The following is a 57671-nucleotide window of genomic DNA, read 5'->3' on the forward strand; positions in this document are numbered from 1 at the left end:
AGGGAGTTCGATTCTGGATCGGTATCGTTATTGAGTACGCTATTTGCCAGAGTCACAAAGTTAAATCCAAACGTCGGATCTTCTTGAAACGCGTAGCTGTCGTCTGCGGCCGTGGGGGCGCTGTTGTTATAAGTGGCTTGGATTGTTTGATTGAGTTCAGTGACTTCGCTGGCATCCAACGCGCCATTGAAGATTCGGATTTCGGCGATATCGCCGTTGAATGGGTTGGCGTCGTTTTGCTGAAGTATGCCGAAAGTCAAATCGATTGGCTCGCGAGCCAGCGCGTTACCATCGAGCATGGTGGTCGCGTTGCCGTCGTCGATATAAATGTCCAGAGTGCCCCCAGTGCGGGAAACAGTGGCCAAATGAAATTGTCCGTCATTCAGGCCCGTTTCGTTCGAGTAGATCGATTCATGGGGTTTGAAGAGGCCTTGTCCCAACCCGGTTCCGATTTGTCCCGACGCATTGAGGCTCATGCCCCAATCCCGTCCGAAGCCGGCACGGTTTGCGTCGACCAGCCCCGTGTTATTCGACCAGTCATCCGTGCCTCCCTTTAATTCCTCAGAACTCGTAGAAAAAACTACCGCAACTGTGAAATCGTTTGCGTTTGCTAATGGGCTTTCATTTCCAACCACTCGAAACGAATCGGCTCCATCACTCGTGTTGAATCGTATGACTGAGTGACCGCTCAGTGCATTCTTGACTAGCAGTGGGGCTCCACTGCTGTTGGCCACGACATTACTGACGATGTCATTCCAGTCCGCGACGACCTGACCATTATCGTGGTTGTCATTTAACGCATCTGCCGTCCAATGGGATACCAAATCTCCCGCGAGAAGCACACGTTGCTCGAGTGACTCAAGCTGGCCGTTGTGTCGTCTTGTCTTCAATCGATGTTCAGATGATTTATTTCTGCGATTACCGATTTGCGTAGCTTGTCGTAGGATCGAGGGGAACAGTCGCCGCATTTTGTTCTCTCAGACGGGGATTTCGAGTTGCTGAAACGTCACTTGTAGCTAACCATCCCGATTTTATCTGATCAAACCATGAAACTCCACAAAAAATAGGAGCTGACTAATCGAAAGTTTGGGATGATATGAGTTGCTTGCAATACTCCTTGGGTTGTGCCAAATCGTTGTTACACAAGCTGGTACCTCTTCCGGAAAAAAAATTAACTATTCTGAGATGTTGAGGGGGTAGGAAGGGCCCTTTTTTTCAATGCGATTTAATCTTCGGTGAATCACATTCGGGAATTGAATCCAGGCAGTTTTTTTCCATCTCGCACTATTTCAGCTGCAAAAATGGTCCAGCTGGTTCAATCTGCCAGTCGGTTTGAGTATATCCATAGACGGGGGAGGAAGCCCCTGAGTCGTTGCTTCGTCCGCCGGGCGTAGTCGTTGGAAAGTGACCTGCTGAGCGATGGATGATCCTGATAGGAACGCCACAGTTCGTCGAATGTCTGCTGGAATCAATTCGAAGCAGGTGACTCGAGTCGTCGTTGCAGCGGGCCTCTCTAGGTAGGGTGTCGCAAGACTTTTGTAGCGAGTCCACCAGGACATGTCGTCCGCTGAAATGATTGCCCCCGACGAGCGTGTGTAGAAAGGAAGTGGAGCAGGGCAGTCGGAAGTGTTCTTGCTGCAGATCCCGGCTGATCACCAATGTTACTGGAATCGGGCCGGAACAGACGTTTGCGTCGATACCCTAGCAAAACGGCAGTTGCAATTCTCTCGGTACCCAAGAAGCGATGGGACCGAATGATCATCGATTCGTATCAGTCGGGCCACCAATCAGGCATCTCGTCTCGACCGCGTAGGGTGCCTTGCGATGATTGCTCGCGTTTTCGATTCTCAAGAGGGGGAAGGGCGTAGTTCGGACTGCTTGGTTGTGTCGGATGCGATGAATCCAGCCGATGCCATTTGGATGGCGGCGTGTTGGACCGATCCGCTCTGTTTGTCTGGTTGTTGGCCTTTTGGTCGATCGATTGCGGCTGTTCAAATGAAGTAGGCGAGACGGGTTGTTGCTGTTCCCAACTTATCTCGAAAATGGATTTTTCCCGTGGCAGTTGTTGCTGATCGGATTTGTCTGCCATTGTGGTAAAGGGGGGGGAGGTGGTGGACGCTGGTGGGGAACTCATTTCGGAGTTTGGAGCTGTTGTTGGGTTCTGAGCGGCCACTTGATATTCCACCGGAATCCAGTCGATATCGTGCGGTGGTTCAGGTTGGAATTCGGTTGGCTGTGCACTCCCATCATCATCAGCTCGATGAGGGAAGGTCTGATCGGTTAGCGGAAATTCAACCGAGTCCGATTCAATGACTAGCGGCTGGCTAATCTCAGGCAGCATCAATTCGGGTTCGTCCGTTTGTGGTGCTGTGATTCGAAGTGTAGCCACTCCGGCCGTTGCAAAAGCCGCTTCGACGTCATCTCGCGATGTGAAGAGGAAGATCTGGAGGTTCCGTTTTGCCGCTTCACGGAATAGCTTTGCCAGGCAGAGGTCGTTAGATGATTGCTCGGTGAAGGATTGGTCCGAAAAGATTGCCGGCAATGGAATCCCGCGTTGGTTTTGTAGTATGATTGCTGCTAATTGCAGGCTGAGCATCGTCAGACGGGCATCAAGCTCCGGCAATTCGCATAGCGGACGGGCTTCTTTTTTTTCAATGTAAAGGAAGTCTTGAGTGTCCGTATTGTATTCGATTTTCGCTTCGTCTCGACCTGCGGCATTGAGAAGTTCGGTGGCAAGGTTCAGTCCTTCCGGTGGCGGAAGCTTCTCGGCACCTAACTGTAAACTGTCAATGATTTCCAAGCCAATCTCCTCGATCCCCAAACGCTGGGTTTGTTGACTGAGATGGCGATCTAAGACTTCTCGTTCGTGCCGTGCCGTTGCGACTGAACGGTTTGTCACGAACGGGTGCAAAGCCTGTTCGAGACGTTTGCGTTCTGCGTCGATGCTGATCTTTTCTGCTTGGCGTGCTTGGATTTCTGATTGGTGCTGCTCAATTCGATCTTGGAGCGTCGTTTCTTTGTGTGACTCAAGCAGCTCTTTGATCGGTGATTCGGCGACTTGGTCGTTCAGGCTTGCATCGATTTGGATCTGCAACGCCTCTAATTCTTCTTTCAGCGGCTTAATCTGCCGACGGTCTTGGATCTTCACACGCAATTGTTCGACGTCATTAACACCGGTCCGTGCAAAGATTTTGTTTCGCTTTCGTTTGTGTCGTTTGATTTGCTGTTGGCAAGCGACCATCTGTTGCTGCGATTCATGACTTGTTTCGACGGCGGCAAAATCGGAATTGGATTTTGTTGCTTGTAGCCATGTCAGAACTGTCTCCACATCGGCTTCTTGAACCGATTCAACAGTTCGATTCAAAGAGCTGGCCGCCTGTTGTTGCCAATGGGAGAAGGAGCTTTGATGCTGAGTCAATTCCGCTTCCAGCTCCGCAATTTCACGGTTGGGCACAGAGTCTGAGTTGATGAATCGCATCTGCAGGCTCTCCATCGCATCGGTGATTGTCGTGTCGGGGGCGAGGTCAAGCGTTCTGAGTAGATCCGTCCATGATTTTTTCGCTTGTTCCAGCTCGTTAAGCGTGGAGGGTAGGGGGATCGTGTGATCGTCCGAATGGGTTGTTTCTTTGCAAACAGCAAGTTTTGGTTTTGAATCGCTCTCGCTCTCAGGCTCTGCTTGCTCGATTTCGGTGATCAATTGGTCAATTCTTGCACGGTGATGTTCGAGTTCTTCGACGGCCGGCTGTTCGAGGCTAACTTTGAGAAAAGCGACGGCGCCGAGTGCGGTTAGACCGAGTAGTCCAACGGTGAAATTGTAGCCGTTGAAATCGATTATCAAGGAGCCAAGAATCATGGCGACACCGCACGAAAACAGAGCTCCCAAGGCGAGGATAGCGGAGGGCGACAAGACGCGTCGATGCAATAGATCACGAGTCTTGTGCTTTAATGTTTCGATGCGCTGCCTAACTTCAATCACCGCGTGTTGGTTGATCGGCGCCTCTTGTCCGTTGTTCGGTGCTGAAATCAAGAGTTCGTCAACGCTGTCCAATTTGCGTTGAGTGGTGGTTGTGAGGCTTGCTTCATGGCGTGTGCGAGCAGCCGACAAGGCTGCCGCGGCATCCTCCAGGCGGCGAATGGTCGCGAAATCATCGTTTGTGCTTTGCCGAATTCGATCACGTTCTAATGTAACGTGAATCTTTGCGATCCGATTCTCACTCTGAATGATCGTTGACTTGGCTTGAATCAGCTCTTCAATCGGATTAGGTGGCACTCGCTCGGGTGGAGCTGGTTGATTGTTCCGAAGTGCCCGCAGACGCTGCCGGAATTCTTGGAGTTTTTGGTCCAACTGACGGACTCGTGAAAGATCTTTCGCGTGCACATGAATTGCCCGAAGTTGCTTCAGCGAGGCCTGGATCTCTGCGCGACGAGCCCACTGTGGGTGCAAGGTAAACGCCGCAGTGAGTAGTTTCAGCTGCTGTCTCGCTTCGCGGATCGATTCACGCAGCTCTTCTGAACGCGTTGCCGCTTCGGCTTGTTGTCGTTTGTGATCCAAGTATTGCTGGCGGCAATCCAGATCTGCTTCCAGCCTGTTTTGCAGTTGGTTTCTTTGCTGCTGGAGTTTTGCGAGGCTGTCTCGCAACTCTTGGACTTTTGCGACCCGCTGTTCTCTGACGACTACATCGATAGCCGGTTTCCTTGTAGCGGATGCAATCGGCTCGGTTAATGCCTGCATGGTGCCGGTGCGTTGCCACCAGCTAAGTCGATCTGAAAGGCTAAGTCCGTCCGTATAAAGTGACAAAAAGAGTTCCGCGCCGATTGACTGAATGCGATCGGGCAAACTGCTGTCGTTTGCCGGCCGTCCATGAGAATCGAGAACATGAAGTTCGCTTGCTGAATGGTTCGCGATTCTTATGAGCTCGATGGAAGCGGATTCGACGCCCGAGGATAATGATCCGCTGACGCCTTCAAGCTGGATGCCACAACGGTTGATTTCGCCTAGCAACATGGCGGGAATGAAATGTCCCAGCTGTTTCATCTTGGCCTCGACGGGGCCAACCACCACATTTAAACCCGCACGAAGCTTTTCCAGGCAGAGGTCGTCGGAACCTCCGAAACCGTCAACGTAGCATTCTCGGATGATCACTTCACCGCATCCTTGCTGTTGGTAAATCGAGACGCCCCAAGCTCTCGTTTGGATTCTGACCTCGCTTCAAGAGCCGTTTGCGACGCAATGCGTCGAAGTACGACAGTCGGAGGCAAGCTATCTGACTTTAATCTATCTGATTAGGGCAAGCGGGGGAACGTCAAACCGCTGGCGGCTCGTGTCGCCGACGTTCAATCTTGGCCCCTGGACGGCTTGTGCGGATCGGATTAAAACGCGGATCCGCCAGCACTCCTTGCGAGTTGCTCATTTTCTCAGGATCCGCCGGTATCACCTTGTTATGAATGATTCAACGACGACCGTCCAACAGTTGCGGCAGATGATGCAGGAATTTGTCGATGAGCGGGATTGGCAGCAATTCCACTCACCGAAGAACTTGACGATGGCACTGGCCATCGAGGCTGCCGAGTTGATGGAGCACTTTCAATGGCTCTCCGTGGAGCAGTCTCGAGCGGTGAAGGGGCGAGAGGAGCAGTTGTCTGCCGTTGGGGAAGAAATGGCCGACGTGCTCTGTTATCTACTGGCGGCCGCAAACGCGTTGGATATCGATCTCAGTGCGACAATGAAGAAGAAAATGATCAAGAATCGACAGAAGTATCCGGCCGACGAATACCGCGGACGGTTTGGCCCCAGCGATCCGCAGCAATAAAAAAACCGTTGGAGCGCAACTCCAACGGTTCAGCGTTTCAAATTTGAGCGATTCGATTACAGCAATCGCGTCAGGCCAAACAGGGACATCAGCCCCATGATGACCGTCAGGATAGCCGCCGGTTCGGGAACCGCTCTTGCACCGATGTTTGCCGTGGCATCGGCACTGAAATCTTCTAGCTTGCCCTCTGCAGATGTGCCGAGTCCCAATCCGCCATTGACGTCTGTCAGGCTGATGGAAAACGATGACTGCAGCAGGTTTTCTGGGTTGAGGATATTGAGCAGGGAACCGTCAGTGAACATCCCGAATTCGGTTGTTAAGAATCCCCCGGTTGCAGTACCGGCAACGGGACCGGAAAGTGTACCTTTCCCGAGCGTTCCAGACAGCAAAAGATCGTTGTTTTGATCGTACAAGTCGAAGGATCCACCTTCGGTAGCCTGGAGGATGGTCGTCCCAAAAATGGTGGGATTGTCAACCAGATCGATCGAGCTTAACGTGAAGGACGCATTGTCGCTTTCAATGGTGGATTCACCAGAAAGCGCTCCGAGAAACGTGACTTCGGTGTTTTGATCACCACTGGTTGCGCCGATTCCGTCGTCGGCTGTCGAGAGCACTGCATCAACTAAATTGATGTCTGGTAACGAGTCTGTGCTAAAACCTAACTTGATGATTGTTCCTGCTGTTGCGGGAACGGTCAAAACGAACACAGTTGTGATGACAAGGGTGGCGAGAGTTCGATTCATTAGCGGCTTCCTTTTAAATTGCGCAAGGCAAGTTCCATTGGGGGGCAATAACGTTGGACGCTCGGGATCGACTGACTCTTTTGCCCGCTAGGGCATTACTCTTACCGAAGTGAATCCCAGGCTTGTTGCAAGTCAAACCACGTTTAACTCATAGACCGTCCTCCGGCTAGACCCCAAATCCTGACTGTTGTTTCTACCGCCAACGAACCAATTTTAGCTGTGGATGGGGTGACACCACCTCATCCACAGTTTTGCTGGGTTCGGATCATCTCCCTCAAACTTTTCCGCTCATTCCACTTGCTTCGCCAAGGCTTTGCTGGCCTAGCGACGCAACCAGATGAGTGCGGATGCACTGCCTAACAGAAACAGGATGCAGATGCTCGAAGGTTCCGGCACTTGCGAGAACGTTTGGTCGACAAACGACATGTCAACTTGTTCACCCTCTGCCGCAATGAACAAAATGTTCTTTTGAACCTGCATCTCCTGAACTGTCTCAGGGAACACGATCCCGGCGTTTAAACGACTGTCATTGGTTGGGATACGTAAAATCTCATCCGTCGAATCGAAAATGGGCAGAAACGTTTCCGTAATGGTCCCAGAACTGCCTTCGGGCGAGACAATGTTCGCCGCCAAATGCGCTTCGCTGATTGCGTTCGATTCGTTAGTTACTTTGACGTTGTAGTAGATCAGTGCGTCGGACGCACCGTCGCCGGGTAGGTCAACGAAGCCACCTTGAAAACGAACGCCATAGTTTCCTTCGGCGTCTTCGATGGCTATTACATTGACTCGGTCGGAAGATGGCATATCACCGGTTGCCGCATAACCGAAGTCAGAGAATTCCTTGTCGCCGTTGGTGATGGTTCCGTCATCTTCGATCAGCGTGGAAAGCAAGATCGCTTCCGCCGATGCGTTCACCGCAAGCGTTGAGATGGTGATGATAGTCAGTATCCCCACGAGTGTAGGGACGTTCAAGTTGCTCTTCATTAGACACCCTCGCTTTCAACGCAAATTACTTCAATGGATGTTCAAACCTGCAAAATACCTTCTTGAAGGCCGATTCTATCTGGGTTTTGCCGAGTGTCAAGAGTTTGGGTGGAGTGAAGGGAATGAATGGATGAAATGGGTGTTCTGGGTCTCCGTGTCTGCTTCTGCCGAATCACCGGTCAATTCCTGGCGCTTTGGAACGGAGATGGATGAGACGGCGATTTGAACGGCTAAAACAGACCGACACGACCTCGAAGGTTTGATAGATCGGGCGATTTCGATCAGTTTTTAGTTTGATGGAAAATAAAAAAACGTCAGAACGAAGATGTCCTGACGTTTCAAAAAATGAACCATGTTGGGCCCGAACTAGGTCGATTTTGATCTCCAGGGGCCGGTGATTGCAACGGTCGTTCCAGCACCTTGGATGTTAACAAACAGAGTCGAACCGTCTGGCGAGAAGGTTACACCGGCAAATTCAGTGCGAAGATGATTGAAGCCAAAGTGATAACATTCACCTTGGGGTGTCACACCAGCAAGCCGCACGACGTTTCCGCTGCGGTCTTCGCAGAGGATCAAATCGCCCCAGGGCGCCACGGTGAGGTTGTCGGCGTTGTGGACTAGGGCGGTATCGTTCGGTTCGATAAACAGTTCCAGATGGCCCGGATCGGCGGACTCACGGGAAGTCGCCTCGTCGTAGCTGGGTTTGTATTTCCAGATCTGTCCGAGCTTGCTGTGGCCACCGCTGGTGCAGGCGAAATAAAACTCGCCGTTCCCATACCAAATGCCTTCGCCGCGGGCAAAGCGAGTTCCTCCGGCGTCGAAGCCGCGTTGTCGCAAATCATCCTCGGGAGAAGTCACATCATCCATGTCGATCCATTCGACGGCCAATTTATTCCCTATCGCGACGGTGTCTGGGTTGGTCCAGTTTCGCGTGTCGAGCTGTTTTTGGTCACGAACGGCGAGAGCCTGGAGGCGGCCACCTGCCTTGAGATTACCCGGTTGGTTGGGCACGAAACGGTAAAACAGGCTGTCGTCCCGATCTTCCGTCTCGTAAACGATTCCCGTGCGCGGATCAACGGCGATCGCTTCGTGGTTGAAACGTCCCATGTCGGTGAGCGGAATGGGGTCAGCCAGCTCCATCCGTGCCGATACGGGCACCTCAAAGTTGTATCCGTGGTCTTTTTCTGTTTTGAAATTCTCATTCGAGCCAGCGCGTTCCACGGTCTCTTCACACGTTACCCAGGTTTTCCAGGGAGTCGGTCCACCGGCGCAGTTGCGAATGGTGCCTGCGAGGCTGAGGAACTCGCGAACGACCTGCCCCTTACTGGTGTCATAAACGACTGTCGTCGTCCCTCCGGATGAGGGTGTTTCCCCGTGTCCAAGGTCGTAGATTTTGGATGGATCGACTAGTTTGGCTCGCTCTCGATTCTCGCCGAAAGGTCCCGTGTTGTCAGGGCTGAGTTCATGGTTGCGAATCAAGACCGTCAGACCGTAGGGCCCCGGTAAGGCGGCCATGCCGTCCGGTGCTCCCGGCACGAGCAGACCATCGCTCATTTCCTTCCCTTCCTCCGAAACGATGCGATAGGAAAAACCCCGTGGCAGATCCAGCAGGCCTTTGGGATCGGTAACTAGGTCACCGTAGCCAATCGGAGCCTTGCCCGCGGCGTCTTCCGCTGCCCGTGCTAAACCATCATGGACGAAGCTCTTCAGGCCCATGAATCCCGCTGCTACAGCGGCCGAACTTTTTAAAAATCCTCGACGAGAGTCGCTCATAGTCAAACTACCTCGGTGTGGTACAGGTCTCTTATCTTCAATGCATCTGTCTGAAAAAGAATTTGGATCTTTGCAAGGAAAATTAGCTCGAATGGATCCCAGTCAATCAGACGCTGGCGGGTCAATGCCCTGTGCGTAAATGTCCTCTCATCATAGATGGCTTGAGGTGGTCCGCAAGCGAACTTAACACACTCTTAAAGAAAGCCCCGCCGATTCAAAAGCAGCTCAGGTAACCTTGACACAAAAGGCCAACACGGTGGTTGCCCTTTGCCAAGCAGATCCGCCCTCAAGATGGGCGGATCTGCTTGGGAATACCCGAGGAAGGGGCCGTTTCGGAGCGAAACGTTTTATTGGGGAAGTCGGCTTTGCTCCACGACGGGGAATGAGCCAGTCAGGCCCTCGACCATGAATGCAACCAAATCTTTTTTCTCTTGATCGGTCAGATTGAGTTTCTTGACCTTGTCGCTTAAGTGAGGGTTCGGATGCCCGCCTTTGTCATACCAATCGATCACCTCTTCGAGTGTCTTTTGGCTGCCGTCATGCATATAGGGTGGCGAGTTGACGATGTTTCGCACGGTCGGCGTCTTGAAAGCACCTTTGTCCTTCTCGTCTTTCGTGACTTTAAAACGTCCTAGATCCGGCTCGTTAACTTCCATCCCCACCCCGAGGTTGTGATACTTTTCATCCGTGAAATTCGCACCAGCATGGCAAGCCGTGCAGCCGACGCGATCCGAGAAAAATAGCTCGCGACCTCGCTTGGCACTCTCGGTCATTTTTTCACTGCCCGCTAGTGCAACCTGATATTGAGCATACAGTTCGGGATCCTCTTCCTCTAAGTCTTCAAGTTCGTCCGCGTACGATCGTTCGATCGTGCGAACCGTTTCAAAATGGTCGTAGGGGGTTGGACCTGTGACGAGCGCCCGCTCGAAGCTGGCGATGGCCTTGGTAATGTTGTCGATCGAGATCTCTTCGCCGGGGAATACTTTTTCAAATTGAATTCGATAACCGTCAATCGAGTTCACGGTTTCAACTGCCTTTTCGTGCGTGTTTCCCATCTCAATCGGATTTGCGATCGGTCCCGCAGCTTGCTCTTCTAATGACTTAGCTCGGCCATCCCAGAACTGGGGGCCGGATAGAATCCGGTTGTAGCTGATTGGAGAGTGGCGGTCGCCTGTCTGACCTTCAACCCCAACGCCGAATTGAGTCTTCCGTCCGTAGCCGTCCTCCGGGTGATGACAGCTGGCGCAACTGATTGTTCCGTCCGATGAGAGTCGAGCGTCAAAGTAAAGTTGCCGCCCGAGCTCGATCTTCGCCTTGGTTAGCGGGTTTTCTGCAACGCCCTGGACATTCGCTTGGGCTGCCGACAGCCCGACAGGTAGAGTCGGTTCAATCACCTGATGATTCGAGGGGGCATCAACATAAATTTGAATCTGAGCGACGGTAAGTTCGCCTTCGCCGGGAATTCCTGCGGTGAGGACTTCATCCCCCAGCACGACAGGCTCCTTCTCTGTTGGAGCCGGTGTGGTTGGAGCCGGTGTGGTTGGAGCCGGTGTGGTTGGAGCCGGTGTGGTTGGGGCCGGTGTGGTTGACGAAACGGCGGCCGCTGAGCCTAATGAAGCAGTCGTGGTACCGCTGTCCGGTGCTTTCGCTTTGGGCTGACAGCCGAAGGCGCACATGGCGGTGGCACACAGCACGACGACGGAAACAATACGTTGGTTAACATACTGAAACTTTGCTGGCATTAAATTACCCTTTGCTGGCAGGTGAGATTGTCAACAGGAGTCTCCGACGCTTCGAACAAATGGCGCGATTCGAACGCGTACCTCCGCTGCTGCGGATACTATATCGCCCCGATTACGAAAGTGACAGGGCGCAGCCGGCTTCGCTTTGCGATTCTGTTTCCAAATCACTGATGTCAATCCACGATGCCGAGAATGCAATAAATGAAAGAACTGAAGCCAAAAAGCATTGGAAGGCTCCTCTTGCTTATCGTGTTGAGCCTAATCGCCGGTTGCTCCTTCGGCGAGGAGTCTCGATTGATTGGGAAATGGCAAAGCCAGCCGCTTGCTTTCGAGCAAAATTCGGTCGAGCATCGCTCTGTGGATTCGAACGAATCGGAAGCGACTTCTGCAGCAATGATAAATCGTCTTCTCTCCGGTATTTCGTTGGAATTTTCCAGCGGAAGTCGCTTTACCATGAAACTTGTATCCGCAAGTGGTTCTGATGATCTTGTCACGGGTGATTGGTCGGTGATTTCCACTAACGGAGATCGACAAATGATCGAGTTGGTCAGCGACCAATCGGATCAGGCGTTGCGCATGAAAATCAATTTTGAAAATGGGGGGATTGTTGCGAGGCAAGTTGATGGCGATAGCCGGATTGGTCCTGTCTTTTATCAACGGCTGAATTGAACTGAATCTAGCCTGGTAAATTGTCAATTAAAAATCTGGCGTTTGGCTCTCGCTGCTGATGCGAAGAGTTGCCTGCCGAAGACGGCACTCCACGACAGAGTGGCTTCCGGCCGATCGGAATTTCACATAATGAAAGATAACCGTAGCGGATTGGATTCGACCAACTAGGCTGATCGATACATTCCCTTCCAGAATGTAGGCTCAGCTCTTGGAACTAGCCACCTTGAGCTGAGCCGTCTCTTTTGGGGGCACGTTCAGCCTCACCATCAATTCTCGCTGGGCAGAATCTGGCGGATAGTTGTTGTGACCTTCATTACCGCTTCAGTGCAGTTGCGGCCTTTTTGAGCTGGTGATTCCTGCGACTAACGAATTACGCTGCGACCAGGTGCAATAGGTTTTCTTACGCGAACGCCCCACTTCCAGGCTGGGATTTTTCGTCGATTTGAATTTTTCCCGAACTCGCTTTTGGTGGTCGAGGCAACTATATTTCTTTCAACGTTGCAGAAACATTCGAGGTTCGAGGGATGATGAGATCTCGCGCGCGGTTTTTACTCTCGGCCTTCGTAGTGAACCGGGCACGATTCTTCGGTTCAGCCGCCGCCCATTTTTAACTAGACTGGCGACAAAAGCGGGTTCGCTGGTAAGTTTTCGATGTGACAGGCAAAGAATTTTCGAAGATTAGAAGAGTTACGTGCCGGTTTGACTCCAATCGTCGTATTCGGATTTTGAAAATTGGTAAGGACGTAGAATCGATGACAAATCGTGAACGATGGATTGTCTATCCTCTTTTAGCATTCGCGTTGATGATGGGGATGCGTAGCCAGGTCCAAAACCCGCTGTTGGTCCGCGCTCAGAAGATCGAATGCACTGATTTGCAGGTGAAGACAATCAACGGTAAGGCGCCGACAAACCAAGGAATGGGCGTGGTTTTGCCGATGGTCAATCAGGCGATGAAGCTCGTTTCCGAAGCGCAAGCAGCTTTGCAGGAGGTTCAGGCAGAAACCAAGATCACCGAAGCGACCGGAGAAGCGACCGGAGAAGCTAACTCAAGCGATCCTGGCTCGGACAAACGCTAGAAAGTCCGCCTACTCCTAATTTCGCTGGCTGTCGACTCGCGACTGTGCGGTGGCCTGAACGGAATTGTAAGATCGCGGACCGTAGAGGCGTTCCCGATAAAGAACTAGGCCGTGGATCGCGTGATATAACGCTCCGCACTCCAATTGAACTTGCCGAGTTTGGTTGCAGAGATCGCACAAGTGATTGGCTGCTCGAGTGACCCACGGTTCGGAGAGTTGCTCGTTGTTCATAGCCAGCACTAGGAATTCGAGCACATGGCCAGTTGTGCCCAGTCCAATCGCCAAGTCGGGTGAAGTGCCGGGGCGACGGAAATAGTTAGTCGATAAGGAACCGTCCGGATTTTGCCATCGACGGGCATCATTAATCGCTTTTTGGAGCGTTTCATCTGCTCTTTGCCACACGCCAGTCAGTTCGCCACCATTGGCCAAATGCTGATTCAATGCCATTGCCACACCGATCAAGCGGTGGGTTCCGCCGCAAGCGCTATTGTAAATATCTTGATCCAGCTCGCCCTCAACTAATCGTTCGACGGACCATGTCTGACCATCATTCGCCACCCAAGTGCTGTCGGTCGGTAGGTAGGATGTCAAACCAATCAGTGTCCAGCTCCACTCTTCATTGAGGTTCCTGGGTGCGTCACGTTGAACCTGTTGTAAAAAGTCGGTCATGTTGTATTCATCGGGTCCGACCTTGATTGTTTGGTCGGGTGCGAGACCGCATTGTGCGAGCACTGCCAGCCATTGATCGGCGTGACCTTGTCCTTTTTTGGTGCCTGGTTCGACAACCGCCCTGAGTCCGCGGCGTCCGTTTTCCAATTGATCACCAGGTTGGACGGACCAGCCCCTCATGGTGCCGCCATTGAGAACGTAGTCGACGGCGGATACGCTTTGACGATCTCGACCTACTTGGACTGGGAACTCGTGCTGGTAGGCCAGCACGCCGTGCATGATTTGCCAAGCGCCGTGGTCGTGCGTATTAAGGCGTCGTTTTTGGAGTGTGAAGTCAAGCACTCCATCCAGTTTTTCTCCCAACAAGTCTTTGTCTGGCCCAGGGCTGACCCGGGTGACGTTGGTCGTGTTCGAGTCCGCCGAGTCGGTTTCGGAGAGGCAGCCGGAGCTGAAAATGAGGGCTAACAGAGCGAGTCCGATCGAAGAGTACGTTCGAACGAATCGGTTGTTCTGATTTGAAGCTTGTAACGCAGCTAGTGGTTTTGACATGATTTTGGTGCACGCAAGGCCAAGGAAACAGGCCACCATCTTTGGTTTTCGATGTTAGGCCCAAATGGGGGAACGACTAATGAACCTAACGACCCTGCCAAGCCGCCTTGCCGCCGCTGGACCGCGAGTAAAGAATACAGGTAGCAAATGCAATCGTCCATGGTTCGGTTGCAGAGTGGCTACCCCTATACAGGATTATCATCGAAAGAATTGAGGCAAATAATGATTTTTGATCCTCTGTATCTGATTATATCGGCTCCAGCGTTCTTTCTGGCAATGTGGGCCCAGCATCGGGTGAAGACGGCTTACGGCGAGGCAAGCAGAATGCCGGCCCAGCTGAGTGGTGCTGCGGCAGCTCGCTACATCCTGGATTCTGCAGGGTTGCAGAACGTCAATATCGAGCAAACGCCCGGTCATTTGTCAGACCATTACGATCCACGGGCAAACGTACTGCGATTGAGCGATGATGTATACCGCGGTCAAAATCAAGCGGCGGTTGGGATTGCGGCCCATGAGGCAGGGCATGCAATCCAAAAATCTCGCAATTATTTGCCACTCGTTTTGCGGAATTTGGCGGTTCCTGCTGCTAGTTTTGGTAGCCGTGGAGCGATTTTTATTTTGATCGGCGGATTTTTCCTTTCGGGGATTTCGGAAGCATTGGGCGGTATGATGATGGACTTTGCCTTACTGCTTTTCGGAGCGGTGGTGGTCTTTCAAGTCGTGAATCTGCCTGTCGAATTCGACGCCAGTAATCGGGCAAAAGCTGAATTAGTCAATCTTAATATTGTTCCAGCGGGGGAGATGATCGGTGTCAATCGCGTCCTGAATGCGGCGGCGATGACTTACGTTGCCGCGACTTTGGCGGCGGTCAGCACCTTTGTTTACTTCCTGATGCGGTATGGAGGTCGGGATTGACGTATTTCACTGTCGAGCGTGCTGCCGAACCGCTCCATTGGGCTAGCTGTGCTGGAAACGGTTAACTGTTGGTATTCGTGCGAGCCAGCTACCACCCGGATCGCTTTCCATCCATTGTGGATCGATGTGGGGGGAAACGAATTGCCTGGGCGTTTTGAATTGAAATCGACGTGGACACCGGACCATTCGATCATTATGCTCGCCACGCCAATAGTTGGCTCCGCTCGCTGGGAGCAAAAAGCCAGGGTGCACTCGTCCGCTGGTCGACCTGCACATGCTGGCAATTCAGAGAAAGGAATCCTGATGAATCAAACGCCCGCTGCCATTTTAGTGCTTGCCGCTTCTATCTTTAGTTACGTCGCGCAAACAGCGAGCATTAATTCGGAGGGTCAGGCGTCAGTGATGCTCACACTCACTGCAATTGCAGTCGGATTGTGGGGAATGGTTTCTCTATTTTCCACCAGTATGCGTGAGCGAGAAAAGTTGATTGATAGCAATACGCGGCTGGAAGTTCTTGACCGAATGATGGAGAGTGAACCGGTACGTGCGATCAAGCAAGCGAGCCAGCGAATTGCTCGTGCTGAAACAAGTAAAGCGAAGCCAGACGTCAATCTATCGGCCGAACTCGAGGCGCAATTGAATGCCATCTCTCAGCTGTCAGGACGTGAGCGATCCGAGATTCTTGAGGAAACGCTTCGCAATCATTTACCGCGTGCAGGAACTTCTCGAGCGGCGTAAATTTACTGCGTTCGAAAAAACTGGCTACGCCCAAGAGGTTGTCGGGGTTGAGCGATGCGCATTCAATGGCTGTTAATCTTGTTGGCTGTCCTGCTGACGCTTGTTACCTTGCGTTTACTGGGCACGGTTGGGAGAGTCTGCTGGAACGCCACTCGCTGTTTAGGTTTTTGGACTTCCCGAACGTGGGGAGTTGCGTTCCGCTAGGTTGCACCAATCACACCGACGGCTGTAGCGTCGATCGGAGTTGGCAGATCAGCACTCGGAATTAGTCGATTGATTGTCAGCGAGTCGGCTATCGATCCATGCGGGTGACACAAAACGCCGCAGTAAAGTGCGAAAGCTGACCTCCATTTCTTTGTCGAGCTTTTGCTGAGTCGGATTCGGTGTTTCCCCCGAATGTTCTGTGGCCAGAAAACCTCGCCAGCTGAGCCGTGCCTTCCAGTCGTGCATTCGAGTTGCATGGTTCATTCGTTCCATGACTCGCAAGGCCCAAACTGTTCCGAATTGATCTCGGAAATCGGTCCAGACTTGATCCCACCCACTGGCGGTTCGCTGTTTGCGTGTCTGAAGCCAAGCCAATGCGATCGCGCCGGTGATCATCGGTAACGCCAGCCAATGCCATCGTTGCCAATTCCAGCTTTGCAAAAAAGGTAACTGGCCGCCCAGCAGAACGATTTGTGCGGCAGTTACCAAGAGGGTGGCGATTCCAAATCGAGTTGGCAGCTGGTTGGAGCAACCGATCGCAATCAGCAAAAGAAGAAACCACTCCCAAGTCGGATGGAGTGAGAAAACTGTACCTCCGGCGAATGCGAGATCCTGCGCTGCGGGAAGTGCGAGCACAAGCCACAGTGAAGCGACGATAAATTGCCAGCCTCGATCCTGAGGACGTTTGGCGCCGAGGACTGCCATGGTTGGGCAAAGCGTAGAAATCGAGGCAAGGTATCGCCACGTCGAAGCTGATGGGGGGGCGAGCCAGCCAATGGCCGTTTCGGTGAATGAAACGACCAGCAACGAGAGCATTATCCAGCGGGCGGGCGCGACCAACGTCGTCCCTTGCAAACGCGGGAGACGCGTCAGGACGAGAAATATTCCTAAGCTGCCGAAAATCAGGGCGAGCTGCGCCGATGCCCATGATTCTTGTTCTACGATAGCGGTAGCCACCGGAAGCAGGTTCATCTTCTTTTTACTTTCTATCGCTGGCTTAGTGCCAATTAACGTCTCGGGCAGTATTCGATAAAGCCTGCAGCTTAGGTTGAGTTTGCGGTCGCGACATCGCTCAAGATGCTTGTTCAGACGGTAAAGTTTCTGCCTCTTCCTTAATGTCGTCAACTGTTGGTGAGGGTATTGTTTACGTAGTAGCTGCAGACGCACCTGATTTGGAGAAGTCGACGGAAAAAAAAGCGGTGATCGTTTGCATGGGGCTTGACAGCGCGTATGCTTCACTTGCCACCCGCGAGGCTTGTCCTCCAAGCTCTCTTCGCGGCATGGTCTGCAACTTAACGGACGCTATCCCCGGTCGAAAGGAGGTCCGACGATGAGAATCATCACGCTATTGTTTGTCGCCTCGTGTGTCATGGCGACGTCGGTTCAAGCACAAGTCGGAAAGACGGTTGTTGTTTCCCACGGTCACAACTCTTTCGTATCTCAAGACCAGCACGCCGACCCCTACGCTGGTGTCAACGTTTACGGATGTTGCGAGGACGATGTGAGTTACTGCTTTGACCTTTGGTCAACCTACTGTAACGAGCGAAAGCCACAAGGAGCCTGCTGTTTGAGGGGCGGTTGTCGGATGGCCGCCTGTGGTTGCAACAATCACCATGGTATTTTTCGAAATAAACCCTGTTGTGGAAACCCGTTGGGACTGCGGCACCATGCTTCAGACTGTGACAGTTGTTCCAAACCCGGTTGTGACTCAGGAGGCGGTGAGGTGGGGGGCTCGAACAAGGGCGATCCCCCATCACCCGAGACGACTTCGGAGCCATCCGTTTATAATAGAAACGATCGCGGCTTGTCTCAGGCGGCGGTCGGATTGCCTAGTGAGTCAGCTAAAACCGCCTCGAGAATGAGACGCTGGACGCTACCCTACAAGTGGAACAAATAACCTGAATTAGCAAGAACTCGATCTGACGCTACACCCAGTTCGATTCAGCCGGAGCTCGACCTCGTCGGGACTCCGGCTTTTTTTGTACACATCGCTCGTGTTTTCGTGGCAGAGTCGGAACTTTCGGTACGAATCGAGAAATCCGCTTCAGGCGGCACATCCGTCGCGCCGATGAGTTCTATACGACCATATTACCGGGAGGGCGAGGGTATCGACCTTGGTTGGACTCTCGTTTCAGGATGGAGGTCGTGGTACGACGACGGAGCGACGTGCCACGACCTTTTTCATGCGCGGGCGTTAGCTGCGGAGGAAGTTTCAATCCGCCCTAGTTTTGCAGCTTTGCCAGCAGTTGTTCGGCTGCCTTGCGGTTAGGGAACATCGCATCGCTGGCCAAGGTCTTTTGGAGAATCGCGTTGGCCGCGTCGTTTTGCCCACTGTCGTAGAGAATCTGAGCTGCGTGATAGGCACTGTCAGCGCTGACACTCCCCGCACTCATGGCTTGTTGAACCGTGCGAACGGCATTGGCGTTTTGCCCCAGTCGGGAAAGTACCCAGCCATAGGTGACGGCTGCTTCTCGTCCGGCCGCCTTGGAAAGGTCCGAGTGGATGCGTGAATTGAGGCGAGCGTACTCTAAAGCCTCCGCTCGCTTCTTCTCGTCGGCTTGATCAACCATGACAAGCGACAGTTGCGTCATGGCGCCTAAATTGTTCGGCGATTGGAGATGGGCCTGTTTGAACGCTTTTTCCGCAGTTGGAAGGTCGTTTTCAAAACGAGCAATCAAGCCAATGTACAACTTGGCATCGAGCGAATCGGGGGCGATTTTTGCCGCTGCCTCCGCATTTTCTTTCGCCATTGGCAGGTTGTTTGCATCCAACGCCCATTTGGCCACTGCCAATCTTGTCTTTTCGTTGTTGCCGTCGTTCTTGGCGGCTCGCTTCATCATCGCTTCTGCGTTGTTGCGATTTCCTGCCTGCTCGTAAAGTAATCCCATGTTAACGTCGGCTGTGGCCGTTTCGTCCGGTTTGCTTTTGTGCAGAGCCTGGAAAACTTTGTAAGCCTTATTCTCGTCATCCCGATTCTTTGACATCTTGAACATCACGCGACCGAGTCGGGTCATCGCAAGTGCATTGGTCTTGTCGAGTGCCAACAACGCTTGAAGTTGTTTCTTCGCTTCAGCCCAATTTTCTCGCAATTCAGCCATGCTGCCAAAACCGCCATGAATGTTGACCAAGAGACGATTTTTTCGCTTCGGGTTGGCCGTGTAGGCCTTTGTCAGTTCCAACGCCTTTTTGTACAGCAGATCTGCTTCCGTCCAACGTCGGTTTTGAAAAGCTAATTCGCCCAAATAGACGTAAGCGGCCGGATCGGTGGGATTGTTCCGAGCTGCTTCTTCCAGGGCCGTTCGGCCGGCAGAGAGCTGATTCAGTCCGAACAGAATTTGAGCCAACATGATATCGGCGGGAGGTAATTCCGGATTGCTTTTGCTCGCTGTGCGGAGCAGTTCTCGAGCTTCCCCAACCTGGCCCCGTCGGAGTCGATCGATGGCCGTTTCGACGTCCTGGTATTTTGGTCCATATTCTTCCACAACTGGCTCTAAAATCGTTTTCGCGGATAGCGGTTGCTGCTGCGCGTGGGCCGAGGAGGCGATTACGAACGACGTGACTGTTGCGAGTAATATGAAGCGAAATATGAACCGCATGCGAGCTCTGTTGAGGTTGAGGAACAAGGACATTTCGTTACCACACTTTCCTGAAAGGTAAAGAGACTTTGAAATCTTCGGGGAGTGCTAGGCCTCGAACAGGGATGAGCATGGAACTCAGGTCGGCCTAATTCTGAATATAGTTTTTTAAATAGTGGTTTTCCATTGATAGTTGCGCGTGCTGAGCTTTTACGACGTCGCCAATCGATATAATCCCTATCAGTCGATCCTGCTCCACAACCGGTAGGTGTCGGATACGGTGGTCGGTCATCAAGCCCATGGCCGTGTTGATGCTTTCCTGCGGACTGCCAACAATCAGATCGGCTGTCATGGAGTGCTCAACTCGACTTGTGCTTAACGGAGATCCCTGGGCAGCGGCACGCAAAATATCTCGTTCGGTGACGATGCCACACATCTTCTCTTTGTGGAGTACGACAAGCGATCCACAGTTGTTCTTGATGAGTCCGTTAATCACGTCTTGCAGCGTAGCATGCTTGGTGATTGTGTGTACCTTGTTCCCTTTGTAATTTAAAATCTGACGCAATTTCATGATCAGCACCTTCGTACAGCAAGGATGATTGAGACGTTCCGTACACAAAAAAAGTTTGCGACTCGGTTCCGTTTCTCAAAGGTCGCCTAGATTCCTGCTCAGAAAAAACTAACCTGCGCCTCAGCTGTCCTCTACTAAACATATTCCCGTCGGCGCTTCATGGTCAAATTTTTGTTTGTGAATAAGTTCACAAACGACGAATCTCGATCAATGATGAGATTTTCAACGCTGTCTCCTACCTTTTCCTCGTTACGTAATTTGATGCGAATGGGCAGTCAACGGCTTGTCGATGGTCGGATCAGACGCAGAATTGGTGAACTTTCGGGGAAAGTGTACGCGTTCTGTTTCCAAAAAAGGTTGTCATGTTCGTCAAGGGTTCGGACTCACCCTTGGGTGATACTACGGCTGCTGATTGTTACCAAGCGAGTTAATAGAACAGACGGGCAATGGTTGTTGCTGGCGATCTAACGGGATGCACTCACTGACGGCGCACTTCCAGCGGTCGACGCAAGGCAAAGAAAGCCGCCGTCGGCTGCTGGAACTTTTGTGAGTCGGGAGAAAAAAGTCCGTCCGACGAAATTAACAAGCAGTCCAAGGCTTCCCCGGTTCGTGATGGCCGGGGAGCTAGGAAATAGTGGGAGTGATGGTTACTTGGCGCGTTAGTCTATTGAAAAAATATTTTGGAGAGCCGAATTGCGACGTTACCAGCGACTCGGGATTTCGACAATTTCTAGGTTGCGAAAGGAAAGGTCTGTGGTCGGGTCATGGCCTTGGATCATGATCGTGCCGGCCTCGGTGCGCAAACCGCGTCGTGGATTAGGGTCGGCTTTGCGGGTATCGGTCCAATCGGTGACTTGGAAACCGTTGACCCAGACTGAAATGTGGGGGCCATCCGCGAAAATTGTTTTGTTAAACCATTCGAAGTCATTGGGGACGACTTTTCTTGCGTTGACTCGTCGGAAGATTCCGCCGGTCCCACAGTCAACAGGCTTGGTGCGATCATCCTCTTTGAAACCGTTTTGGATTTGGCTTTCATAGCCATCCATTGTCGAGCCGGGTAGACAGCGGAAAAAGATTCCCGAATTAAGTTGTTCGCCGTTTGAGTAGCAGCTCAGTTGTAGAATGAAGTCACCGAAGCTGTCGTTTGTTTCGAGTTGGCCTCGCCCGTTCTTCACATTCAGCCAGCCTTTTTCCGTGACGGTGAATTCGCTTTTCATCTCGGGATAGGTTTTCCATCCTGCGAGGTCGACGCCGTTGAAGATTGGGTTCAGGCCGAGCGGTTTTAGTTTTACATTTCGAAACTCGACTTTTCCTGCGTTATGTTGCAAGCCGATAAATCCCTTGCCCAGTTTTTTGGAGTCGGTGTAATCCAGGATTTGTTTGCCGTCGAGTTTCACGACAATCTGTCGTCCCTGAGCTGTGACTTCGAAGGTATGCCATTCGTTGGCCGCTGCGCTGGTGTCCGATACTTTCTCCCGTCCCACCAGGCTGCCGGTCGGGAAGGGGTTGTCGGGCGGAGCGATATTGAGTTCGTAGCAATCTCGATCGACCTGAGACGGTTGGGGGGATGTTCGAAGGAAGATACCGCTGTTGGTTCCTTCGGCTGCCCGAAAGTCGACCTGAAGCAAGTAATCGCTAAATTGAGTCGTTGTACGCAATAGGCAAACGTCGCCCGAAGTGGCCAGGATCCGCCCGTTGTCCACACGGAAATCGGCGTCGCCAGCCGGACGCCAGCCGAAGAGGCTTTCTCCGTCAAACAACAGCAGCCAGCCTTCAGCGATTTCCGCTTCTGTAAGACTGTTTTCGGCAGCACGTGCCGGAACAGAAGCGATTGAGCCGAAAATCAGTAAGGTAGCGAGGATTCGCTGCATGGGTTGCGTCATGATTGGGTTCCTTGATCAAAAGCCGCATGGCGAGTCTGTTAGCGATGTTTTCCACGCCACAGATTACTGGAGCCGAAGGGTCGCCGTGAAGAGGTCGAGCAGACCTGGGCAGCTTTTCTGCGAACTAAGCCGAAAACAAAGCTCTAATTCGTTTGTTATCTGCAGTTGGCCGAGAATGTCGAAATCCACGTTGGCCGCCAGATTGAGCTCCGTCTGGTTCAGCCGGCTATGTTCGGGCTGGATTTCCGATGCGATGATGAGTCGAACTTGGCTCTGCGGGGTGAGGCCGCTTGGCCGTTGGAAACGTCGTCTGAAGAGGATCGGTCCCTGGTAGCAATCGCCTAGCCAATTTCGGAGGCCATCCAATTCACGGTAGTGAATGGTTACATGGGACGCGTCTTCTGCGGACGAAGGGGGGACGTTTTCGCTTGGCCGGACACATTGCCAAGGCCCCTGCAGGCGTATCTGGTGAGGCTGTTCCATGCTGATTGCGGCTCGTACGCTTCGTGCGTCCTTCGTCCTTATGCCAGGGAATCCTGGATCGATGTCAGGAAGACGGCCGTTTAGCCGATCTATTCTGGCAGAAATTCGCCAACAACACTTGCCTGTCGTACTTGGCCGGAGCTGAATTCCTGGCAGCGAATCAAAACTTCGACGCCACGAAGGGGAATTGGATATGGAGCCGACGTGTCCCGCTCGGTGGCTCCATCGACGATCCCATCTCCATCGTCGTCTAAACCGTTGGTGCCAATGTCCAAGCCGCCAAATTGTGGGACGCCATCCGTCTCGTATTTGGTCGACCAACTGCAATAGACGCGTGGGGCGAGCGGATTGAAGGTTCCGTTTAAAGAGCTCAAGCCTGACCGAGGATGCGGCAAGCCGGAAAAATGAGACACGGGAGGTTGAGAGTTAGGTTTTGGAAGATATCCGAGATCAACATAGGCACCAAGTCCGGCCTGCTGACCGGAACCGTTCGTCGTGTAAAATCCAGGGTCAGTCGCCGATACGACGTAGGGCGATGTTGGAGTCGGCTTGATGAGCGGTGATGAGCGGTCGAACACTCGGATGTCAAATGCCAACGCATCAGCCATGACGAGGTCTCGCCGATCGAGTGCTGGAATGAGCCAATCACGATTGACGGAAAAGGGGAAATTTCCTGGTCCCATGGTGTTTAAATTGGTCGGCCAGTGTGCGAATCGATTTTCACGGTTGGTTAAATCTTGCAGCGAATTGGCAACGAAACCGCTGGTCGACGGTCGGACGGACAGATCGTTAAGTGCGAGGAATTTATGATAGTCAGTGCCAGCGCTGGCAAGCTGTTGGCGGACGGCCGGGACATGATTCAAATCCGGGCGAATCAGAAGTACCCTGCGGTGAATGGCCAATCCGGTCGCGCCGGCTGTTGATGAAGCACCCATCGCCGGTTGCATGGGCTGAATCCACCAGACGACCTCCGCCAAAGGCGACTCATAGATCTGACCGCCAATCTGGCCCGTGAATGGTTTGCCTGTGCTCCTCAGAGTTGCCATGAACATGTCATCCGTGTCACCCAACACGTTGGCTACCCGGTTGAGGAACTCTGGACTCGTGACTTCCGTATCTCGCGGGGGTTGCCCATTTTCAACCCGCACTGCGAACGGGTCGGCCTGGGGGTCGGCCGTGTTAACGATACTGTCTCCGTCGATATCGCGGTCAGAACGGACGCCCTCAATAATTTCGAGATAACCCGCACCCGACGCCGGATCGATGGGTGGAAGGGTCCGAACGGTCACCCGATTAAGATCATTTTGCAGTTGAGCTGACACATTTCTCAACTGTCCAGAAAGTTCCAGAATGGTACGACTCTCGGTGACGTTCCCTCCGAGTACCTCGAAAACTCGTACCACAGCCAGCACAACTAACAGCGTCAGTGCGACGGAGACAAGAATTTCAACCAGAGTGACGCCGGTCCGGCGTACCCGGCGGCGGGGAAATCGGTGATCGCTGGCAGCCGCAAGCTGCAAATGAAGTTTCGGCAAGGCCACTTCACTACTCCCTCTTCCGTACACGAATGGTCGGCGGTTCTGAACTGGCCCCCATGAGTGTGAGTGGCAGCGGGCCTGTTCCCTCCCAAACTGCCCTCACTCTTCAATTCGAACTTGAGCCCCCACGTTTGTCAAGCAAGAATGCGAGCCAAGAGTCGATTGTGGCAACCTGATCTGGCGGTTGTTCAAGTTTGACCACCGTAAACGTAAGTTGTCGCTATCGGTCACTTTCCGTAAACTTAGCTAGATTGGATGAATTCCCGCCAGGAAAGCGATTTCAACCGCGTTCTGATGGTTGGTGTGCCTGACAGTGAGTTTCTTGTCAGGTTGGGAGAAAGATGCCTGAGGGGTGTGCGACAGGCAGGTCGTCAATTTTGGTTCCTCTAGACTGCAGAGAAATTGGAAACAAATCTATGTTGTTTTCCGGCTTTCGTAATTTGACTCGTCGTTTCTTACCTCTGATCGTGATCGGGGTGGCCGCCTTGGCGATCCCTATCAGCTTCGCGCAGGAGACCTCAAAAGCTCCGAACGATGCGAAGGTTTCATCGCCCGCTGCGGTAGCCGCTTTTGCAGCGGCCGCAAATTTCCAGAACAACCAAGCTTACGATTTGGCGGCAGAATCGTGGCAAAGATTTCTCAACGACCACAAAGATGACCCTAGAGTGATTGAAGCCACCTACAACCTCGCTATTTGTCGGATGCAACTCAAGCAGTTGAAACAGGCACGAGAGCTGTTGCAAAAGGTTGTCAATTCGGCAGCAGAATTTGATCGACGGGAGGAAGCTGCCCTCAATCTGGGATGGACCATCTATTCGCTGGCGCTCGACAACAAACCTGAGTTGTTTCCGGAAGCCGATCAGGCATTTACCAAATTGCTGGAGGATTTTCCGCAGGGTGGAAAACGGGATCAGGCCTTGTTCTTTCGCGGCGAGTCGCTGTACCTCCAAGAAAAACGAGAGGCAGCAGAAAAAACTTATCGACAACTGGTTGATCAGTTTCCCGATTCGCCGCTGAGGGCGGATGCTCAGTATGCTCTGGGAGTGACTCTTGAAGAAATGGGACGTTTTGCAGACGCGGGCTCGGTCTACGATAAGTTCTTGGACGATTTTGCTGAAAATAGTTTGATCAACGAGGTCAAATTGCGAAAAGCAGAGACTGTCTTACGAGCTGGGGACCTTGCCGATGCGGAACAGCGGTTCGCGGCGCTCTCAAAACTGCCCAATTTTGGCTCGGCCGATCACGCCCTATACCGTCAAGCTTTTGCGGTCGCTCGTCAGGAGCGATTCGAAGCGGCAGCAAAAATTTTTGCGAGATTGATCCAAGACTTTCCCGACTCGAATTATGTGCAAGACAGTACGATTGCGGCGGCCCGTTCCTACTTTCGAGCCGAACAGCTGGACTTGGCATCGAAGTGGTTTGTGCGGGTGCGGGAGGTCAAAGGGGCATATGCTGTCGAAGCGGCTCACTGGTTGGCTCGCGTCTATCTAAAGCAAGGCCAGCCAGCGGTTGCCCTGCAGGTGGTTACGGAGACGCTGCCCCAGGCGAAGGGAGACGCTTTCGAGCTGAATTTATTAATGGATCAGGCGGATGCGTTGTATGAAATTGAATCCCGCCGGGCCGAAGCGGTGGACCTATACGCCAAATTGGCTGACGAACACCCCGAGAGCGACCTTGCGCCTCAATCACTCTACAATGCTGCCTACGGCTCGATGGCATTGAAAGACTATGCAAACGGATTGAAGTTAGCCGAGCAATTTTCCAAAGCTTATCCCAGTAACCATCTGTTGCCCGATGTGAAAAACGTGGTCGCCGAGTGTCACTTGCAACTGGGTGACAATGATGCAGCGGCGCGTGTTTTTGCCGATTTGGCCGCAAACTCAGCTGAGCGTAAGGAGGCATCGCAGTGGAAGATTCGCGAAGCCTTAGCACTCTTCGCTCAAAAAAAATATTCTGAATCGCTTGATCGCATCGAGGCGAAACTGCCCGCAATGACCGACCCGGCTGAGCGGGCCGAGGCTTACTATCTGGCGGGCATGAATCATTTTTCACTCAGTCATTTTGCTGCGGCAGAAACAGCATTCCAGAAATCGTTGGAGATCCAATCGGATTGGCGTCAGGCAGATGAAACGCTGCTCAACTTGTCCCGAGCTCAGCGTAAACAAAAAAAGTTGGATGAAGCGCGCGAAACGGTCAGCCACTTAATTGAAGAATTTCCCAAAAGTCCGTTGCTCGATCAGGCTCATTTTCGTTTAGCCGAATACGCTTACGCGGTGCAAGACTTTGAGACCGCTGATCGAGAGTATGCATTCGTGTTGGAACATTATCCTGAATCCATTTACGCTCCCTATGCGCAGTATGGTCGAGGGTGGTCGAGCCTCCGTGCCGGAAAGCTTGACGTGGCCGAAAGCTGTTTGTCGGCCGTGATCGACGGATTTCCCACCCATGCTCTGTTGCCGCAAGCGATCTATGCTCGTGGAATGGCGCGGCAACAAGCGGGTGATTTTGAACAATCGCTGGCTGATATCAAAAAGTATCTTGAACTCGGACCTGAGGACGCAAAACGCTCTGATGCACTCTACTTGCAGGGGCTCTGCTTGGCAGGGCAAAAACAATACGAGGCCGCCGCAAATAGCTTTCGCGCGATTCTTAGTGACGATTTGGATTACGAAGGGGCTGACAAAGTGCTCTATGAATTGGCTTGGGCACTCAAATCACAAAATAAGTCGGATGAATCGGTGGAATCATTCGCTCAACTCGGACAACAGTTTCCTGACAGTCGTTTGGCTGCCGAAAGCTTTTATCATGTTGGCGAGGACGCTTACGGTCGCGAAGAGTACGATCAAGCTGCGGAAGTCTACGATCGCTCACGCAGTCGGCTCCAAGGGAATCAAAAATTGGGCGAAAAAGTGCGGTACAAATTAGGTTGGTCACATTATCAACTCAACGATTTTGAACAAGCACTTGCCGCGTTTGTCGAGCAAGCGGAAAAGCATCCTCAGGGAAGCTTACTGGGGGATGCATTGTTTATGCAGGGTGAGTGCCATTTTCGCGGCGAAGATCATCAGCAAGCGTTGACCGATTACGCCGCGGCTGTAGCACAAACGTTGTCCAGTGATGCGATCAAGACTTTGGCTCATTTGCACGCTGGGCAGTCTGCCGGGCAGCTCGGCAAATGGAAAGAAAGTTTAGGCTGGCTGGAAAGAATCGCTACCGACCAAACCGATTCGCCCTACCTTCCTCAAATTCAATACGAGATGGCGGTTGCACAACAAAATCTGGGAAACGAGGCAGTCGCTCTGCAACTGTTTAAGAAAGTGGTTGATCGTTCCAGGGGCGAGATCAAGGCGCGGGCTGGATTCATGATGGGAGAGCTGTATTATGCCAAAAAAGAATATCTCAATGCGATTCGAGAATTCCGCAAAGTGATGTTTGGCTTTGACCAAAACGCCGATGGAAAAGTTCGCCAATGGCAGGCAAAGGCAGGCTTTGAAGCCGGGCAGTGTGCGGGCCTGGTCGCCGCTCAGGAAGATAAGCCGACCGAGCGTCAGCGATTTATTGATTTGGCACAAAAATTCTTTGAGTATGTCGTGGCACAACATCCGCAGTCGAAAGAAGCATCGGCGGCCGCAAATCAGTTGAAAAAGTACGCCGGGTGACGAATTCGCGACCCGCCAGGGGGTGAGGTCGAATTGGCAGCATTACTCCTGCGAGCAGACGCTTGTCGGTAAACGTGCTAAAGCGGGGTGGCTTTGAGGGCAATTCGCTTGGCAAATTCGGTGCCCGCGCAGAAAATGAACGCGTAACTTGATAGGATGACCCAGTCACTCACCGGTGATCTCCTCCGCGTTGGTCATAATGCAAACACATGCTCACTGATTTATCAAAAGAATCCCAGATTGGTTTCCGGCTGCTGCTCGCGCTGTCGCTGGTTTTCGTTTGTTGGGCCATTCCGCCGCTGGCGGCGCAAGATGGCCCCTCGGCGGAACAGGTGATTGACGAGGCGATGGCGTTGGCGAACGTCGATCAGCCGGTTGTCGAAACGCCGGCCCCGATTGAGCGTCTGAATCTGCTCACCCTGGTGATGAAGGGTGGGCTGTTGATGATTCCGATTGGAGTGATGTCCGTTCTTGTCGTGATGCTGGTTGTTGAACGAGCGATTGCTTTGCGACGCGAAAAAGTGATGCCGATTGGCTTGGTGGAAGGGCTCGGCCGGATGGGGGCGGTTCCGGGAGTACTCGACCCACGTCAGGCGTATCGCCTCTGCCAACAATATCCGTCTGCGACCGCGACGGTGATCCGATCCATGTTGCTCAAGACTGGACGTCCGCAGTCGGAGGTTGAGCATGCGGTGGCAGAATCCAGCGAACGCGAAGCAGGGCGACTGTACGCGCATGTGCGTTGGTTAAATCTAATTGCAGCCATCGCGCCCTTGATGGGATTGTTCGGCACGGTTTGGGGGATGATTCGAGCTTTTTTTGACACGACTCAGTTGGCTGCCGGCCAAAATAAAGCGGATTTTCTGGCTCAAGGGATTTACGTGGCGCTGGTGACGACCTTGGGAGGCCTGGCCGTAGCCATCCCCGCGGCCATTTTCTCACATTATTTTGAAGGTCGTATCCAAAGCTTGTTTCATCAAATCGATGAAATGTTGTTTAACCTCTTGCCGCAAGTCGAACGTTTTGAAGGACGGATGCGCGTGACGCCTCATTCTTTAGAGGCAACCGAAGAAAACGCCGTCCCACCTGATGCGGCAGATCGAGTGGACCCAGCGAATATCGGTTAAATCAAAAACTGCCGGTTGAGGTTGCGAATCAATCGGGAAATGACGAAAGTGAAGCGGTGGCAGTAAAGATTCCCAAGAGCACGGTGTTGCAGTCGCTCAGCATGACGCCGTTGATTGATGTCGTGTTCTTGTTGCTGATTTTTTTTCTGGTTGCCACGCGGTTCGCTGAAGAAGAACGTTCGATGGAAGTCAATTTGCCGACGGCCAGCGAATCTAAACCGATTACGATGAAGCCCAAAGACATCGAGTTGAATATCGATCAGGAAGGCCAGTACTTCCTCGGGGGCGGACAATCGCTGACATTGGAACAAATGGAATTGGCGCTTGGCCGACTTGCGGTCAACAATCCATTAACCCAAACGGTGGTTATCCGAGCCGATCGTAGCTGTAGTTGGGATCGGGTGGCTCAAGCAATGAACGCTTGTCATCGGGCCGGTTTGCAAGATGTCAAAACTTCAATCTCAGGACAATAAATCTTGAGACAAGGATCGACGACCAAATTGCAGCAGTGAGATTCGCAGTGAGATGATGAGGTGCCAAGGCGGTGCCTGCAGAGAATTAGAGGGTGTCTTTTCCGTAAATCGAAAGCATTGACCTAAGCCCTTATGACTGAACGACGCCACAACGTTCGAAAAATCGAGCCGCTACGGCACGAGTCGTTCGAGGATCGTAGTTGGCCGGTGCAACTCGCGCTGATTCTGTTGGGAGCTTATCTGATTGGGGTCATTGCGGCCACGCTCCGTTTTGACGATCGAAATTTGCTGACGAGTGCAATGACTTGGACGATCGTTACGATCGTGTCAGTTGTCTTTTTGTTAATCGGGGTCGCTCAACTCAAAAGCCATTGGTTGAAACGCGGGCTGTTGTTTTCGCTGGTTTTGAGTCTGATCGTCAATTTGAGCGTCCTCTTGGTTCTCTCTTTGATGAATCTGTTGCCGCCTTCGATTTCAGTGGTGGAGACGCCGGTCGCGGCGGTTCAAGAGGAAGAACAGGAGACGTTGCCCGAATTCTTTCCATTGGCGACGGATGGAAATGATCGTCCCAAACAAGAATATGAGAAACCTGTGACCACAGGAGAACCGGAAATGGAGCAACGCGATGACGTCCAAAAGACGTCGATCGCAATCGAAACGGAAAAACGTCAGCCGGATGTTCCTAATCAGCCGGAGCATGAACCATCACAGCAGTCGGTGGAACGAGCCAAGGTGGTAAAGTCCGCACCACGCGAATTTGACTTGCAGAGTACTCTCAGCCGACAAGAGCAAAGGTTAAAGCCTCGCATTGCACCGCCGATTGTCGACAATGTGCCATCACCACAGCAGTCGGAAGCCGAGCAACTGAAGGCCGTTCCATCTCAAGTACAACGCCAGACGCCGCAAGTGGTGCGGCAGCAATTAGACCAGCAAACACAGCCTTCCAGTCAAGTTTCTGTGCAGCGAGAGCAGCTTTCCCGCCGATCTGAAACACGTGATCAACCCGAGTTGACCGTGCCGTCGCGAGCCTCCAGTCTGGTGCGGTCGGAAAGTGGTGTACGTCCGGCACGGGCTGCGATGGCAACGGGGAATCGGCCGTCGTCAGCTCGCGAGAGCAATCCCGATGCGACACCGGCCAATCTGGCTGTCGAACGCCAACAGACCACAACTCCCGATACAAACCGTCGCCCGGATTTAGTGACGCCAGACGGCGTGGTGCGGAAGGTTGAATCGGACTCCACTCGTCAGCAACCGAGCGAGCAATCCCCTCAGCTTGCCGAAACGACTCGGCCGATCGTGGAACGTCGGCAACCGGTTACGGTAGCTCCCAGCGATGTGGATGTTATGGCAGCGCAAGTTGCTCAGACGGTTGCACCGGATCGAACGAATGCCACGGCGGAACCCACTGATGTCGCGCTGGACAAGCAGGCGGCTCAACAGCCGCAACCCTGGCCGACGCCCGGGCTCGCAACCGAAGCCGTGACACGGTCGACCGAAGCCTTGGCGACCTCTGCGCAGTCTCGTGTTTCACTGGAAAAGTCAGTTCCGTCGGCGAATGAGCCAGCAGAGATACAATCTGATCATCGGGCGATAACGCGATCCTTCGTTCCCGTTTCACCGCTCAATGCATTGACCGAGGGGGCAATCGCAGCAGACCGCGTAACCCCCGACCCTACGGCTGTTCCAGCCCAAACGGCCATTACCGTTTCGGAACGCGGGATCACCGGGGAGGGTGAGTCACCAAATTTGGATCAGGGGGATGTGGCGCCTCCCACGCCGATGTCACTTGCTTCGGCTTCTGCTCAGAGAAAGCAGGCTTCGCAGCAAAGTCGGCCGGGACCTGCGATCGCTCCCGCGGCGGGCGCTCGCATACCGCGCAGTTTGGCCGGTGCGAGTACCCCCACCACAAATCTGCGGGCCCAGTCTGATGTAGCGGCTGACCGGGTCGATGCAGTGACGATCGCTGAAGTTGAAGCCAATGCAGCAGCTGGTGAGACACGTCGACAGGCCAATGCGCCACTCGCGCGTCAGACCGCCCAAGCTGGCAAGTCGAGCGTTGATATTGGGCCCCTGCGGATTGCGACGAGTATTGGGCAAAAGCAGCCTGCCGGTGGAGGACAACCCGAAATTCTTCAAGGCATGATGAAACCTGCTACGCCTCGCACCCGCGTGGGAGGGACGGTGAATCCTGCCTTGCCCGTTACGGAAGCTGCCAAAGTGGTTGCGGCTCCACCTAATCAAGAGCAACAAGTTCGGTTGCAGAATGCAGGTGCTGCAGAACCACGGCTCGCTCGCCAAGCGGCTGTCGCCTCGGCATCCGCCAGTCCACAACCGCAACCTTCGCCGGATTCGTCCTCGGTTAGCGAGGGTGCCGCCCGCATCGCGACGGGAGGACAACCGGCGCGGAGTCGCGCAACCGAAGCGAAGATGGCTGACGTTGCAGCGCCCGGCGGGGGGATGAACCAAAGATTGCGAACTCCTGCCACTCAAGCGATCCCCCTGGGAACTCCAAGCCAGCAGGTACAGGTTGTGAGTCAATCCGCATCGAGTGGTTTACCGGATGCCTTGCCGCTTCAGTCCGAAGGTGAACGTGTGCGTCGCAATACGGATGGCGTTTACGGCCCCGCATCAAACGAACCCGTCGGTGCCGCGGTGGACGACGTTGCACGCGCTGGCGTCAGCGGGCCGGCGACGGACGTATCAATCAGCCGACGTGCCGGATCCGCGAGTCAGCAAGTCGGGCCGCTTTTCTCGGATCTTGTTCAAAATGGTGATTCAGCGCCTCGAGCTCGAGTCATGCGGCGTCCTTCCGGGGTGGTTTCGAAAGTTGAGATGGACGTGCCACTTGCTGGAGTTGCCATCGTTCGCGACAACACACCCTCACCTGATGTGGCTGTCGCCGTGCAAGCCGGCGACGTCGCTCGTAGTCAGGCTGGTGGCTTGGTGGTGCCGATTGATCTGCCGATATCGGTTGGCGGATTGTCGAGCGATGTAGCGAAGAACGTCGGCGTCATCAGTCGCCAGGCACAACCAGACAGCCAGTTGGTCGCCGACAGTCGAGCTCGATTTATTCGACGCAACGTGGGTGGACCCTTGTCGATCGATACGAAGGTCGCACTGCCCACGGAGGCTTTTCAGACACGGATCAATCGCCGTGGCGAAGATCCAGCTGGCGGAAATGGACGTCCCTCGCAACGTACTGAAGAGGCGATTGAATTGGGCTTAATCTATCTGGCAAAACAGCAATCGCCTGACGGTCGTTGGAGCCTGGGACGGGTTGGTGCCGAGGGCGAGGAGGTTGAAATTCCGACTCTGCGATCTGATACGGCGGCGACCGGCCTCGCATTGCTCTCGTTTTTGGGAGCCGGATACCACCACCAGAGTGACAAGTATCAGGAGGTGGTGAAAGAAGGGCTGGACTTTCTACTTGATGCTCAAAAGCCTGACGGAGATCTTTATCTCGCCGAGGATGAGGATTCGGCGCGGAACGCATGGCTGTACAGTCATGGCATCGCCACGATTGCTCTCTGTGAGGCCTATGGTATGACTCAGGATTCAACCTTGAGAGAGCCGGCCCAGAGGGCCGTCAATTTTATCGTTCAGGCACAACATCCTCGACGAGGAGGGTGGCGGTACGCCCCGGGTGTAAGCTCGGACACCTCCGTCTCGGGATGGATGGTGATGGCGATGCGCAGCGCCGAACTTGCCAATCTTGAAGTTCCCGTATCCGCCTGGAAACTTGTCGAGGTGTGGTTGGAGATGGCCCAGGTTTCCGATCGTCGTCGCGAGCTGTATCGGTACAATCCCCTGGCACCAAATACCATTCAACAAGGTCATGGGCGACAACCGACTCCGACCATGACGGCCGTCGGACTCTTAATGAGACTCTATACGGGGTGGCGGCGAGACAATCGGAATATGGTGCTGGGAGCCGAATATCTCCGCTCGCAAGTGCCCGAGATCGGTTCGCTCAGCAACCCGAAACGCGACACCTATTACTGGTATTATGCCACGCAGGTGATGTTCCATATGCGAGGGGATTACTGGGAGGCATGGAATCAACGCTTACATCCGTTGTTGACCTCATCCCAAGTCCAGACCGGATCATTCGCGGGCAGTTGGGATCCGCAGGATCCCATCCCCGATCGCTGGGGCAGTCACGGGGGACGCTTGTATGTCACCACCTTGAATCTGTTGTCCCTGGAGGTCTACTATAGGCATTTGCCAATTTATGAAGATACGGCTCGCTAGACACGGTGTTGCGAGCAGCGTCAAGGAATCTATGGCGAGATGAGGGTGGCGATGAATTGTCCGCGATGTGGTGTTGGCCTGCCCGCTGCGGCCTTGTTTTGTTCGCAATGTGGCCACTCGCTTGAAATGAAGACCCACCAACCTCCTCGGAGGAATGACCGGCTTCAATCCCAAGCCATGGCTTTCCAAACTCCAGAGGATGACGAAGAGTACGAATTGTGGCGCGGTAGATATTCAGCCAAAGGGATGATCAACTATTGGTTGGTTGCCGTACTTGCCACCGTGCTCTTACCGCTTGTCGCGGGGGCGGCGAGTCTCGATCGCGTTGGCTGGATCGGTCTTTTTGGGTTGATCCTTCTTCTTTGGCTAGGCTTGATCTGCCTGCTTGCCGTACAGAAAATGGACGTGCATTATGTGCTGACAAATCAGCGTTTGATTCACAAGAGTGGTATTATCACGAGACATTCACATCGAATCGAAGTCATTGATTTTGATGATGTCAGTTATCAACAAGGGATCATCGAACGGATGGTCGGCGTGGGGACAATTGAGGTTGTTTCGAGTGATCGTACGGATCCTATTCTTGAATTAATCGGCATTGATCGAGTTCAAGAGGTTGCCCGCATCATGGATGAAGCCCGCCGGGCTGAGCGGATCCGTCGTGGCTTACACATTGAAGCCGTCTAGTTCCCGCACGAATTGTGGTGTGTCGATGCTGCGTCTTGCACTGGCTTGGCAAGCTTTGTGCATGGCGGTTCTTCTAGTTGCGATACACTTGGTTGGCCGCTGCGATACTTGAGCCAGCATCAAAGCCATAATTTTGTTCGGCCAACAACTGCTCAAGGGCCGACAGAAATAACAGCACATTGGCCTCCCGAGCCCCATATCCCATTAGTCCAATTCGCCAAACCTTGCCTTTGAAGGTTCCCAAACCGGAGCCAATTTCAATTCCAAATCGATTCAGCAGATCAGCTCGCACGCGAGCATCATCAACGCCGGTGGGAATGCGCACCGCATTTAACATGGGTAATTGGTGTCCCTCCTGGGCCGTGTAGTGGATGTCTAAAGCTGCCAAGCCGGCTTTCAAAGCTCGATGATTGAGTGCGTGCCGCTCAAAACAAGCGTCCAGACCTTCGGCAAGAATGATTCGGGCTGCTTCATGCAACGCGTAGGACATGTTGATCGGTGCCGTGTGATGATAGACACGATCGGCACCCCAGTAAGAGGCTAACATTGAAACATCGAGATACCAGCTTTGAACTTTTGTTTTGCGATTCAGGATGCTATCCACTGCCCGTTGGTTAAAGGAGACGGGAGCCAATCCGGGCGGGCAACTCAGGCATTTTTGAGATCCTGAGTAAATGGCGTCAATATTCCAGCGATCGACTTCTACTGGTAGACCGCCCAAAGAGGTCACTGAATCTACCAACAGCATGGCTCCCGCATCGTGCACTAAATTGGATATCTCTTCGAGCGGTTGCCAAGCTCCGGTGGATGTTTCTGCCATCACGATGCCTACGATCTTCGGTTTGGCTTGCAATAAGGCGTCTTTCAAGTCGTCAACCTTGAAAACCTCGCCCCAGGGACGTTCCACACTTGTCACCTCTGCGCCCGCTCGTTGAGCGACGTCTCGCAGCCGCGCTCCAAAGACACCATTGACGCAGGCGATCATCGAGTCACCCGGTTCAATGAGGTTGACGATCGTTGCCTCCATGCCTGCCGAACCGGTTGCACTGACAGCAAATGTCATCTCGTTCTTGGTTTGAAACAGCTCTCGCAACATCTGTTGCAATTGATCCATTACTTCCAGGTAGTAGGGATCGAGGTGGCCGACGGTACCACGCCCCAGGGCTTCCAAGACGCGTGGATGGATGTCACTGGGGCCGGGCCCCATCAACGTGCGGACCGGCGGACAGATTGCAGGGGGTACGCTCGTCATTCTCTATTTTCTCCTTGAATACGGGTTGAACCCGTCGTCAGCTAGTTTGCTTGTCGAATGCTATTTCGAAGGTGTCGAGTGCGTGTTCGTTGTGTTTAAGCTCGGTTCAAAATCTCAAATCGCTCCAAACAATGGAACTCACTGCTAAAATGCAGGGAGGCGACCATCGCAGTCGTTCGTACAGCTTACAAACGTCGAGACCAGAAGAAAACATGCCCGCGCTGCTTCGAAGACTGGGAATGTCACAATGGCGACTTTGGTTGGTTTGGTTTTGCCTGTCATTCGCAGCCTCAACTTCGTTGCCTGCCGACCACCTGCGGGCGTTGCAAAAACGGGCTGATGAAAACTCACGAGCCGAATGGGGGCGCTGGGGGGCGGACCGAAAAAAATATTCGAGTTGGACGAGTCACTCCAACCGCTTGATCCCGATTTATACGTTCGGAATCGATTTGCGTGCCTACCGGGGAGTTTACAGTCCCTATCGCAATCAGCGGAAGATTCAACGTCTCTACGATGGTATGTCTCCAGGCTCGTTAAATCCGGCCGCAAATTACTTTGACCAAACCGACGTCTACCGGATCCAGAAAAGGGCGGTTAACTCCGGCAAAAAATATATCATCTTGATGGTGTTTGATGGGATGGATTGGCAAACGACTCAAGCTGCCGCGATTCACGCGGCTCAAAATGTTTATACCGAGGGTCGGGGATCGGGCTTGAGTTTTCAGGATTATCGGCGAGTTACGACAGACTATGGTTTTTTTGTGACTAGCCCGCACAACGTCGGAACACAGGTTGATGTGAATGCTCAAGCCGTATTGAACCCGGGTGGAACGGAACGCGGTGGCTATTCAGCCCGACTGGGGGGAGCGACTCCTTGGGCGGTTCCCGGTAGCGACACTTATTTGCTGGGAAAATTGCGTGCGGTTCCCCATGTCGTCACGGATTCAGCTTCGTCGGCCACGTCGATGACCAGCGGTAAAAAGACTTTTAACACCGCCATCAACGTCGATCCCAACGGAGCCCATTTGATACCTCTGCCGCGCCAGTTGCAGGCTGAACGAGATTTTTCCATCGGTGTCGTTACTAGCGTGCCCATCAGCCATGCGACTCCGGCGGCCGCTTATGCCAACAATGTTTCGCGGAATGATTATCAAGACTTGACGAGGGATCTGATCGGTTTACCCTCGATTTCACATCGACGCAAAGCCTTGGATGGCGTTGACGTTTTGTTGGGCGGTGGCTGGGGTGAGTTGGTGAACGGAGATGAGAAACAAGGGAGTAACTTTGTCCGGGGAAATAAGTTTTTGACGGACGCGGATCGAAAGCGAATCGACCTTAACAACGGCGGTAAATACGTGGTAGTGCAGCGTGAACGGGGCCAGTCCGGCGCGGCAACGTTGTTGGCGGCTGGGCGCGAAGCCTATCGGAAAAAAGCTCGGCTGGTGGGCTTCTTTGGAGCAGGCGGCGGCAACTTGCCTTTCCAAACAGCAGATGGGAAATACAATCCCCACAAGCTTGCCTACGACGCCTCGGATCTCTCAGAAAACCCAACTCTTGCGAACATGACCCGGGTGGCCTTGGGAGTGCTGTCGCGTAATTCCCAGGGCTTTTGGTTGATGATCGAAGCGGGGGATGTTGACTGGGCAAATCACGCCAACAATCTCGATAATTCGATCGGCGCAGTCCTGAGTGGCGACGCGGCGTTTAAAACAGTGACAAGCTGGATTGAGAAAAATAAAGCTTGGGACGAAACGGTTTTAATCCTCACGGCCGACCATGGGCATTATTTCGTTCTCAATGATCCGACGATTTTGATTTCGCCGGCGACCGGAGGGACCGTCGACGAATGAGCGACGTCGCTGCTGGCAACCAGAGTTCGGGGATTTAACGTCAATCAGAAGGGCCGAAAAAAGTGAATTCTGGTAAACCTTTGGCAACGCGTTCAACGTACAAGCAGGCTTCCATTAGATGATAGTCGCCCCACATGCAGGATTCGCCTTGTGGAATTGAGGCCCCCGCAGGGGTGTGATCCCAGCCACGGGGACGGTGATAGATCGTGTGAAGTAACAGTCCCTGGTGTTCGCGAGAAGTCGATAGATAGGGTTCACGGAGTAGATTTTGCAGCACCGTCAGACCTGCTTGCCAGTACCTGTTGGCCGCTTCTGGGTTGCTGGATCGGAGCAGTTGTCCCAACCGCAGGAGCCCTTGGACCCCGATCGCGGCAGCCGAACTATCGACTGGCTCGAAACGATTAAAGGGGTCGGCAGGACAATCGAGTGGCTGATTCATGCGGGACAAACCGGGCGCGCCCGTGTCCCAATAGGGAATTCCACAGGTGGGGGAATTCTCTAGGTAGAAGTCACAAGAGGCCATTGCGGCTCGCAGCATGATGGCTTCGATAGCCTCCCGTCCTCCCAGGGGTGACAGTTCGTGATCATCGACAGTAGCCAAGAACTGGAGTAGCTCGGGATAGCCGGCCATGATCCACGATAAGCCACGCGTCCAGGTGGTAAACGGAGAGTAACCTTGTTGAGTACTCGGACAGCGATACTGGCCGTTGGTCACATTGAAGATGCTCTCGTGGGAGACGCGTCCCCAGACGTCGTAAGTATCTCGCTGTTCGCCGTAGTAAACGTTGTATTTGGCGGTCGCGGTGGCGTGCTGAATGAGACGCTCAAGTAAGGAGATTTGTAAGTCATTTTCACCCCAGAGAGTGTGGCCCAAACGGTGTGATAAGGCTAACGCACGTAATGAGCGAATCGTATCGCAGAATAGCGAGTGGGGACCATTGAACGAGTGGATGTACCCTTGATTTTCTGACGTTGCGGTCCATCGTGCGGCCTGAACGGCTCCGCTGGCTTTCAGCGCAAGTTCATAGAGATCTTGTTCTCGTTCTGAAAACGCGATTCGACCTTCCCTCATAAGTCGCAATAGGTTTCCATAGGTGCTCACCTGATTGAAGCCGTGGTCATGAACGCCAATGTGTGTGATATGGGACGCCATTTGTGCGATGGTGCTGTCGCGTCCCAGGTCAAGGAATTCGACTTCATCCGTCGCATCGAATTGAAGAATCGCCGCTCCATATTGAAAGCCCTGCGTCCATTCAGTCCAGCCTTGTGCGACGTACCTTCCGTCGATCGTGAAGACCGGTGTGCCGCCAATTTCATGGGACGATGCCTGGATGGAACGTATCTTGTCACCGGCCAGGGACCACGTCGCCTCGATTGCTGCGACCAAGTCACGAGGTTGTAACTCCATATCGATCGTGATCACGCTGACGAATCCTTAGCAGGTTTTTTTTTCGATTGGGAAAGTGAACGACGCATCTCACGCAATTCGCGTTCGAAGCCGCCATTCAGAATGGGGAAGCGACACCAGGTTTTAGGATCTAAGTTTTCGTCATCGACGTGAAAGGAGGGGGCGTAACGTTCTCGTTTCCATTGGTTTCGGCACCAAAGTCGGAAAAAACGTTCGATCCAGTCTGCCAGTTGCTGATCTTCGTAATGCGAAAAATTGATCTGAATTTGTTGTAGGACTTCGGTCGGCGTTTGCTTGTCACGAATGGCCGCACGTTCAATCGCATCTAACAAGTCGTAAGGCATCAAGTCCGCTTCGTCTGTCTGCCCTTGGGCCAGAGGTCGAAGTTCGGCGGTCGGTTCCTGATCGTTGACCAAACTGAGAATCGGAAGGGGGGCCAGGTCAACCGGTCCTTGCTGCTGCATCCAGACGAGCCACTGCCGCAAGAATGCTTTGTCAATGCCTGCGATCGGAGATAAACCTCCGCAAGTATCACCATCCATGGTGGCATAGCCGACGGCCGCTTCCGAGCGATTGCTGGTAGCCAGGAGCAGGGCTTCACGCAGATTGGCGAGCATCCAGACGCTGGGCCCCCGAGCCCTGGCCTGGATGTTTTGCAGTGTCAGATCGTCCTTGTCCCAGGTCAACGGCCGTTGGACGGCCCGCTCAATCATTCCGGTGTATCCCTGGACGATCTCTTCCACATCCAATTCCAAGTGATTGGCTTTGAGTGCGTTCGCGAGTCCTGCCGCGGCCGCCTGCGTGGTTCGCGAGCTGTTTTGAGTCGCCTGGTAAGCGGTTGTTAGCAATTTATGGACCATTTGGCCGGCATCGTCTGTCTCCGCCAGCCCTGCGATGTAGTTCAGTTTTTCGCGAAGCTTCTTTCCCCCGAGTTTTTGATGGGCGAAATGAACCATCAAGAAACACAAGGTGGCTACGGCAGCGGAATCCGCTCCACCGCTCAGCGAAACGATAAAGCCTCGCGAGCGACTCTTCCGCAAATAATCAAATAAGCCGAGTGAAATTGCGCGAGCAAACTCTTCTTCCTTAATTGTTTCCGAACTTTCCCAACTGGTGCGACTGATTTCAGCCGGTTCGACCTCCTGGAGGGGAAAGGAAAAATCGGCTTCGACCAATTGCGGAGTCCGCTCCATGGATGGCTGATAACTGGCAGTTCTCGCGCGATTGACTCGGACCGCATCGACGTCGACTAAGGCCGAAGTTACGTAGCTGTCTTCGAAGGAAAAACGTGGCCCAGTGGCCAACATTTTTCCGCAGCTTGCGATCATGGCGTCGCCGTCGTAGATCGCACGACCCGCTTCGTTGCCAAGGAGATTCGCGTAAATGTAGGCAACACTATAGGCCCGTGAGCCGTCCAAAATAAAACGTCGTCGCACAAGGTGTTTGCCAAAAGCAAAGTGACTCGCACTCGGATTCAGCAGCATGTCGACACCCTGTGTTGCCAATTGTCCTCCAGGGCGATTCGCCACCCAGGCATCTTCACAGATCTCAAAGCCAATTCGGATCTGGCCGCACTCGAAAATTAGATCCCCCAAGGGGAGCGACTGTTGACCGACGTCTGTCTCGACGACGGTGTGCGCAGGCCAGGGCTTGAACCAGCGGGGTTCGTAGTGCAAGCCTTCACCTGCCAGATTTTGCTTCCCGACAAAGCCGAGTAGCTTCCCGTTGGCGACGAGGCCAGCTGTGTTGAAAAGTCCACCACGATGGAAAAGCGGTAAGCCCAGTGAGACAATCATGCCCTGGGTCTCCGGAATTATTTCCAGCAGAATTTGCTGTGCCGTCTCCTGCAGGCCGACGGAATGAAAAGCGTCTTCACAGCCGTAACCCGTGATGCATAATTCGGGAAGGCAGAGAACGCTTACGTGCTCATCGCGTGCTTGCTGGATCGCACTCAATATGCGGTCGCGATTGCCGTCCCAATCCAGCGGAGTTTGGTTGAGTACGGCGGCGCCGACCTTAATAAGTTTCACAATATGCTCCCGACTGGCTGGTTGGGGACCGGCAATCTGCAGATCGTTAGGGGCTCGACCTTCGGTTGCTTCACTACCATTACATTTTCACGCAAGCAATGCGAACGGAACTCGCTCATCATTCTACTGTAGGGGCTTGCGTCCGGACTGTTGTCTTTGATTGTTGAGCATCTGAAAGGCTCGAGGCTCGTTTTTGATGAATCGGGTGAGTTGAGACGAACTGCAGGCAAGCGCTTCCGCCGTCGGTGGGACGTCCCAGGCATGCACGGCTAACGCATCCAGCGCCTCTGCGAGCAAACCTGGAAAATCTTCGTGTGCCGGATTGACGGCAAGTCGACCTTTTCGGCAGCGACTCTGCCAGGTCGGACTGCTTGTCGTCCATTCGGTGCGATAGTTCAGCGCCAGGTTCAATCGCATCCGCCGTAGGGCCACCTTTAGGTTCTCCGCTTGGCTGCGACGTTCGCTGGCGGACGCTTCAATTCCCTCGATCTCATGCGTCAGCACGACGGCTGTTTCAACTTTGTTACGGTGTTGGCCCCCGGGGCCAGAACGTCGTTGAAATCTGACGGTGCATTTCGCCTTTAATTGTTCTTCAGGTACGGTGGCCGGATGTTGAGTCACAAGAAGTTTCCAAGAATTCCTAGACTGTCTATGTTAAGATGCGTGAAAGCCTCCCCGGATTTGTGGCATCCATCGCATCTTGTGTTATGTTCGGTATCGGGTCGGTATTGAACTTGTGGGCTGTGTAGCCGTTTATTCTCGGAGATTGCTGCGATGAATCGCATCTTGTTATCCGTCGCTCTTTTCGCTCTGTCAATCGGTCCGGTCTTGGCACAGGACTATGTTTATGAGGCGAAAAGGACGAGCAGCGCGCCCACCATTGACGGATTCTTAACTGGCACGTCGGAGTGGGCAGACGCATCGACGACAGGGACTGATTGGAGCTTGGTGAAATCTGGCACGTTGGATCAAGCGAATAATCGCTTCCAAATGATGTGGGATGACGCAGGACTGTATATTTTGCATCAAGTGGATGCGGGTGAATGGCAAGCGGGGCGTGGATTGGGTGATATCGAATTCGATTATTGGTATTTGAATTTATTTTTTGATCCGAATACGGATGGCGAATCGAATGATCAGACGGCGCCCACCGACACGGGCGTCGACGGTTATCAACTCGCATTTAACCAGCCGCTCGGTCAATCGAGCTATGCTCAGGATAAGCCCGATCTGGGCCTATTCCAGGAAGCGCACGTCAATGCGATTTTTGGAAATCAGGGTTGGGATAGTTCGCGACAAACGGATCGTTTTTTCATGGGAGCTGAAGTCGAACAAACGATGAGTTCCGACGAGGCTTTTGGTTTTACTGAGATCTTTTTGCCGTGGGCGAATTTTAACGCGGCGGATCCGGAGTTTTACAGTCACTTGGGCGATTCGGGTTTGTATCATCCGCAGGCACCGGTGGATGGAGATGAGTGGTTTTTCAATATGGCACGACAACGGTTCAACAGCTCAGAATCGGCTGCTTGGCTGCCGCCTTCCGGATCTTTTGGTGGTACTGGCTCGCGTCCCCACGGCCTGCTCCGTTTCGTCGTTGGAGATACAGCTTTCGCTTGTGACATTAATCTTGATGGCATCTGTACCGCCATCGACATTGACACCATGGCGGCTGCGATTCTCAACGGCGATATTGACTTACGTTTAGATTTGACTAGTGACGGTATTGTCGATAGAGCCGACAAGGACTTTTTGATTGAAGATTCGACCATGTTTTTCACCTACTACGGTGATTCGAATCTCGATGGCGAATTCAACAGTTCCGACTTTGTCGCCGTTTTTACATCCGGACAGTACGAGGACGAAGTGGTCGGCAATTCCACCTGGGAAACGGGCGATTGGACCGGCGACACCGAGTTCGACTCAAGTGACTTTGTGCAGGCATTTCAGGCCGGTGGCTACGAAGGCGGAGCCCGTGTTGCTGCCGTTGCCATTCCTGAGCCATCCAGTTGCGTGCTATTCCTGTTGGGGCTGCTGATGCTTGGGGTGCGGCGAAAGCTGACCAACGCCGCGGGCCACTAAATTGTTACCGCTCGCTCAAACCGTCAACGGCCGTCCGTTGTCCTTGCCGGAGAGAGCCAATAGCATGTTAGCGGCTTTCTCGGACCAAGCCGCGGGACCGGGGTAGCAGCCAGCTCCGTCGCCGAAGCAACTGCGTAACATCTCTGTGTCGATGATCCCGGGATTGAGCGGTACTGCGGCCATTCCCGGCGGCAATTCGTGAGCCAAGCTCTGCGTTAAACCTTCAACGGCCCATTTTGAGGCACAGTAGGGGGCTACATCTGCTGCTGACGATCGACCCCAGCCGGAACTCAGGTTGACCACGACGCCACGCTGAGCTTCAAGCATGGCTGGTAAAAAAGCACGGATGGTGTGAAAGATGCCTTTGATGTTGACGTCAATCAACTGCGAGAATTCGTCGACAGGCACTTTCCATAAAGGATTATTTTCATTGATGATGGCAGCGTTGTTGATCAGTAAATCCGGTGGCCCATGTCGCTGAAGAATTTCGTTCGCCCAACGATCGACTTGTTCAACATCGGCCACGTCAACGGTGTGCAGTGAGTGGTCGGAGTGGTATTCTTTTTGCATCTGGCGAATGCAATCCCCATTGCGGGCACAACCGGCCAGGGTGTGTCCCCGTTGGATCAAGGTCTCAAAGAGTGAGTTACCAAGGCCTCGGCTAATTCCAGTTAAGACAATAAATCGCGATTCACCGGGCATTTTCCACTACTCCTCAATCTGTGTTTGCTGATTCATGTCAGAATCCAATCCGACCGTTTCACCCGACTGGCCCCAGCGTTTATTGCCGGAACGTGCGCTACCGCCCTATTCCTATGTAACGGGCAAGTTTCCTCATCCCGTTCGGGACGCGGCAGGTCACCAGTTTGGCCAACCTGACCGCGTCGAGGATCCACTGAATCCCAGCGAATGGCGACAATCCGAATCATATCGGTTTGGCATCGATTTGTTCAATCAGGGCTACTATTGGGAAGCGCATGAATCTTGGGAGGGCTGCTGGCATGCAGTCGAGCGAACGGGAGCGGTTGGATCTTTCCTAAAAGCGTTAATTAAATTGGCCGCAGCCGGGGTGAAAGCACGGGAAGGACGTCCGGCAGGCGTGCAGCGCCACGGGACGAGAGCACGAACTCTGTTGCTCGACTTAGCGATTAGCGAACCGCAAGATTACGCCGGTTTGTCATTGAACCGGTTGATCGACCTGTGTGATCGGCTGATTGCTGATCCGCAAAAATTCGTTGATATTTCGAATCGGCCAGTGGTGATTGTCTTACCAGCGCTGCGAGTCAACGAGCGCCCAATTCAAGGGGGCGCAGGCCCTCCACGCCAGGAAAGGACGCGTGCGCCTACCGACTCCGAAAACGACTAGCGACGTGCGCGATCGTGCTTCAACGGTAGCCATTCGCCATGATTGGCACTGCTGTTCACACATTGTTGGATAAAAAACATACCTTCCACGCCGTCATGGACATTTGGATAAACGGTGTCCACTTTTTCTACGGCTTGTCCTTCGGCGCGGGCAACCATCGCGTCGTAGGCGGCGCGATAAACATTGGCAAACGCTTCGAAAAAGGCTTCCGGATGTCCCGAAGGGAGTCGGCAGGCTGCTTGCCCGGAGGCATTCATAAATGGCGCGTTGGGGTCGCGGGTGTAGACTTGATGGGCATGACCGTTGCGGCGAACGTACATTTCATTGGGATTTTCTTGCCGCCACTGAATGGCGCCCTTGGTGCCGTCAATCTCGATCGATACGTCATTTTCGCGACCATGGCTGATTTGGGAGGCCGTGACCGTGCCGAGGGCTCCATTTTCGAAGCGGATGACAGCACAGCCATAATCGTCGAGTGCACGGCCTGCTTCGAATGTTTTCAAATTGCAGCTGATCGAATCGGGTAGCAAGCCCGTCATGTAGCGTCCCAGGTTGTAGGCGTGTGTGCCGATATCACCAAAACAGCCCGCGGCACCGCTCCGTTTGGGATCGGTTCGCCAGGCGGCTTGTTTTTGGTCTTCGTCTTCCAGTCGCGTGCGCAACCACCCTTGAATGTAAGACGAGCGAATCGCGTTGATTTCGCCCAATTCGCCATTCAAGATCATTTCACGTGCCTGTCGGACGAGCGGATAGCCGGTGTAATTATGAGTGACGGCGAACACAGCGTCTGAATTGTCGACGATTTGGGCCAATTCTTCCGCCTCGGCTAGGTCGAACGTCATCGGTTTGTCGCAGATCACATTGAATCCCGCTTCTAAACCGGCTTTGGCGATTTGCTGATGGGTATGGTTGGGAGTTGCGACGGAAAGGAAATCGATTCGTTCATCGGCGGGCAATGCGAGTTCCGATTCGATCAACTCTTGGTAGGAACCGTAGGCTCGATCAGCTGGGATGTCATAATCGGGCGCGGACGCCTTAGCTCGCTCGGGATTTGAGGAAAGTGCACCGGCAACCAATGCTGCTCGATTGTCCAAAACTGCTGCAGTCGCGTGGACTCGGCCAATGAAGGCTCCTTGCCCGCCGCCCACCAGGGCCATCCGCAGTTTCCGATTGAGGGATCCGTTCGTCGACATGGTCTTCCCACCTTTGTTGGTTTTTCTTCGCGTGGAGTCAATTGGACCTGCAGTCGTGTTAGCCAAAATGCTGGATTCAGCCCCGAGGCTGCAAGGGGGTGCTGTGATAGCTTGAGGCAAGCTGCCGCTCTTTTTACCAAAAACGAGATTCCAGACCCAGTCACCGCTCACGAATCTGGCAGCCGGCGGCTTGGGACGTTGACATTGGAACGGATCTCTGGCGAAACATTGGTGAAATCGCTACAGTTCACCGGTAGGGAACTCCGCAGTGGCTCCATCGGATGGGTGGCCAAGCGCGATGGCTCCCAGTCCTGTGCCCCCGTTTCGAGGCCGCGTTGTAGGAGACCGAAGGCATGAACTGTTCGAAGCACCGCATGACGGGCTATTTGTTGATCTTTTTCACCGGCTGTGCTGCGGCCTTTGGCGGCGGATTTTGGTTAAATCGGACCGACGCTCCCTCTTGGCAATTTCCGGAAACGAAGCTCCATGCTGCCTCGTCGACTCAAAATGGGGCTTTTGCGATGGCGGTGGGCCCCATGGATTCCAACGTGGAGGGTGTCTGCATTCTCGATTTTCTGACTGGCGAATTGACGGTGACCGTGATGGACACGCGAGTTGCCAAATTCAACGCTGTTTTTAAGGCAAATGTCATTAAGGACCTTGGCATCGACCAATCGAAACGGCCACAATACCTGTTGGCGACAGGGCAGGTCGATTTTCCTCGCGGTGTCAATACGGCTCGTCCTGGTCATTCTGTGGTCTATGTATTGGATACGACCTCAGGGACTTATGGTGCCTACGGCATGCCCTGGCGCCGCGAATTAGCCAGTGCAAGCCGACCGCAATCCGGACCGCTTACTTTATTGGATGTCGGGAAGGCGCGGACGGCCGCGATTCGAGAATAGGAAAAACGTAAAAGCTGTGATTGTTCGTGTGAACGGTGCCCAGACCGAAGTGGCCGATGGTTCGACACTCGCCCAACTGTTGGATCGACTGCGTCTGAATGCCAATCATGTGGCCGTCGAAGTCAACTTGGAATTGATTCCGCGAGAGCGGCATCTTCAGTTCTGTCTCTCCGCCGGTGATCAGCTCGAAATTGTGACCCTCGTCGGGGGAGGATAGTTTAGTCGTGACCACAGATCTTGAAGTTCGTGCAGAAGACTCATTGCAGATTGGGCGGCACTCGCTCGATAGTCGTTTGATCGTCGGGACTGGGAAGTATGAAACCTACGATTTGATGGCCCAATCACTGGATATTTCACGCACTCGCTGTATTACGGTAGCGGTTCGGCGCGAGCGATTGTACGACGAGAACGGACAGAATATTCTCGATTACATCGATTTGGATCGCTATCTTCTGCTCCCGAACACGGCCGGTTGTTACAACGTTGAGGATGCGCTGCGAACCGCTCGGCTCGGCCGCGAAATTTTGCGAGGCTTGGACAACCCCGGCGCCGACTGGATTAAGTTGGAGGTTTTGGGGGATAGCAAGACGCTTTTGCCGGATCCTGTTGCGACACTGCGAGCCACAGAGCAGTTGGTGGGTGAGGGGTTTGATGTGCTTTGCTACACGACGGACGATCCCATGATCGCTCGACAACTGAAGAATGCCGGGGCGACCGCGGTCATGCCCGCCGGCAGTCCGATCGGGTCAGGCCAGGGGATCTTGAATCCCAACAATATTCAGATTTGTCTGGAATATCTCAAAGAGGGCGACCCGGACTATCCGGTGATTGTGGATGCAGGGGTCGGTACGGCAAGCGACGTAGCAGAGGCGATGGAATTAGGTGTCGACGGTGTGCTCTTGAACACTGCCGTGGCCCATGCCAAAAATCCGGTGGCCATGAGCTTGGCCATGCGGCTCGCTTGTGAAGCCGGTCGGATGGCCTATCTTTCGGGTCGCATTCCCAAACGACTCTACGCGACTGCCAGCAGCCCGGAAGACGGTGTCATCGAGAATACTCGTCCTCGATAAGTCTGCGAAGTGCTGTGCCCTGATTGATCTTAATTTTCTTTCAAAGCTTCAAACGGGTTGCCAGACGTGGTAACAGGCTGGCCTGTTGAGAGGCGATAGATCACGACGGTCATTAGCATGTAGAAGGGAACTACCAACACCGTTCCAATCAAGCAGGTGACGATTGCAAAAATCGTCCCCAGAATGCCGGCAACGAGGAATGATCCCAGAATGGCCAACGCGTTGCCTTTGGTGTAGGTGATTGAATTCGTGATCGCTTCCAGGATCCGATTATTTCGATCGACGATTAGGGGGAGTGTGATCAAGAGTCGCGTATAGATCCAGAAGTAACCAACGATCGCGACTACGGAAAGTACTACGATGACGGAAATCGAAACCGTGTCGGGCATATTACCCCATTCGAACCAAACGAACGGAGCGGCCAGCAGCGCACAGACCAATGTGGAAGCTATCATGAGCAGGTAAATGAGCATCTGCGCGAACAGGACTCTCCAAAAGTAATTCCAGATCCGGAAAGCGCCTTCGAAGGGATTCGGGTTGCCGGCGACAACACTGAGTGTATAGCGTAGTCCAACTGCGACAATAAATGCCCCAAATGCTTGTCCCCAGGCTATCTGCAGCACGCCCGTTGCAATTGCGGCAACCGTTTCGTTGGCTTGGCCAACGAAAACGACGGGGATGATTCCCAACAAGCTGGACGCAATGCTGCTTCCGATCGACAAGGCGATCAGAATAATTCCCATCAAGGCCAGGTTTCCCAGATTGTTCTTAAAGATTTGCGTGCTGGTTGTAAGGATTTCGCTCATTGTTGTGAGCGTCGGACTAATTTCGGACGAAACGTTCGGTTCCACGCTCTCGAAGTCGCCTGAGGGGGCCGCATACGGGTTGAAGGACGGTTCGGTCTTATCGGCCGATGAGGGTGTGGCCGATGAGGGTGTGGCCGATGGAATCTCAACTTGTCTTGAGCAATCGGGGCAGATGGCCTGTCTTCCTTCCGATCCGTCGGGCACACGAAGCCGCTTTCCGCATTGCGGGCAGTCAAATTCTATCGGCATTTTTGAGATCCCCTAGCTTTAGAAACGCAAAAACTGTTATGGTTGGCGGGTTGCTTGTAAAGTAATTGCCCCGACTTGGTGGGATACCGAGTCGAGAAGTTGGCGAACGATGCACGGTTTTTTCTCGAGTGTGGATAACACGACGTAACTGTCAGTATGAAGCCGATGGGCCAGCGGAAGCTTAGGATCACGGTTGATATCGTCCGCTTGATGGACTGTCGCATAGGATACACCATTCGCTTGATTGAAGCGAGTTCTGACGATCGTTCAACATGACTTTAACTCCTTCGGATATTCTCGGACCTGACGGTCGTCTTTCGGAGCGATTGACGGGCTATGAATCTCGTGAACAGCAGATCCAGATGGCCGATTCAGTCGGCCAGGCCCTGCAAGACGAACGCCATTTAATTGTCGAGGCGGGCACCGGTACGGGAAAGAGTTTTGCCTATCTTGTACCGGCGATTTTAGCGGTTTCTGATCCCTCTGTTGATGAATCGGTCCGCCCGCGACGGATTGTTATCTCGACGCATACGATCAGTCTTCAACAACAATTGATGACCAATGATTTGCCGATCTTGAACAGCGTTATTCCACGTGAGTTCACCGCTGTGCTGGTCAAGGGACGCTCGAATTATCTGAGTATACGGCGACTGATGAATGCCGCGGATCGGATGAAAAACCTGTTTAGCGAACCCGAAGACGTTGACCAGTTGCGAGATTTGTTGTCTTGGTCGAAGTCGACAACCGATGGTTCTCTGGCCGATTTGAATTTTCGCCCCAATGGGTCCGTTTGGGACGAAGTTGCCAGTGACAGCAGCAATTGCCTGGGGCGGAATTGTCCCCATCACAAATCATGCTTTTATTATCAAGCTCGTCGGCGTGCTCAGCATGCCCAAATTCTTGTTGTGAATCATGCCTTGTTCTTCAGTGACCTCGCCCTGCGTCAGATGAATGTGAGTGTGATTCCCGACTATGATGCGGTGATTTTGGACGAAGCCCATACGATTGAATCGGTGGCCAGCGACCACTTGGGCTTACGGATTGGATCCGGACAGGTCGACTACGTCTTGCGTCGCTTGTACAACGATCGCACAAACAAAGGCTTGCTGGTTCAGGATGGAATGACGAAGGCGCAGCAGCAAGTCAATCGCTGCCGTGACGCGGCGGATGATCTATTTGGCGATCTCGACCACTGGTATCTGTCACAGACTTCGGACTTCAATGGACGTGTTCATCAGCCTCAGATCGTGGCCAACGCTCTCAGCCCTGAACTGGATCGGCTAGCGCGGATGGTGTCCCGTTTAGCCGATGGGATGGGAGATGAAGCAAAAAGGCAAGATTTTGTGGCCGCCAGTGATCGCATCAGTGTCTTGTCGGAACGAATTGAATGCTGGCGTCGACAGGAATCGTCGGACTCGGTGCACTGGATGGAGCGAAGTCAAACGAGACGAGGTTTACCGCGGACCAGCCTCGCGGCAGCACCCTTGGATATTGGCACGTTATTGCGCGAGCAATTGTTTCAGCAGACAAAAACCGTGGTCATGACCAGCGCAACGTTGGCGACTGGAAAGACTCGCAGTTTTGATTTTTTCAAGTCTCGTATTGGGATCACACAAAGCAACGAATTACGAGTCGGTAGCCCCTTTGACTTTTCGTTGCAAGCGGAACTGGTGATCGTACACGGAATGCCAGATCCAAATCGGGAGCGGACCGAATACGAGCGACTAGCGGGTGCGATGGTTCAACGCTATGTGAAGGAGACCGATGGTCGTGCGTTTGCCCTGTTTACCGGGTATGACATGCTAAAACGAGTTGCTGCGCAACTGGCACCCTGGCTACGAGAGAACCAAATTGCGTTGCTCAGTCAAGCGGATGGAGTCCCACGCCATCAAATGTTGCAACAGTTTCGAGCCAATCCCCGTTCGTTGCTGTTGGGTACCGACAGTTTTTGGCAGGGAGTCGATGTGCCTGGCGACGCTCTGCAAAACGTGATCATCACCAAGCTGCCGTTCAGTGTTCCTGATTTGCCGTTGTTCCAAGCAAGAATGGAGGCGATCCGTGAGTCGGGGGGCAACCCGTTCCGTGATTATCAATTGCCCGAAGCGATCATCAAATTCCGACAGGGGTTTGGTCGCTTGATCCGCACACGTCAGGATACGGGCATGGTGGTCGTCTTGGATCCTCGCCTCACTTCTCGCTATTATGGTCGACTTTTTGTGCAATCGCTTCCGGAGTGTCAGGTGAGGGAAGAATCGGTGACGGGCGACCCGGATTTGATCCCCTAAATCCCTCTTGACCTGGTAATTTGTCAAATGGGTCGCTGTCAGCGATAATCGAAGCTCGCTTTCCCATCATCGATCCTGAGGAGTTGGCCTGATGAAGAATCGTACACCGATCACGCGCCGAAATGTTTTGAAAGCAACTGCTTCGGCCGCTGCCGTGTCGACCTTCGCAAATCTGGGGGTGGCGTTCGAGCCACCCAAGCGATTTGCCGGATTACCGATTGGCGTGCAAAGTTATTCACTCCGTAATTTTCCGCTTGATCAGGTGATGCGGCATATTCAGGGCTTGGGATTACATCATGTGGAATTCTACGAGAAGCATTTTCCGCTGAGTTCAACGGATGACCAAATCTCGCAGATGAAGCGACAGATGAAGGCTGGTCAGGTCACAATGACTGCTCATGGAGTAAATAGCTTCTCGGCAGATCATGCCAAGAATCGTCAAGTCTTTGAATTTGCCAAAAAGGCCGGCATTCGAAATATCACCGCAAATCCACAGCCCGACTCCTTCGACAGCCTTGACAAACTTGTTGATGAATACGATGTTCGGATTTGCATTCATAATCATGGTCCCGGCGCTCTCTACGATTCGCTGGATACGGTTACAAGTGCGGTAGAGGGGCACCATGAACGAATCGGTGCGTGTATTGATACGGGGCATGTTTTGCGGAGCAAGGAAGATCCGGTGCAGTGGATTCAACGACTGGGAAGTCGCGTCTTCGCGCTTCATGTCAAAGATGTGGCGGAGAAAAAAAAGAGGACCCATGATGTCATCGTGGGGAGCTCTTTCCTGAATTTGCCCGGATTGTTCCAGGCGTTGCAGCAGGTGAACTTTCCCCAAGATGGTTCGATTTCGCTGGAGTATGAATCGAACCCTGAGAATCCGATCGACGATATCCAGCAGTGCTTGAACGCCGTTGATAAAGCTATTCAACAAGTACAGCGGGCTTGACCATCGCATCGAAATCCGGGCCGCATACGCAGCCATACGCAGCCATCCTAAGCAGCGGAAAATGAGGGAGTATGTTTCGCGTGTCAAACGGATGGAGCGAGTGACGGGAAAAGTGTGTGGCTTCTTTGACATCCGCAGCCATTCACACCATTGACCGGCTGTAGCAGGCGGCTTAAAGTTAGAGGTTTCCTGCGTCGGAAGCGGTCCCGAAAGCAGGGAAACGGAACAGACTCTCAGCTTCTCGTTTTATCGCGGCCTCAGGCTCATGCTGGCAAAGCGCATTATTCCCTGTCTAGACGTCGACCAAGGTCGAGTGGTGAAGGGGACGAATTTTGTCAACTTGCGAGATGCAGGTGACCCGGTCCAGGTCGCCAGCCGATATGAGGCCGAGGGTGCAGACGAGTTGGTATTTTTGGATATTAAGGCAAGCCACCAACAACGTGACATTATGTTGGACGTTGTCAGGCGGACAGCCGAGCAAGTGTTCATGCCGCTCACTGTCGGTGGTGGTGTGCGGACGATCGAAGACATTCGGTCGCTGTTGAACGCAGGTAGTGACAAGGTATCGATCAACTCAGCTGCTTGTCAAAACCCGGAGTTTGTTCGGGAGGCCGCGCGGCGGTTTGGCAGTCAGTGCATTGTCGTAAATATCGATCCGAAGCGAGTTCAAAAGAACGGTCGAGAAGTTTGGGAAGTTCACATTAATGGCGGACGGAAGCCCACGGGACTGGAAGCCGTCAGTTGGGCAGAGCGGATACAGGAGTTAGGAGCTGGTGAAATCGTTTTGACCAGCATGGATTGCGACGGAACCAAAGATGGTTACGATTTGGAAATCACCGCGGCCGTGAGTCAGGCAGTGGGAATTCCGGTGGTGGCCAGCGGAGGAGCCGGGTCGCCTGATCACATGGCAGACGTTATCGAATCGGGATATGCGGACGCCGCTTTGGCTGCCAGTATCTTTCATTTTGGCGAATATACCATTCGCGAAACGAAGCAGGTTCTTTCCAATCGAGGCATACCGGTTCGACTTTAGGATCTAATGATGAGCACAACAACGCAAAACGAAATTGATCGTTACAGCGGAAAGCAACAGGAACTCGAAGTCGATAAACTTTTTCGGGCCTGCGTCAAATTAGAAGGTAGTGACCTGCACCTTAAAGTGGGACAGCCTCCTTATGTGCGCATTCGGGGCTCATTGCGGCCATTGAATCGTGACGCGATTGACGCTGAGGAAATGGTGCGGCTGTTGTTTCCGATGTTGAACGAACGGAATCGTAGAATCTTCGAAGAGGACGGTGGGGCGGACTTCGCTTACACGATCGACGTGGATGGAACTTCCTGGCGGTATCGTGTCAATATGCTCCAACAGTTGGGGAAGATCGGTTTGGTCGCTCGCCGTATTAACAATTGGATTCCTGACTTTGAAGGTTTGAACTTGCCGCCTGTGATGGAGAGCCTCTGCAAGTACGATCAGGGAATGGTTCTGCTGGCCGGAGTGACCGGGTCGGGGAAAAGTACCACAATCGCTTCAATGTTGAACTGGATCAATCGTAACTATCGCAAGCATATCTTGACGCTGGAAGATCCGATTGAGTTCATATTTTCTGAAGATAAATGTCTGATCAATCAACGTGAAATCGGCATGGACGTGAAAGATTTTTCCATCGGGATGAAGCATGCTGTCCGCGAAGACCCTGATGTGATGCTCGTCGGCGAAATGCGTGATCAAGAAACGTTTATGACCGCGATTCATGCGGCCGAAACGGGTCACTTGGTGTTCGGTACGATTCACGCGGCCAGTTCATCAACCTGCATCGGCCGAATCCTCGACTTGTTCCCCGAAGAAATGCACTCAGCGTTGCGGAGTGCGATGGCCTTTAACATGAAGGGAATCGTTGCCCAGAAGCTGTTACCGTCCATCAATAAAGATGTGGGGCGGGTGCCGACAATTGAAGTCATGACCTTTTCGCCGACAATCCGAAAATTGATTCTCGAAGAAGACGATCACAAGCTTCCGGATGCTGTTCGGATCGGTGCCGAGGATGGTATGCAAGATTTCACGATGAGTCTTCAATCACTCGTCGAGCAAGAACTAATCGATCGACAAACGGCGTTCAGTGTTGCCCCGAATGTGGAAGCACTGAAAATGGCCTTGAAGGGTATCGACGTTAAACAGCCGGGAATTCTCTGATGTTTCGCAATTTTTGTTTTGTCGTTGTTGCCTTCTTTCTGGTTTTGCTCTGCGCCGATGCTGTCTTGGCTCAGGCCGATACGTGGCCCAATTTTCCGATGGGCGGAGAAGACGGGACCGAAGACTTTCAACGCAGTAGTGGTGGCTACTTCAGTTGGATCAAGCTATTCGGTGTCTTACTGATCTACCTGCTGTGGGTGAAAACCACCGACTGGGTGAACAAGGACTGTCAACTCTTGCAATTGCCCTATACCGTTTGGAATGTGGTTGTTTTTGCTTCGTTCGTGATCGGGATGTTGTTAGTGTTGACGATCCCCGTTTTTGCTGCGGGTTTCTCTGTGCTTTGCTTGGCTTACATTGCTCCCCTCGGCGTTTATGTCGTTACACGTAACCGGATTGTTGACCCGCATGAACGGGTGATGACCCCGAGCCATTTTCGTTATCTGATCGCAACCCAGGCGAATAAATCGGGAGTGAAAATAGCGGATCAAAAGAAGGCCGCTCACCAAAAAGGTGCCCCGGTCGTTTTTGAAGCTCAGGGGAATGATAAACAGAAAAATCAAGCGAATTTGATCTCCGCTCGTCAGTCGCCTGGATTCTTGCCTGCCAAAGAACTTGTGGCCGAAATCATCCGACAACGTGGTGACAAATGCATGATGGATTTCAGTCGTGATTCGGTCGCGATGCGTTATCAGATCGACGGCGTTTGGCATGAGTCCGAAGGGCAGGGTCGGGAATCGGGCGACGAAATGTTGGAAGTCTTCAAGACCCTTGCCGGATTAAGTGTCAAAGAACGACGCCAACGTCAGTCGGGCCGTTTTACCTCTGAATTCGGGAAGACTGTCTATCAATGCACATTAATCAGCCAAGGGACGCAGAACGGTGAGCGTGTGATTCTGCAAGTCGATCGTCCCCGATCGGCATTTCCCTCGCTCGCTGATCTGGGCATGCGAGGCAAAATCGAAGAAAAACTCAAAGAGCTATTGGCTGTGGACAGCGGAATGGTGCTGATCTCCTCTCCGCCCGCCGGTGGGCTCTCGACCACCATGGGACTCGTTTTAAAGCTGACCGATCGTTACACGCGCGACTTTGTCGCTTTGCAAGATATCAATGCGCCTGAGCCGTTGGTCGAAAACGTCGAGTTGACGACTTACGACATTAGCAAAGGGAAAGAGCCCGCGAAGCTACTCGAGACGATGTTGCGCCGTGAGCCCAATGCGGTCATCGTCAACGAATTGCCGAATGTGGAAACCGTGCAGATGCTCTGTGATGAAGCAAGCAAAGATAAGCTAGTGATCACGACTGTGCGGGCCAAAGAGGCGGTTGAATCGTTACTGCGGGTGTTACTGATGAAGGTGTCGTCCGCAAAGTTCGCTCCTGCGGTTGCGGGGGTATTAAACCAGCGACTGATTCGCCGGATTTGCGAAGAATGCAAGCAAGGTTACGAGCCTTCTGCCCAAGTGCTGAAGAAAATGGGAATTCCGCAAGGACGGGTCGAGCACCTCTTTCGGCCCCCCGACCCGAGTGAACAAGACAAAGTATGTGAGAAATGCAATGGGATCGGATATTTCGGTCGCATTGGCATCTTTGAATTGCTCGTGGTTGATGACGAAATGCGTAAAGCATTGATGAAACAGCCGAAATTGGACGTGCTTCGCCAGATTAGTCGTCAAGCAGGCAACCGAAACCTGCAGCAGGAAGGCATCGTTCTTGTTGCACAGGGAATTACTTCCGTGCAAGAACTTAGCCGCGTTCTCAAACAGTAAATAAACGGTGGATAACTGATTATGTCACTGACGATATTCGTTTTAGTTATTTTGGCCATCTGCGTTTCTATGACGTTGACGGAGGGGCTGTGGGGCAACACGCTCATGCTTTTCAACGTCATTTTTTCCGCGATTATCGCCACGAACTACTTTGAGCCTGTTGCGACCAAAGTGACGGAGACTTTTCCGAGTTTCACTTATCTTTGGGACTTTCTCTCGTTATGGGGGCTGTTTGTTTTGTCGGCGCTTATTCTACGAGCTGTAACCGATGGGATCAGTAAGACCAAGGTCCGCTTTAAATTGCCACTGGAACAAGGGGGGAAAATCCTTTGCGGCTTCCTGATCGGCTGGGTCATGGTTTGTTTGTTTTTGTTTTCCTTGCATGTCGCGCCGCTCAAACGGAGTCCCTTCGGTGGAGCCTTCGCTAAGAGCCCAACTTCCAGCAATTTCTTTTTGTCGCCGGATATGCTTTGGTTAGGATTCATGCAGAGTCGATCAGAAAATGCCTTTGCGACCAGCCCGGCCAATCCGTTTGATCCCAAAAGCGAATTTGTGTTGAAGTACGGTCAGCGTCGCCAGAAATTTTCGAAGTTACCAAAGTTGAGAGTGGCGCCGGCTCGACGGCAGTACGCGTCGCGATAAGCTGACACAATACAGGATGGAAGATGGTCGGATCAGCCTTCCAAAGCGAACTGTCGGGGCATGAACCTAATCAGCTTGAGCAATACCGCTCGGTAAGCGGCGTCGCGATTTGTGCTTTGCTGCTCGGCATGGTTTCGATCGTCAGTCTTACCCATCCCGCTGCTTGGTTGCTCCCCCTCATTGCCGTTGCCTGTGGTGCGATTGCTTTAATCAGGATCTCACGGCAACCAGACACGTTGTCGGGACGTCGTCTGGCCTTGGTCGGAATCTCGTTAGGATTGTTTTTCGGTGGGTGGGCCGTTGCTCAATTCACCGCCGATCGATGGGTAGTGAGCCGACAGGCATTGAAGTTTACGGAGCAGTGGTTGGATGCGGTCGCCGCCGGCGAATTGGAGGCAGCCCATCAAGCGACCCTGGATTATTACTTGCGAGAACCTGAAGGAACGCAACTGGTCGATAATTACCAGCAGGATTCAGAGCAATTAAACGCGTTGCAGGAGTTTTTTAGCGAAGATGTCGCAAAGAAACTTCTCGAATTGGAAGGGAATGCCACCCGACGATTCGATCGAATACTGATTACTCCCATTAAACCCGGCGAACGCTATGTGATGGTGAGATATTTCATCGAGCCACACGACACGAGCAAACCGGTAGTGCACTTGGAATTGAAGATGGAGATGCTTTTGAAAGAGGAAGGCGTCTTTTGGACGATGTTGATGCTGGAAGATGCTGAATACTTGGATCAACCACGCAATTACTGAGTTTGACGATGTCATGTTGCAATGCCAGACGGCCAACCAAAAAGGAACGCTGAAATGAGCGAGTTAGTCACCGTTTTTTCGACAACTGACCCAAATCAAGCTGAAATCGTCAGGAACACTTTGGCGGCCGAGGGGATTGAGGCGTTTATCGAAGGCGAAAACCAAGCAGGCTTTTCCGGTGTGTTTGAAATTGATGTGGTTGTCCGACAGGAACAGGAAGCGGCCGCTCGAACCGTACTCAAGGAGTAGAGCTCCTGTCACCGCCTCTGCATGCCAAGAGCGGTCGCCAAGCGATCTGACTCAGCGGGATATGTCGAGCGGGAAATAGACTCGCACCGCGACTGATCGTCACATCAATTAAAGCCTGCCTTCGATCAGGTTGTCCGCAGGGTCGCGGTTTTTCCAGGTGGAGTCAGAGGCAGGGTTGGAGAGCCTTATTCCTACGATGCCATGGATTGATACTGGTATTCAGCAGCAGGCCGTTTTTGCGGTGCACATCGTCGAGTGATTAATGTCTCGAATTTTCCCTCTTGGACAATCTCACCGTTTTGGTTGACCAGCGATCGCTTCCAGACAATTCGACCCCGTTTTCGCCCTTGTGGTGCGGCCTCCAAGATTTCTGTCACGACGTGAACCCGATCACCAAAGTAAACCGGCTTCAAGAATTTCCAATCGGATACGCTCAGAAAGGCAACCGTATCGACAAGAGGACTGGAGCTACCAAGGCCGGCTGCAAAAGACAGTCCAAGT

Annotated in this window: 46 protein-coding genes (2 of these 46 cut by a window edge); 25 read left to right on the forward strand and 21 right to left on the reverse strand. The window is 53.1% G+C overall.

Going from position 1 to position 57671, the window contains the following annotated elements; translation table 11 throughout:
* Together P8N76_26750 and P8N76_26755 are read right to left on the reverse strand one after the other, a co-directional pair.
* Positions 1-890, reverse strand: the beginning of a protein-coding gene (locus P8N76_26750; GenBank protein ID MDG2385298.1) for an Ig-like domain-containing protein. 4375 nt of this gene lie to the left of the window's left edge; only the first 890 of its 5265 coding nucleotides appear in the window; its start codon is at positions 888-890; its stop codon lies beyond the left edge, outside the window.
* 881 nt (positions 891-1771) lie between these two features.
* Positions 1772-5143 (reverse strand): hypothetical protein, encoded by a 3372-nt coding sequence (locus tag P8N76_26755; GenBank protein ID MDG2385299.1) that lies wholly within the window; start codon positions 5141-5143, stop codon positions 1772-1774.
* A gap of 298 nt (positions 5144-5441) precedes the next feature.
* Between P8N76_26755 and P8N76_26760 the strand changes: the two genes are divergently transcribed.
* Positions 5442-5810 (forward strand): nucleotide pyrophosphohydrolase, encoded by a 369-nt coding sequence (locus tag P8N76_26760; GenBank protein MDG2385300.1) that lies wholly within the window; start codon positions 5442-5444, stop codon positions 5808-5810.
* Between the two features lie 56 nt (positions 5811-5866).
* Here the strand turns inward: P8N76_26760 and P8N76_26765 are convergent, their stop codons facing one another.
* From P8N76_26765 to P8N76_26780, 4 genes are all read right to left on the reverse strand, one after another.
* Complete coding sequence (locus tag P8N76_26765; GenBank protein MDG2385301.1) at positions 5867-6553, reverse strand: hypothetical protein; 687 nt, start codon at positions 6551-6553, stop codon at positions 5867-5869.
* Positions 6554-6874: 321 nt separating this feature from the next.
* Entirely contained in the window at positions 6875-7537 is a 663-nt protein-coding gene (locus P8N76_26770; GenBank protein MDG2385302.1) for a hypothetical protein, read from the reverse strand.
* Positions 7538-7903: 366 nt separating this feature from the next.
* Positions 7904-9310, reverse strand: a complete 1407-nt coding sequence (locus P8N76_26775) for a DUF839 domain-containing protein (GenBank protein ID MDG2385303.1) — start codon at positions 9308-9310, stop codon at positions 7904-7906.
* Between the two features lie 347 nt (positions 9311-9657).
* Entirely contained in the window at positions 9658-11052 is a 1395-nt protein-coding gene (locus P8N76_26780; protein MDG2385304.1) for a cytochrome c peroxidase, read from the reverse strand.
* A gap of 453 nt (positions 11053-11505) precedes the next feature.
* Between P8N76_26780 and P8N76_26785 the strand changes: the two genes are divergently transcribed.
* Positions 11506-11721 carry a hypothetical protein gene (locus tag P8N76_26785; GenBank protein ID MDG2385305.1) on the forward strand — a complete coding sequence of 72 codons (216 nt, stop codon included), beginning with the start codon at positions 11506-11508 and terminating at the stop codon, positions 11719-11721.
* Positions 11722-12473: 752 nt separating this feature from the next.
* Entirely contained in the window at positions 12474-12797 is a 324-nt protein-coding gene (locus P8N76_26790; GenBank protein MDG2385306.1) for a hypothetical protein, read from the forward strand.
* A 15-nt stretch (positions 12798-12812) separates the two neighbouring features.
* Here the strand turns inward: P8N76_26790 and P8N76_26795 are convergent, their stop codons facing one another.
* A complete protein-coding gene (locus tag P8N76_26795; GenBank protein ID MDG2385307.1) occupies positions 12813-14015 on the reverse strand; it encodes an ADP-ribosylation factor-directed GTPase activating protein isoform b in 1203 nt (400 codons plus the stop codon).
* A 222-nt stretch (positions 14016-14237) separates the two neighbouring features.
* Between P8N76_26795 and P8N76_26800 the strand changes: the two genes are divergently transcribed.
* Complete coding sequence (locus tag P8N76_26800) at positions 14238-14930, forward strand: zinc metallopeptidase (GenBank protein MDG2385308.1); 693 nt, start codon at positions 14238-14240, stop codon at positions 14928-14930.
* A 303-nt stretch (positions 14931-15233) separates the two neighbouring features.
* Positions 15234-15668 (forward strand): hypothetical protein, encoded by a 435-nt coding sequence (locus P8N76_26805; GenBank protein MDG2385309.1) that lies wholly within the window; start codon positions 15234-15236, stop codon positions 15666-15668.
* Between the two features lie 252 nt (positions 15669-15920).
* On the opposite strand, the gene P8N76_26810 is transcribed toward P8N76_26805, so the two are convergent.
* A complete protein-coding gene (locus tag P8N76_26810; GenBank protein ID MDG2385310.1) occupies positions 15921-16844 on the reverse strand; it encodes a hypothetical protein in 924 nt (307 codons plus the stop codon).
* 358 nt (positions 16845-17202) lie between these two features.
* On the opposite strand from P8N76_26810, the gene P8N76_26815 reads away from it, so the two are divergent.
* Positions 17203-17769 (forward strand): hypothetical protein, encoded by a 567-nt coding sequence (locus P8N76_26815; protein ID MDG2385311.1) that lies wholly within the window; start codon positions 17203-17205, stop codon positions 17767-17769.
* Between the two features lie 325 nt (positions 17770-18094).
* Here the strand turns inward: P8N76_26815 and P8N76_26820 are convergent, their stop codons facing one another.
* The 5 genes from P8N76_26820 to P8N76_26840 form a co-directional block, all read right to left on the reverse strand.
* Positions 18095-19468, reverse strand: coding sequence for a tetratricopeptide repeat protein (locus P8N76_26820; protein ID MDG2385312.1), 1374 nt, complete (start codon positions 19466-19468; stop codon positions 18095-18097).
* 127 nt (positions 19469-19595) lie between these two features.
* A complete protein-coding gene (locus P8N76_26825; GenBank protein MDG2385313.1) occupies positions 19596-20018 on the reverse strand; it encodes a CBS domain-containing protein in 423 nt (140 codons plus the stop codon).
* Between the two features lie 701 nt (positions 20019-20719).
* Positions 20720-21901 carry a DUF1080 domain-containing protein gene (locus P8N76_26830; GenBank protein MDG2385314.1) on the reverse strand — a complete coding sequence of 394 codons (1182 nt, stop codon included), beginning with the start codon at positions 21899-21901 and terminating at the stop codon, positions 20720-20722.
* Between the two features lie 63 nt (positions 21902-21964).
* Entirely contained in the window at positions 21965-22384 is a 420-nt protein-coding gene (locus tag P8N76_26835; protein MDG2385315.1) for a hypothetical protein, read from the reverse strand.
* An 89-nt stretch (positions 22385-22473) separates the two neighbouring features.
* Positions 22474-23925: a hypothetical protein gene (locus tag P8N76_26840; GenBank protein ID MDG2385316.1), complete on the reverse strand. Its 1452-nt coding sequence runs from the start codon at positions 23923-23925 to the stop codon at positions 22474-22476.
* Between the two features lie 413 nt (positions 23926-24338).
* On the opposite strand from P8N76_26840, the gene P8N76_26845 reads away from it, so the two are divergent.
* From P8N76_26845 to P8N76_26865, 5 genes are all read left to right on the forward strand, one after another.
* The gene (locus P8N76_26845) at positions 24339-27581 is read left to right on the forward strand and encodes a tetratricopeptide repeat protein (GenBank protein ID MDG2385317.1); all 3243 of its coding nucleotides are present in this window, start codon (positions 24339-24341) and stop codon (positions 27579-27581) included.
* A 209-nt stretch (positions 27582-27790) separates the two neighbouring features.
* Complete coding sequence (locus P8N76_26850; protein MDG2385318.1) at positions 27791-28708, forward strand: MotA/TolQ/ExbB proton channel family protein; 918 nt, start codon at positions 27791-27793, stop codon at positions 28706-28708.
* 56 nt (positions 28709-28764) lie between these two features.
* On the forward strand, positions 28765-29181 hold the full coding sequence (locus tag P8N76_26855; protein ID MDG2385319.1) for a biopolymer transporter ExbD: 417 nt from the start codon (positions 28765-28767) through the stop codon (positions 29179-29181).
* Between the two features lie 132 nt (positions 29182-29313).
* The gene (locus tag P8N76_26860) at positions 29314-33432 is read left to right on the forward strand and encodes a hypothetical protein (protein ID MDG2385320.1); all 4119 of its coding nucleotides are present in this window, start codon (positions 29314-29316) and stop codon (positions 33430-33432) included.
* Between the two features lie 51 nt (positions 33433-33483).
* On the forward strand, positions 33484-34119 hold the full coding sequence (locus tag P8N76_26865) for a PH domain-containing protein (protein MDG2385321.1): 636 nt from the start codon (positions 33484-33486) through the stop codon (positions 34117-34119).
* 73 nt (positions 34120-34192) lie between these two features.
* Here P8N76_26865 and P8N76_26870 read toward each other — a convergent pair whose 3' ends face one another.
* Positions 34193-35371, reverse strand: coding sequence for an alanine--glyoxylate aminotransferase family protein (locus P8N76_26870; GenBank protein MDG2385322.1), 1179 nt, complete (start codon positions 35369-35371; stop codon positions 34193-34195).
* Between the two features lie 239 nt (positions 35372-35610).
* On the opposite strand from P8N76_26870, the gene P8N76_26875 reads away from it, so the two are divergent.
* Entirely contained in the window at positions 35611-37221 is a 1611-nt protein-coding gene (locus P8N76_26875; protein ID MDG2385323.1) for an alkaline phosphatase, read from the forward strand.
* Between the two features lie 40 nt (positions 37222-37261).
* Here P8N76_26875 and P8N76_26880 read toward each other — a convergent pair whose 3' ends face one another.
* The 3 genes from P8N76_26880 to P8N76_26890 form a co-directional block, all read right to left on the reverse strand.
* Complete coding sequence (locus P8N76_26880) at positions 37262-38644, reverse strand: glycosyl hydrolase (protein ID MDG2385324.1); 1383 nt, start codon at positions 38642-38644, stop codon at positions 37262-37264.
* Positions 38641-40659 carry an NAD(+) synthase gene (gene nadE, locus P8N76_26885; GenBank protein MDG2385325.1) on the reverse strand — a complete coding sequence of 673 codons (2019 nt, stop codon included), beginning with the start codon at positions 40657-40659 and terminating at the stop codon, positions 38641-38643. Before nadE ends, P8N76_26880 begins: the two co-directional genes overlap by 4 nt.
* A gap of 123 nt (positions 40660-40782) precedes the next feature.
* The gene (locus P8N76_26890) at positions 40783-41280 is read right to left on the reverse strand and encodes a peptide chain release factor-like protein (GenBank protein ID MDG2385326.1); all 498 of its coding nucleotides are present in this window, start codon (positions 41278-41280) and stop codon (positions 40783-40785) included.
* Between the two features lie 153 nt (positions 41281-41433).
* On the opposite strand from P8N76_26890, the gene P8N76_26895 reads away from it, so the two are divergent.
* Entirely contained in the window at positions 41434-42738 is a 1305-nt protein-coding gene (locus tag P8N76_26895) for a PEP-CTERM sorting domain-containing protein (protein ID MDG2385327.1), read from the forward strand.
* Between the two features lie 15 nt (positions 42739-42753).
* Here the strand turns inward: P8N76_26895 and P8N76_26900 are convergent, their stop codons facing one another.
* Positions 42754-43440, reverse strand: a complete 687-nt coding sequence (locus P8N76_26900) for an SDR family NAD(P)-dependent oxidoreductase (protein MDG2385328.1) — start codon at positions 43438-43440, stop codon at positions 42754-42756.
* Between the two features lie 34 nt (positions 43441-43474).
* Between P8N76_26900 and P8N76_26905 the strand changes: the two genes are divergently transcribed.
* Complete coding sequence (locus P8N76_26905; protein ID MDG2385329.1) at positions 43475-44104, forward strand: DUF309 domain-containing protein; 630 nt, start codon at positions 43475-43477, stop codon at positions 44102-44104.
* Here the strand turns inward: P8N76_26905 and P8N76_26910 are convergent.
* Positions 44101-45297, reverse strand: a complete 1197-nt coding sequence (locus P8N76_26910; GenBank protein ID MDG2385330.1) for a Gfo/Idh/MocA family oxidoreductase — start codon at positions 45295-45297, stop codon at positions 44101-44103. The genes P8N76_26905 and P8N76_26910 overlap by 4 nt on opposite strands.
* A 353-nt stretch (positions 45298-45650) precedes the next feature.
* Here P8N76_26910 and P8N76_26915 point away from each other — a divergent pair, with 353 nt between their 5' ends.
* Genes P8N76_26915 through P8N76_26925 form a run of 3 tightly spaced genes read left to right on the forward strand, consistent with a single transcriptional unit; the run spans position 45651 to position 47272 of the window.
* Positions 45651-46202, forward strand: a complete 552-nt coding sequence (locus P8N76_26915) for a hypothetical protein (protein MDG2385331.1) — start codon at positions 45651-45653, stop codon at positions 46200-46202.
* Between the two features lie 16 nt (positions 46203-46218).
* Positions 46219-46419, forward strand: a complete 201-nt coding sequence (thiS, locus tag P8N76_26920; GenBank protein ID MDG2385332.1) for a sulfur carrier protein ThiS — start codon at positions 46219-46221, stop codon at positions 46417-46419.
* 7 nt (positions 46420-46426) lie between these two features.
* On the forward strand, positions 46427-47272 hold the full coding sequence (locus P8N76_26925; GenBank protein MDG2385333.1) for a thiazole synthase: 846 nt from the start codon (positions 46427-46429) through the stop codon (positions 47270-47272).
* 29 nt (positions 47273-47301) lie between these two features.
* Here the strand turns inward: P8N76_26925 and P8N76_26930 are convergent, their stop codons facing one another.
* Positions 47302-48327: a glycerophosphoryl diester phosphodiesterase membrane domain-containing protein gene (locus tag P8N76_26930; protein MDG2385334.1), complete on the reverse strand. Its 1026-nt coding sequence runs from the start codon at positions 48325-48327 to the stop codon at positions 47302-47304.
* Between the two features lie 272 nt (positions 48328-48599).
* Between P8N76_26930 and P8N76_26935 the strand changes: the two genes are divergently transcribed.
* From P8N76_26935 to P8N76_26970, 8 genes are all read left to right on the forward strand, one after another.
* On the forward strand, positions 48600-50612 hold the full coding sequence (locus tag P8N76_26935; GenBank protein MDG2385335.1) for a helicase C-terminal domain-containing protein: 2013 nt from the start codon (positions 48600-48602) through the stop codon (positions 50610-50612).
* A 91-nt stretch (positions 50613-50703) separates the two neighbouring features.
* The gene (locus P8N76_26940) at positions 50704-51561 is read left to right on the forward strand and encodes a sugar phosphate isomerase/epimerase (GenBank protein MDG2385336.1); all 858 of its coding nucleotides are present in this window, start codon (positions 50704-50706) and stop codon (positions 51559-51561) included.
* A gap of 265 nt (positions 51562-51826) precedes the next feature.
* Entirely contained in the window at positions 51827-52594 is a 768-nt protein-coding gene (hisF, locus tag P8N76_26945) for an imidazole glycerol phosphate synthase subunit HisF (GenBank protein ID MDG2385337.1), read from the forward strand.
* 9 nt (positions 52595-52603) lie between these two features.
* A complete protein-coding gene (locus P8N76_26950) occupies positions 52604-53752 on the forward strand; it encodes a PilT/PilU family type 4a pilus ATPase (GenBank protein ID MDG2385338.1) in 1149 nt (382 codons plus the stop codon).
* Positions 53752-55518, forward strand: coding sequence for an ATPase, T2SS/T4P/T4SS family (locus tag P8N76_26955; GenBank protein MDG2385339.1), 1767 nt, complete (start codon positions 53752-53754; stop codon positions 55516-55518). Before P8N76_26950 ends, P8N76_26955 begins: the two co-directional genes overlap by 1 nt.
* Positions 55519-55539: 21 nt before the next feature.
* Positions 55540-56160, forward strand: a complete 621-nt coding sequence (locus tag P8N76_26960) for a CvpA family protein (GenBank protein MDG2385340.1) — start codon at positions 55540-55542, stop codon at positions 56158-56160.
* A 23-nt stretch (positions 56161-56183) separates the two neighbouring features.
* Positions 56184-56921 (forward strand): DUF4190 domain-containing protein, encoded by a 738-nt coding sequence (locus P8N76_26965; protein MDG2385341.1) that lies wholly within the window; start codon positions 56184-56186, stop codon positions 56919-56921.
* 54 nt (positions 56922-56975) lie between these two features.
* On the forward strand, positions 56976-57170 hold the full coding sequence (locus tag P8N76_26970) for a DUF2007 domain-containing protein (protein ID MDG2385342.1): 195 nt from the start codon (positions 56976-56978) through the stop codon (positions 57168-57170).
* Between the two features lie 191 nt (positions 57171-57361).
* Here the strand turns inward: P8N76_26970 and P8N76_26975 are convergent, their stop codons facing one another.
* Positions 57362-57671 carry the 3' portion of a MaoC/PaaZ C-terminal domain-containing protein gene (locus P8N76_26975; protein MDG2385343.1) on the reverse strand. Its footprint extends 182 nt past the window's final position, so the window shows 310 of its 492 coding nt (coding positions 183-492); its start codon lies beyond the right edge, outside the window — the gene reads right to left on this strand; the stop codon is at positions 57362-57364.

The sequence above is a fragment of the Pirellulaceae bacterium genome (assembly GCA_029243025.1).
Taxonomy (GTDB): Bacteria; Planctomycetota; Planctomycetia; order Pirellulales; family Pirellulaceae.

Coding starts and splice junctions, on each gene's coding strand:
- P8N76_26825 (MDG2385313.1), bottom strand. CDS start 20,018: ATGAAATTGCGTCAGATTTTAAATTACAAAGGGAACAAGGTACACACA.
- P8N76_26940 (MDG2385336.1), top strand. CDS start 50,704: ATGAAGAATCGTACACCGATCACGCGCCGAAATGTTTTGAAAGCAACT.
- P8N76_26865 (MDG2385321.1), top strand. CDS start 33,484: ATGAATTGTCCGCGATGTGGTGTTGGCCTGCCCGCTGCGGCCTTGTTT.
- P8N76_26950 (MDG2385338.1), top strand. CDS start 52,604: ATGAGCACAACAACGCAAAACGAAATTGATCGTTACAGCGGAAAGCAA.
- P8N76_26910 (MDG2385330.1), bottom strand. CDS start 45,297: ATGTCGACGAACGGATCCCTCAATCGGAAACTGCGGATGGCCCTGGTG.
- P8N76_26785 (MDG2385305.1), top strand. CDS start 11,506: ATGAAACTTGTATCCGCAAGTGGTTCTGATGATCTTGTCACGGGTGAT.
- P8N76_26760 (MDG2385300.1), top strand. CDS start 5,442: ATGAATGATTCAACGACGACCGTCCAACAGTTGCGGCAGATGATGCAG.
- P8N76_26875 (MDG2385323.1), top strand. CDS start 35,611: ATGTCACAATGGCGACTTTGGTTGGTTTGGTTTTGCCTGTCATTCGCA.
- P8N76_26900 (MDG2385328.1), bottom strand. CDS start 43,440: ATGCCCGGTGAATCGCGATTTATTGTCTTAACTGGAATTAGCCGAGGC.
- P8N76_26830 (MDG2385314.1), bottom strand. CDS start 21,901: ATGACGCAACCCATGCAGCGAATCCTCGCTACCTTACTGATTTTCGGC.
- P8N76_26810 (MDG2385310.1), bottom strand. CDS start 16,844: ATGAACCTGCTTCCGGTGGCTACCGCTATCGTAGAACAAGAATCATGG.
- P8N76_26870 (MDG2385322.1), bottom strand. CDS start 35,371: ATGACGAGCGTACCCCCTGCAATCTGTCCGCCGGTCCGCACGTTGATG.
- P8N76_26780 (MDG2385304.1), bottom strand. CDS start 11,052: ATGCCAGCAAAGTTTCAGTATGTTAACCAACGTATTGTTTCCGTCGTC.
- hisF (MDG2385337.1), top strand. CDS start 51,827: ATGCTGGCAAAGCGCATTATTCCCTGTCTAGACGTCGACCAAGGTCGA.
- P8N76_26850 (MDG2385318.1), top strand. CDS start 27,791: ATGCTCACTGATTTATCAAAAGAATCCCAGATTGGTTTCCGGCTGCTG.
- P8N76_26790 (MDG2385306.1), top strand. CDS start 12,474: ATGACAAATCGTGAACGATGGATTGTCTATCCTCTTTTAGCATTCGCG.
- P8N76_26845 (MDG2385317.1), top strand. CDS start 24,339: ATGTTGTTTTCCGGCTTTCGTAATTTGACTCGTCGTTTCTTACCTCTG.
- P8N76_26770 (MDG2385302.1), bottom strand. CDS start 7,537: ATGAAGAGCAACTTGAACGTCCCTACACTCGTGGGGATACTGACTATC.
- P8N76_26860 (MDG2385320.1), top strand. CDS start 29,314: ATGACTGAACGACGCCACAACGTTCGAAAAATCGAGCCGCTACGGCAC.
- P8N76_26905 (MDG2385329.1), top strand. CDS start 43,475: ATGTCAGAATCCAATCCGACCGTTTCACCCGACTGGCCCCAGCGTTTA.
- P8N76_26820 (MDG2385312.1), bottom strand. CDS start 19,468: ATGCGGTTCATATTTCGCTTCATATTACTCGCAACAGTCACGTCGTTC.
- P8N76_26775 (MDG2385303.1), bottom strand. CDS start 9,310: ATGAGCGACTCTCGTCGAGGATTTTTAAAAAGTTCGGCCGCTGTAGCA.
- P8N76_26930 (MDG2385334.1), bottom strand. CDS start 48,327: ATGCCGATAGAATTTGACTGCCCGCAATGCGGAAAGCGGCTTCGTGTG.
- P8N76_26915 (MDG2385331.1), top strand. CDS start 45,651: ATGAACTGTTCGAAGCACCGCATGACGGGCTATTTGTTGATCTTTTTC.
- P8N76_26955 (MDG2385339.1), top strand. CDS start 53,752: ATGTTTCGCAATTTTTGTTTTGTCGTTGTTGCCTTCTTTCTGGTTTTG.
- P8N76_26765 (MDG2385301.1), bottom strand. CDS start 6,553: ATGAATCGAACTCTCGCCACCCTTGTCATCACAACTGTGTTCGTTTTG.
- P8N76_26895 (MDG2385327.1), top strand. CDS start 41,434: ATGAATCGCATCTTGTTATCCGTCGCTCTTTTCGCTCTGTCAATCGGT.
- P8N76_26965 (MDG2385341.1), top strand. CDS start 56,184: ATGGTCGGATCAGCCTTCCAAAGCGAACTGTCGGGGCATGAACCTAAT.
- P8N76_26805 (MDG2385309.1), top strand. CDS start 15,234: ATGAATCAAACGCCCGCTGCCATTTTAGTGCTTGCCGCTTCTATCTTT.
- P8N76_26800 (MDG2385308.1), top strand. CDS start 14,238: ATGATTTTTGATCCTCTGTATCTGATTATATCGGCTCCAGCGTTCTTT.
- P8N76_26795 (MDG2385307.1), bottom strand. CDS start 14,015: ATGTCAAAACCACTAGCTGCGTTACAAGCTTCAAATCAGAACAACCGA.
- P8N76_26815 (MDG2385311.1), top strand. CDS start 17,203: ATGAGAATCATCACGCTATTGTTTGTCGCCTCGTGTGTCATGGCGACG.
- P8N76_26960 (MDG2385340.1), top strand. CDS start 55,540: ATGTCACTGACGATATTCGTTTTAGTTATTTTGGCCATCTGCGTTTCT.
- P8N76_26970 (MDG2385342.1), top strand. CDS start 56,976: ATGAGCGAGTTAGTCACCGTTTTTTCGACAACTGACCCAAATCAAGCT.
- P8N76_26835 (MDG2385315.1), bottom strand. CDS start 22,384: ATGGAACAGCCTCACCAGATACGCCTGCAGGGGCCTTGGCAATGTGTC.
- P8N76_26935 (MDG2385335.1), top strand. CDS start 48,600: ATGACTTTAACTCCTTCGGATATTCTCGGACCTGACGGTCGTCTTTCG.